The following is a 47,212-nucleotide window of genomic DNA, read 5'->3' on the forward strand; positions in this document are numbered from 1 at the left end:
CCGCCTGGCTCATCGGGCTCACACTAACGCTCCTGGTTGTAGGTGCTGTCAGGACCGAAGCCCTGGCCGTTCGTTTCGCTTCCTGCGTTACGCCCCCGCTGGACCCCGCGGCGCAGGTTGCTCAGCCTGCCCCGGACGTCCTCGGGTGCGCGGGAGACCTGGGGGCCGCCCTGAGGGGTCGATTCCGCGGTGCCCTCGACCAGATTGGCCTTGGGTACCCGCCTCGGCAGTCCGGAGGAGGTGACCCCGCCCGCCTTGGGCTTCTTCAGCTGCTCGGCACGCTGCCACATCTGGTCGTTGTTCGACCGCCAGTCGCCCTTGCCGACGCCGTTGCCGCCGCCTGAGTTGCTGTCGTTGCCGCCGCCGAAGGGAGCCGGCGATTCCTGGCCCACGGACTGCTTGCCGCCCGCGCTCGCGGTGGATCCGCGGCGCGGAAGCCCGGCGTCGGTCAGCGCGTGGGCGGCGGGAGAGGCCGTTCCCGGACGCTCGAAGCCTACGCGGTCCTGCTCGGCCACGTCAGCGGCCTGCACGGGCTCCGCTTCGGGAGCGTACTCGGAACGGTAGCCGTTCTGGTACGCGTTCTGCTGCGGCCAGTCGTCCTGGTAGGACTGCTCTTCGAAGGCCGAGAAGCTGTCCCGCGCGGGAGCGTGGGCCGGCTGGGGCTCCTCCTGGACCGGCTCCGCATAGGAGGGTTCCGGGTATCCGCCGCCTGCCGGGAAGTACGTCTCGTCGTACGACGCCTGCTGCGGCTCCTCGTACGGCGTCTGCTGGTCGTACGCGGGCGCCTCGCTGTACGCGGCCGCGCCGTTGTCGTACGCCGCCGCGCCGTTGTCGAAGGCCTGCTGACCGTTGTCGTAGCCCTGCTGGGGGTCGAACTCGCCGTTGAACGACGGGGACGCGCCCTCCAGCTCGCCGTGCGTCTGGGCCTCCAGGGCCGCCCTGCGCTCCTCACGCATCAGCGAACGGCCCACGGGGTCCAGCTCACGTATGTCGTCCGGGACCTCGGCGTAGCGGCTGTCGTCGAAGCCCAGCTCCGCGGCCGTGCGCATCGGCTGGCCGCCGCTCTGGAACTCCTCGCCGCCGAAGGGCTGCTGCTCCGGGATGATCTGCGAGACGGTGAACTCGTCGCGCTGCGGTGCCTGCTCGCCGCCACCACCGTGCGTGATGATGTCGGGGAGCATGACGAGCGAGGTCGTACCGGCCTGCTCGCCCGAGGGGCGCAGCTGGACGCGGATGCCGTGCCGGTCGGACAGCCGGCCGACCACGAACAGACCCATGCGCTGCGAGATCGCGGCGTCCACGGTCGGCGGGTTGGCCAGCTTGTGGTTGATGTCCGCGAAGTCCTCGGCGGTGAGGCCGATGCCCTTGTCGTGGATCTCGACCATGATGCGGCCGTCCGGGAGACGGGTCGCGGTGACGCGGACCTTGGTCTGCGGCGAGGAGAACGTCGTCGCGTTCTCCAGGAGCTCGGCGAGCAGGTGCACGAGGTCGGTGACCGCGCGGCCGTGGATCTCGGCCTCCGGTACGCCCGACAGCTCGATGCGCTCGTACTGCTCCACCTCGGAGGAGGCGGCGCGCAGCACGTCGACCAGCGGGACCGGCTGGTCCCAGCGGCGGCCCGGCTCCTCGCCGGCGAGGACCAGGAGGTTCTCGCCGTTGCGGCGCATACGGGTCGCGAGGTGGTCCAGGCGGAAGAGGTTCTCCAGCTGGTCCGGGTCGGCCTCGTTGTTCTCCAGGTCGGTGATGAGGGTCAGCTGGCCCTCGATCAGGGACTGGTTGCGGCGCGACAGGTTGGTGAAGATCGCGTTGATGTTTCCACGGAGCAGGGCCTGCTCGGCGGCCAGTCGTACGGCCTCACGGTGGACCTGGTCGAAGGCGCGGGCGACTTCGCCGATCTCGTCCGTGGTGGTGATCGGGATGGGGGTGACCCGGGTGTCGACCCGGCCCGGGTCGGTGCGCGAGAGCTGGTCGACCAGCATCGGCAGACGCTGCTCGGCGACCCCGAAGGCCGCGTTGCGCAGCTGGCGCATCGAGCGGCTCATCTGGCGGGCCATGAGGCCGGCGATGATGAAGGCGGCGAGCAGGGCCACGATGACGATGGCACCGTTGACGAAGGCGTCGCGCTGGGCGTCGGTGGCGATGTCGCCCGCGTCGCCCACGGCCCGGTTGATGAGCTCCTGCTCGACCTCGCTGTAGCCGTTGAACTTGAGGGTGGAGGCCGCCATCCAGGTCTCGGGCGTGATGCCCTGCTGGGCCAGGTCGGCGGGGGAGGCGCCGCTGCCGATGGCCTGGATCATGCCGAGCATGTTCGGCGGGGCCTTGTAGGTGCCGCCCGCCGCCTCGGTCTTGCTCTTGGCCTCGGCCGCGAGCTTCTTGCCCTCGGCCTCCTTCTCGGCCATGACCTGCTTGAGGCGCGTGGCGTCCTGCGCCGTACCGCCGGAGACGTACTCCTGGACGGCCACGTTCTCGAGGTAGGCGTACGACGTGAAGGCCGTGATCTGCTGCTTGAGGATCTTCTCGTTGCTGCTGGGCTTGACCAGGAGGTGCATGCCGATCGAGCGCTGCAGCGAGGCGGCACCCTTGGACAGGGCGACGGCGTACACGGTGCGGCCGTAGCTCGTGATGTTGCCCGTGCCGAGGCCCAGCTCGTTCGAGAACTCCATCAGGAGGTGCTCGACGGTGACGTAGCCCTCTTCGGTCTTCGTCGGGTCCATGGCGGTGGTGAAGGCGGCCTTGCGCACCTGGGTGAGCGTGGGCTCGGCCTGCTCCACCAGGTTCAGCCGGCGCTCCAGGCCCTGGCCGGCCGGCATCCCGGCGACTTCCTTGTGGAACGCGTCCTGCTTCTGGTCCGTGAAGGCGCGGGCCTCCTTGACCGTCGCGTTGTCCCGGTCGCCCTCGAGGAGCGGCTGGGCGGATACGTCGCGCTCGTTGAGGAGTGCCTCGGCGTACTGCCCGGCCGCGTCGACGATCTTGGCGACCTTCTCCGCGTCCTGGGCCTCCTGCCAGGTGTCTATGGAGCTCTTCACCTGGAAGCCGCCCATGACGAGCCCGACGATCACGGGTATGAGCAGAATGGCGTTCAGCCTGGTCGGCACACGCCAGTTGCGCGGTGACAGACGGCCGCCGCTCTTCGCGGGTGGGGCCGCCGGCTCCGAGCCGGACACATGTGCGGGTGCCGCTCCGCGCGGCGGCGGGGTGAAGTTGCCCCGTGCCGACGGCTCGGGACCGTTCTTGCTACGCCTCACTCGACCAACAACCTCTCGGCGTGTGCACCTTCGTCGTGCCGCGTGTGTCTTCCGGCCCCTACTACTGGGCAGTTCTGGCATTCCAGCACGTCAGGGTGTGCTCGTCCAAACACTCGGAACCAAGGATTCCGAGTGATGTAGGCCCTAGATAAAACGGTCATAAAGAGCGAGCCCCGCCAAAAGGCGGGGCCGATGTGAGCACAGCGGCATCAGACGACCGCGACGCGTGTCGGTACCACTCGATATCTCTGTCGAAACGTTATGAACACCAAGGCCGACCGTGTCAAACGACACAGCCGGCTCCAGTGCGTCTACGACAACTGCCGTACGGCGTTGCCAACTTGTGTGCCAGGCCCGCCAGAACACAGCCCGTTGCACGATCCCTAGCGGAGACGAGCCATCAAGGCGTGCTCGACCAGAGTGATCAGCGCGCTCTTGGCGTCCGCGCGGTGGCGGGCGTCCGTCGTGATGATCGGGGCGTCCGGGCCGATCTGCAGGGCCTCGCGGACCTCGTCGGGCGTGTATGGCTGGTGCCCGTCGAAGCCGTTCAGGGCTATGACGAACGGCAGTCCGCTGTTCTCGAAGTAGTCGACCGCAGGGAAGCAGTCGGCGAGACGACGGGTGTCCACGAGCACGACGGCGCCGATCGCGCCGCGTACCAGGTCGTCCCACATGAACCAGAAACGGTCCTGTCCGGGCGTACCGAACAGATACAGGATCAGGTCCTGGTCCAGGGTGATACGGCCGAAGTCCATGGCGACGGTGGTCGTCGTCTTGTCCCCGGTGTGGGTGAGGTCGTCGATGCCCGCCGAGGCGGACGTCATGACGGCCTCGGTGCGCAGCGGGTTGATCTCGGAGACGGCACCCACGAACGTGGTCTTGCCGACGCCGAAACCACCCGCCACCACGATCTTCGCGGAGGTGGTCGCCCGACCTCCGTCAGAGCTTGCGAAGTCCACTGAGCACCCTTTCGAGCAGTGTCACGTCCGGGGCGCCGCCATTGCTCTCGTCGCCACCGGGCTGGTGGATCGCGACGAGTCCGGCCTCCGCGAGGTCCGCGACGAGAATCCGTGCCACGCCCAGGGGCATGGACAGCAGGGCCGACACCTCGGCCACCGACTTCACCTCACGGCAGAGGTGGCAGATCCGCTGGTGCTCCGGGAGGAGCCCCATCAGCTGCGCCGGGTCGGCCGTGGTGCTGATCAGTGCCTCTATGGCGAGCTGGTAGCGCGGCCGGGTCCGGCCGCCGGTCATCGCGTACGGACGTACCAGCGGCTGGTCGCCCTCATCCTCGTACGGCTGTGCGTACGGATCATGAGAGGCGGTGGGCGGGGTCATTGATCCTCCGGGCGGGACAGCAGGTCGGTCAGTCGTGCCGTCTGACGGGGCCGGTGGGGGGAGGTCGGCCGACGGATTGTGCGGACGTTCGGTGAAATTCGGACGTACGTAGAACCTGGCTAGTGAAGCAGGCTGCCCTGGAGTTCCGCCCGCAGATCCGGCGTGAGCACCGCACCCGCACGGTCGACGAGCAGAGCCATCTCGTAGCCGACGAGGCCGATGTCGCAGTCCGGGTGGGAGAGGACCGCGAGGGACGAGCCGTCCGAGACGGACATCAGGAAGAGGAAGCCGCGTTCCATCTCGACGACCGTCTGGGCGACGGTGCCGCCCTCGAAGATCCGGGAGGCACCGGCCGTGAGTGAAGTGAGTCCGGAGGCGACGGCCGCGAGCTGGTCGGCGCGGTCGCGCGGAAAGCCCTCGGACATCGCCAGAAGGAGTCCGTCGGCGGAAACGACGACGGTGTGGGACACCCCGGGGGTGTTGTCAACGAAGTTGGTGATCAACCAGTTGAGGTTCTGTGCCGCCTGGCTCATCTGGCTCAACTAACGCTCCTGCTGGTGAGTGGGGCTGGGGAAGCTGCCGGTCTGGCCGGTACCGGCCTGCCGACCTTGCTGGATGCCCCTACGAAGATTGGTCAGCCGGCCGCGTACGTCATCGGGCGCACGCGAGACCTGCGGACCGGTTTGGTGCTGTTGCTGCTGAGCCGTCCCCGCGACGAGGTTCGCGCGGGGGACCCGGCGCGGCAGACCCGAGACGGTCACGCCACCCGCGGAGGGCTGGCGTACCCGCTCGGCCTGCCGGCCGAGTTCGTCATTGGGGGTGGTCCGCCAGGAGGCGGACCCCGATGCGGCGGGCGCCGGGCGCTGCGGGGCCGCGGGAGCGGCAGCCTGTGCGGGCTGCTGCTGCGGTGCCTGCTCGCCGTTGCCGGCCGCCTGGGCCTGGTTGAACCAGTTGGTCTCCAGGGTGTCGTACAGCGGCGTACGCCCGTCACCGGGACCCGTCGCCGGCGGCAGCGCCTCGGGCTCCGGGGGGAGCGCGGGACGCCGACGCGACTGCGGACGCTGGGGGCGGGAGCCGTTGGTGCCGTTCGTGCCGTTGGCGCCGGGACGCTCGAACTGCCCGGTGCCGCCGCCCTGCCGCTCGCCGTGGTTCGGCGCCGGGAACTGGCCGGTGTGGCTCTGCTGAACGTCCTGACCCGGTGCCGCGTACTGACCGGTGGAGCCGGCGTCGTAGCCGGGCATCGAGAACTGGCCGGTGGAGGCGGGGTCCTGGCGGTTGTACTGGCCGCCCGCGGACGGGTTCTGGCCGGCGCCGGAAGGATTCGGCGCGGAATTCGGCGTACCGAAGACGTCCGGGCGGACGAACTGTCCGTTGCTCTGCTGCGCACCCGCGCCGGAACGCTGGGCGTCGTAGTCCGGCCGCGGGAACTCGCCCGTGGAACCGGCACCCTGACGGTCGTCGATCCGCGGGAACTCCGACGTGGACGCCGGGCCCTGCCGGTCGTTGATCCTCGGCAGCTGCGAGGTGGCGTCCGGCTCCTCGTGGCCGCGCGGGGCGTCCATCGAGGAACGCGGCACCGGCGGCTGCGCGTTGTCGTCGCTCCAGCTGGGCACCCGCGGCTGCGGGTTGCCGCCGGGCAGCTCGGCACGCGGACCACCGCGTGGCGGCAGCTGCGGCTGCTGAGGCGTCCGACGGCCCTGGTCGCCACCGGTCGGACGCTGCTGGGGCTGCGGGGGCACGGGGCCGCGGTTGTTGCCGCCCATCGTGTCCTGGCGAGCGCCGCCGAACGCGTCCTGCCGACCGAAGTCGTTGTTGTTGCCGAAGTCGTTGAAGCCCTGCGGGGCACCGGCACCGGCCGGGGCCGGCCTGCCCTGCGGGGGCTGGGGGCCACGCGATCCGCCCGGTCCGCCCGGGCGACCGCCCGCGTCCGGCCTGGGCAGCGCGGCACGTGCTCCGGTACCGGCGCCGACCTGGCCGCGCTGCGGAGGGGCGTTGAGCCGTCCGCCGTTGCCGCCGCTGGGAGCACCCGCGCCGAGGGCGGGACCGCCTCCGGCGCCGCCCCGACGGGCCGCCGCGACACCGGCCGCGGCCTGCGCGGCGGCGGGGCCGCCGCCGGTGGGAACACCCTGGCCCTGCTTGTTGCCCGGAACCTTCTTGCCGCCCTGGGCGACATCGACGGGCAGCATGACCAGCGCGGTCGTACCACCGGAGTCGGACGGACGCAGCTGGATGCGGATGCCGTGACGCTGGGACAGCCGGCCGACCACGAACAGACCCATGCGGCGGGAGACCGACACGTCCACGGTGGGCGGCGAGGCGAGCCGCTCGTTGATCGCCGCGAGGTCCTCGGGCGAGAGGCCGATACCGGTGTCGTGGATCTCGATCAGTACGCGGCCGTCGGGCAGCGCGTGACCGGTGACCTTGACCTTGGTCTGCGGGGAGGAGAACGAGGTGGCGTTCTCCAGCAGCTCGGCGAGCAGGTGCACGAGGTCGTTGACCACGCGGCCGGCGACCTCGGTCGTCGGCACGGCGGCCAGCTCGATGCGCTCGTACTGCTCCACCTCGGAGGCGGCGGCGCGGAGCACGTCGACCAGCGGGACCGGGCGGGTCCAGCGGCGGCCGGGCTCTTCACCGGCGAGAACCAGAAGGTTTTCACCGTTACGGCGCATGCGGGTCGCGAGGTGGTCGAGCTTGAACAGCGAGGACAGCTGGTCCGGGTCGGCCTCGCGGGACTCCAGTTCGGAGATGAGCGAGAGCTGACGCTGGATGAGGCCCTGGGAGCGGCGCGAGAGGTTGGTGAACATCGCGTTGACGTTGCCTCGCAGGAGGGCCTGCTCGGCGGCGAGTCGTACGGCCTCGCGGTGTACGTCGTCGAAGGCCGCGGCCACCTGGCCGATCTCGTCCTTGGAGTGCACACCGACCGACTCGACGGACGTGTCGACGTCCTGCGGGTCGGACTCCGAGAGCTGCTTGACCAGCTCGGGCAGCCGGTCCTGGGCGACCTTCGTCGCGGTGTCCTGGAGACGGCGCAGCGAGCGGATCATGGAGCGGGCCACCACGAAGGCGCCGACCAGCGAGACACCGAGCACCAGCAGGATCAGCGCACCGGAGATGATCGCTTCCTGCTCGGCCTCGTTGCGCAGCTCGCGGGCCTTCTGCTCCATCTCGTTGAGCAGGGTCAGCTCGATCTTCGACATCTCCAGGTACCTGGCGGAGTCGGCGTCGACCCAGTCCAGGTACGAGCGCTTGTCGCGCAGCTGCAGACCGTTCTCACGCCGGAGCACACGCTCCGCGTAGGTGTCGGCCGCCTTGATGGTCGGGCTCGGCTCGTCGAGCGGCTTCGTCAGCGCGCGCGGGTTGCCCTCGTAGATGCTGGCGAAGCTGGTGAGTTCGGCCTTCTGGTTCTCGAAGGCGGAGAGGCCGTACTGCCGGTCGTTCTCGGAGAGATCGCCGTACGAGGCATCGGTGGCCGGCAGGGCCGCGGCGATGACCGCACGCTGGATGGACGCGTACTCCTTGGCGGTGGAGAAGGCCGCCAGGGCGCGCGTGCGCTGGATCATCTCCGGATTGCTGGTCGCCTCGGCCATGTCCTGGGAGAGGCCGAGCAGCTGCTCGATGAGCCGGTGGTACGACTCGATCGACTGGGAGGAGTTGTTGTCGTTCTGGAAGGCGTTGTTGCGGATGCCGCTCAGGGTGTTCAGCTGGGTGGCGATGGCCACCACGTTGTCCCGGACGCCGTCGAGGTTCTCGTTGTTGTCCGCGTCGTCGAGTTCGTGGGTGCCCTCCATGAAGGCGGCACGCGCACGGTCGGTCTTGTCGCGGACGCCCTTGACGGTGAAGTCGGACGCCTTCGTGCCGTTGGCGAGCGGACCGGCCGACTTGTCGCGCTCCTCCTGGAGCGCGGAGGCGAGCTCGGTCGCCTGCTTCGTCATGTCGGTCAGCAGCTTCATGTTCTCGAGCTGCCGGATCTCGTCCATCGTGTCGCTGATGCGCAGGGCGCCCAGCGAGGTGGCGGCGACCACGGGCAGCGCGAGCAGCGACACCAGGCGCGTGGAGATGCGCCAGTTGCGCAGAGCTATTCGCGAGCCGGGGCCACTGGGGTTCTTCGCCGTGGGCGGCGCGGCGGGCGGTGCGCCGGGGCCACCGGTCACCGCGGTCGGACCGCCCTTGCCCTGGGCACCCTTGGGCGCACCTGGGCGCGAGGAGCGGTCACCCCCGTCGCCGGCCCCTGCCGGTCCTTGGTTCTGGGCGTGCTGGGGCGAGGAACCGGTGCCGGTCCCGCCGTGCGGCTCCGGCTCCGCCGAAGCGCTGCCATCCCTCTTGAAACGTCCCTGCACTAGCGTCGCAACCTCTGGACCAGGCGCCTCTCCGGGTGAACGGCGAGACGGTGTCGGCGTCTTGGGAGCGCCCTGAACGCGCCCCCATGTGTGGTCGTGAGTGACCGGCGCAGGCCCCCCTTCCCGCCGCCACTCGGCGCTGCGTTCGCGCCCCTTGCGCGCCGGTTCGATCCCGCGGCGGTTCCGTGGAATTCCAGCACAGTGCCGGATCTCCAACAAGGCCCATGGGTCATGCTGTGACCATCGTGACACCTAGTGAAGACGGTGTTACGGCACGTGGAATGCGATTGTGTCGATAACGGACGCGGGTGCACGAGTCATGCGCCGACAAGCGCTGTCCCAGTCGCCATGATCAGGAGCGGAATAAGGGCTTCAGTGGGGCAATGTCCGTTTCGGCATGGGGAGTTGAGGGTCCGAATTGACCGGATTGCCTACGAGTGAGTGAGGAAACTCACATGACGATCACGCCGCCTTCACGCGTTCCACAGGGAATCGGATGTTTAGCCTGGCGCTTTACAGGGATGGCAAATCCGACAACCCGCGCTCGCGCGGCGGTTCTTGAAGCCGCCGGGCGCCCGTACCGACAGGGTCCGAAACCGCAGATGAAGACGATGATGTTCCTCAACATAGCCAACCCGCGACGCACGACACTGGCGCACCTCGAGGACGCCGAAGAACTGCGTACGCCGGAGCAGCAGGAGCACTCCGTCGAGCTCCCCGCACAGACCGCCAACCCCCGCCGCACGATCCTGATGGACGCCCCGGTCGCGGCGATGGCGGCGGAGTAGTCCTTCCGGGCCCCGCCCACCGCAATTCCGCGCGGTCGCGCCCCTGAGGGGTGTCCCGAGAATCCAGGCCAGGCGCCGCTCGCCGATCCGGCCTGGATCCTCGGGGCACCCCTCACCGCGTTAGCCTTGAGCCCCAGACTCCAGCCAGCTCAGTGAGGGGCGCAGGCATCTCGTGCGCATCGCCAGGTTCTCCATCGACGGCAACGTCGCGTTCGGCGCGGTCGAGGGCGAGAGCCCTCCTGGGTCGACCGACGGGCTCGTGCTCGACATCATCAAGGGCCATCCGTTCACGGACTTCGAGCTCTCCGGCACGAAGGTCCCCCTGGCCCCTTCTGATTCAAAAACGAGGGTCCGGCTCCTGCCGCCCATGCTCCCCAACAAGGTCGTGGCCTTCGGCCGCAACTACGCGGAGCACGCCAGGGAGATGGGCAACGAGGTGCCCGACGCCCCCTTCGCCTTCTTCAAGCCGTCCACCTCGGTGATCGGCCCCGGCGACGAGATCGCGTACCCCTCCTTCTCGAACGAGGTGCACCACGAGGCCGAGCTGGCCGTCGTGATCGGCCGGATGTGCCGCGAGGTCCCGCGCGAGCGCGTCAAGGACGTCATCCTCGGCTACACCTGCGCCAACGACGTCACCGCACGAGACGTCCAGAAGCGCGAGAAGCAGTGGGCCAGGGCCAAGGGCTTCGACTCCTCCTGCCCGCTCGGCCCCTGGGTGGAGACGGACCTCGACCCGTCCGACCTGACCATCATGTGCACGGTCAACGGCCAACAGCGCCAGCTGGGCCGCACCAGCGAGATGATCCACTCCGTCGAGGACCTGATCGTCAACATCACCGAGGCCATGACGCTGCTCCCCGGCGACGTGATCCTCACGGGCACCCCCGCGGGGGTCGGCCCCCTCACTGTCGGCGACGAGGTCGCCGTCACCATCGAAGGCATCGGCACTCTCACCAACAAGGTTGTCAAGCGTGGCTAGCGCACCCGGCTCCCCCGTACGCGTCCGTTTCTGCCCTTCGCCCACCGGTAACCCCCACGTGGGTCTGGTCCGCACCGCCCTGTTCAACTGGGCGTTCGCCCGGCACAACGAGGGCACGCTGGTCTTCCGCATCGAGGACACCGACGCGGCCCGCGACTCCGAGGAGTCGTACGGCCAGCTGCTCGACTCGATGCGCTGGCTGGGCTTCGACTGGGACGAGGGCCCCGAGGTCGGCGGCCCGCACGAGCCGTACCGCCAGTCGCAGCGGATGGACATCTACCGCGATGTGGCCGCCAAGCTCCTGGACGCGGGCCACGCCTACCACTGCTACTGCTCCACGGAGGAGCTGGACGCCCGCCGCGACGCCGCCCGCGCCGCCGGCAAGCCGTCCGGCTACGACGGCCACTGCCGCGAGCTGACCGCCGAGCAGAAGGCCGCGTACGAGGCCGAGGGCCGCACGCCGATCGTCCGCTTCCGCATGCCCGACGAGACGATCACCTTCACGGACCTGGTCCGCGGCGAGATCACGTACCTCCCGGAGAACGTCCCGGACTACGGGATCGTACGAGCCAACGGAGCCCCGCTCTACACGCTCGTGAACCCGGTCGACGACGCCCTGATGGAGATCACCCACGTCCTGCGCGGCGAGGACCTGCTCTCCTCCACCCCGCGCCAGATCGCCCTCTACAAGGCGCTCACCGAACTGGGCATCGCCAAGTCGGTGCCCGCCTTCGGCCACCTGCCGTACGTGATGGGCGAGGGCAACAAGAAGCTCTCCAAGCGCGACCCGCAGTCCTCGCTGAACCTCTACAGGGAGCGCGGCTTCCTCCCCGAGGGTCTGCTCAACTACCTCTCCCTGCTCGGCTGGTCGCTCTCCGCCGACCAGGACATCTTCACGATGGACGAGATGGTCGCGGCCTTCGACGTGAGCGACGTGAACCCGAACCCGGCCCGCTTCGACCTCAAGAAGTGCGAGGCGATCAACGCCGACCACATCCGCCTGCTGGACGTGAAGGACTTCGCCGAGCGCTGCGCCCCCTGGCTGAAGGCCCCCTTCGCGCCCTGGGCGCCCGAGGACTTCGACCAGGCCCAGTGGGACGCGATCGCCCCGCATGCCCAGACCCGCCTCAAGGTCCTCTCCGAGATCACGGACAACGTCGACTTCCTGTTCCTGCCGGAGCCGGTCTTCGACGAGGCGTCCTGGACGAAGGCCATGAAGGAGGGCAGCGACGCGCTGCTGCGTACGGCTCGCGAGAAACTGGACGCGGCCGACTGGTCTTCCCCCGACTCCCTCAAGGAGGCCGTCCTGGCTGCCGGCGAGGAGCACGGCCTCAAGCTGGGCAAGGCACAGGCCCCGGTCCGCGTCGCCGTCACCGGCCGCACGATCGGCCTGCCGCTCTTCGAGTCGCTGGAGATCCTGGGCAAGGAGAAGACGCTGGCCCGTGTCGACGCGGCGCTGGCGAAGCTGACCGTGTAGCTCGAGCATGCGTGAGGGGCGGCCCCGGAATGGACGGGGGCCGCCCCTCACGACGTTCGTCAGACGGCGTCGTTCTCGTCGATCAGATACGCGCTCTCGTCGAAGATCTCAAGTACCACGACGACCATGATCGCGCCGGCCACCATGTACTCCAGCATCATGCCCGGGGCTACGTAGGCCTTGCGCAGATGCTCGTCCGGACCCAGCTGGGCGGTTGAGTTCTTGCGGAACGGGTCACGAGCCAGGATGCGCACCGCCTTGTCCAACTGGGCTCGGCGCTCTCCGGGCAGGGCGTCGAACGTCGTGCGGGCCTCGACGGTGAACTGGACGCGGCACTCGGTCATGGCTGCAGCTGGGTCTCTCACTCGGTGGGCCCACCACGCTACGGCACCCGCCGCCCGGGCCGTCTCCGCTCCGGCAACCTGACCTGCGCCTCCCCGCGGTAACGCCACCGCACCGCTCCACCGGCACGACCGCCACCGTCGCGATCCCGACGGGTCAGACGTACCGGGCGGCGTCCGGCTGGAGCGTGCTCACCCAGGACGCCGACGGTGCCCTGCACGTGCTGCGGGCCGCCGCCGACGGCACCACCACCGACCTCGCGGTCACCGGCCTGCCGTCCGGCGCCCAGCCCACCGGCACCCTGGACGGCACCTTCCGTACGTACGTCGTCGGCGGCGTCGGCTCCGACCAGTCGATCACCTTCAACGACAGCTGGCTCGTGGTGAACCGCAAGGCGATCCGGGTGGACTCGGCGCCCGGCACCGCACCCGCCCCGGTGATCTTCCCCGCCAAGCCCCTCGCGGTCGTCGGCGACCAACTCCTCAGCGGCGACCCGGACTTCATCTCGTCGCCCGCCGACGAGGCGCTCACCGCCACCTCGCTCGCCACCGGCGCCAGGCGCACGGTCCTCGCCGACGCGGACGGCGCCTTCCGCGCCACCCCGGACGGCGGCCTGCTCGCCACGGCCGGTGCCACGGCCAGCGACTTCCACGTGTACCGCGTCCTGCCCGCCGGGGGCGGGGACGTCTCGGCCCAGCCCGTGTTCACGGTGCCGCCCGTCCGGGCCAAGGTCGACGGCCTGATGGTCGCGGGCGGCGAACTCCTGATGTTCGGCAACGCCACTCCCACCCCGGCTGGGACGCGGCGTACGCCGTACCGCTGGACACCACGGGCAAGCCCACCGGCATCCAGGTCCGCCGCAGCCCGTTCATCGGCTCCTCGCCGTGTCTCGGCGGCGACGCCGCCTGCCCCCAGCTGGAGGCCCTCGGCGACGGCCGCTTCGCCTACCTCTACACCAACTCGGACGGCAAGGAGTCGGTGCACGTCGCCGGGGACACCGACACCTTCCTCACCGAACCCACCGGCTCCTCCGCCGGCCGTATCGGCACGGGCACCGGCCGCTACGTCCTCTACAACGGCGGAACCCCCGCCACCCAGAAGATCGCCGACTTCCCCCGCGGAGCCGGCGGCGAGACCGCGCTCGACCGCTCCCGCGGCGCCGCCGCGATCTGGGGCCAGCGCCTGTGGACTCCCGGCACCACCCAGGGCAGCGTCGTCGCGTACGACCTCAAGGCCAAGCGGAACGTCGCCACCGTGAACACCGGCGCCCCCCCACCGCACCCCCCACGAGCTGCTGCTCACGGACTTCCACACCGGTACGGCGACCACCCGGACCGCGGCCGTGCTGCCGACGGCGGACCAGAACACCGGCGGCAACACCGGCCGCTGGGCCGTCGACCGCTTCGGCGGCAACGTCGCGTACCTCACTGCCCAGGGCCAGGTGGCGATCGTCACCGCGGGCCCCACGACCCAGGACCCCTGGCAGCCCGTCCGGCAGTTGAGCAAGCCCTCGACGTGGACCCTGACCCTGACCAACGCGAGCGGCAACGTTGTGCGCGAGCTCGCCGGCGATTCCAGGGCTGCCGCCGTCCGCGCCTCCTGGGACGGCCGCTGGGGCGACGGCAACCGGGTCGCGGGCACGTACACCTGGCGCCTGACCGCCAAGCCCCGCGACGGCCAGGGCCCTGACCTGGTCACGACGGGCACGACCACGGTCAACTGAGGGACGCGCCCACCGGCGCCGGGTTACCGTCGAACCATGACGATCCGAGCCGTGGTCTGGGACGTAGATGACACGATCTTCGACTACACCACGGCCGACCGGGCCGGTATGCGCGGGCATCTCGCGGCCGAGGGCCTGCTCGACGGGTACGCCTCCGTCGAGCAGGCCCTCGGCCACTGGCGCGACCTCACCGACCAGCAGTGGGCGAGGTACGCGGCGGGGGAGGTGGACTGGGAGCAGGGCCGCCGGGACCGGGTCCGGGCCTTTCTGGGTAAGCCCCTCACCGACCCGGAGGCGGAGGACTGGTTCCTCCGGTATCTCGGCCACTACGAGTCGGCCTGGGCGCTCTTCCCCGACGTCCTGCCCGTCCTCGACACCCTGGCGGGCAGCCACCGTCACTCCGTGCTGTCCAACTCCAGCATCCGCGTCCAGGACCACAAGCTGCGCGTTCTCGGCGTACGGGACCGGTTCGAGTCCGTGCTCTGCGCGGCCGAGCTGGGTGTCTCGAAGCCCGCGGCGGAGGCGTTCCACGCGGCCTGCGAGGCGCTGGAGCTGCCGCCGCACGAGGTCGCGTACGTCGGGGACCACCCGGAGATCGACGGACAGGGCGCGGCCGACGCCGGAATGTTCTCGGTCTGGATCGACCGCGGGGGAGTGAGAGCCGTCACGGCCCCGGACCCGGACGCCGCACCGGGCGGGGCATCGGATCAGCTCACCGGCCTGCGCCGGATCGCCTCGCTGGCCGAACTCCCGGCGATCCTCGGGCCCCATACCCGTTTTGGAGCGCCGTCCACCTTCAGGTAATGTTCTTCCTGCGCCGCCGGAGAGCGGGCCGAAAGGCCGGACCGGAGGCGCACGCTAAAGCAGGATCCCTGCGGGGGTTTGTGTTTCAGTGGCCTATGGTGTAATTGGCAGCACGACGGTTTCTGGTTCCGTTAGTCTAGGTTCGAGTCCTGGTAGGCCAGCTCGCAGAGCTCATCTGCAACCGCGGAGATCAACTCCGCAAAGCCCCCGTTGTGTAGCGGCCTAGCACGCTGCCCTCTCAAGGCAGTAGCGCCGGTTCGAATCCGGTCGGGGGTACAGATCCTTCCCAGGGAGACAGTCCGGGTCGCACCCACTGATTCTCATGCAGGATCGCTAGGGCCCCCGTTGTGTAGCGGCCTAGCACGCCGCCCTCTCAAGGCGGTAGCGCCGGTTCGAATCCGGTCGGGGGTACGAACTGGTATGAACCACATTGGTCTATGGTGTAATTGGCAACACTACGGTTTCTGGTACCGTCATTCTAGGTTCGAGTCCTGGTAGACCAGCTCGGATCTGCGGAAACGCAAGATCCAGGCCCCCGTTGTGTAGCGGCCTAGCACGCCGCCCTCTCAAGGCGGTAGCGCCGGTTCGAATCCGGTCGGGGGTACGTCAATCGAAGAAGCCCTCCCCAACAGGGGAGGGCTTCTTCGTGTTGGGCTCTGTGTTGGGCGCCGGGTCGACGTCAACTCCGGTCGGTCGCTGCGGCGTTGAAGCGACCGTCGGGAGGAAGTCGGATCGGGCGTCGGTCCGCGACGCACGTCAGCCGGTGCGGCGCAGGGCCTCCGAGAGGCGGGTGGCCGCGTCGATGATCGCCTGGGCGTGCATCCGGCCGGGGTGACGAGTGAGGCGCTCGATCGGTCCGGAGACCGAGACCGCGGCGACCACGCGGTTCGACGGCCCGCGCACGGGGGCCGAGACGGACGCGACGCCCGGCTCGCGCTCGCCGATCGACTGGGCCCAGCCCCGGCGCCGTACACCCGACAGGGCCGTCGCCGTGAAGCGGGCGCCCTGGAGGCCGCGGTGCAGACGCTCCGGCTCCTCCCAGGCCATCAGGATCTGGGCCGAGGAGCCCGCCTTCATGGTGAGCGTGGAGCCGACCGGGACCGTGTCCCTGAGGCCCGACAGGCGCTCGGCCGCGGCGACGCAGATGCGCATGTCGCCCTGGCGGCGGTAGAGCTGCGCGCTCTCGCCCGTGACATCGCGGAGGTGGGTGAGCACCGGGCCCGCCGTCGCGAGGAGGCGGTCCTCGCCCGCGGCCGCGGCCAGCTCGGCGAGGCGGGGGCCGAGAATGAAGCGGCCCTGCATGTCGCGCGCCACCATCCGGTGGTGTTCAAGTGCCACGGCGAGGCGATGTGCCGTGGGTCGTGCCAGCCCGGTTGCCGCGACCAGCCCTGCGAGGGTGGCCGGACCGGACTCCAGGGCGCTCAGGACAAGGGCTGCCTTGTCCAGAACGCCGACGCCGCTACTGTTGTCCATGAAACGATACTCGCGTCTCACTCTGTGAAACGCAAGTTCAATTTTCCGTGGAACGCGCCACCCTGGTAGATACAGCGGCCCGCGGACCAACGGGCCCGGCGGAGGGCGCCCGGTACGAGGGGTACGGGCGCGCCGCATCGGAAATCTCTAGTTGGGCCGGCGCCACACAGGCCGGCCGGAGGGAAAGCGATGGGTAGGACACTCGCGGAGAAGGTCTGGGACGACCACGTCGTCCGGCGCGCGGAGGGCGAGCCCGACCTTCTCTTCATCGATCTGCACCTGCTGCACGAGGTGACCAGCCCCCAGGCCTTCGACGGTCTCCGTCAGGCCGGGCGCCCCGTGCGCCGGCTCGACCTCACCATCGCCACCGAGGATCACAACACCCCGACCCTCGACATCGACAAGCCCATCGCGGACCCGGTCTCCCGCGTCCAGCTGGAGACGCTGCGCAAGAACGCCGCCGAGTTCGGCGTGCGCCTGCACTCGCTGGGCGACGTCGAGCAGGGCGTCGTCCACGTCGTGGGCCCGCAGCTGGGTCTGACCCAGCCCGGCACCACGGTCGTGTGCGGTGACTCCCACACCTCCACGCACGGCGCCTTCGGCGCGCTCGCGTTCGGCATCGGCACCTCCCAGGTCGAGCACGTGCTGGCCACCCAGACGCTGCCGCTGGCCCGCCCCAAGACCATGGCCATCACGGTCGACGGCGAACTGCCCGAGGACGTCACGGCCAAGGACCTGATCCTGGCGATCATCACCAGGATCGGTACCGGCGGCGGCCAGGGCTACATCCTGGAGTACCGCGGCTCCGCCATCGAGAAGCTCTCGATGGAGGCCCGGATGACCATCTGCAACATGTCGATCGAGGCCGGCGCCCGCGCGGGCATGATCGCCCCGGACGAGACCACCTTCGCGTACATCAAGGGCCGCGCCCACGCCCCCGAGGGCGAGGACTGGGACGCCGCCGTCGCGTACTGGAAGACCCTGAAGACGGACGAGGACGCGGAATTCGACGCCGAGGTCGTCATCGACGGCGCCTCCCTCGCGCCGTTCGTCACCTGGGGCACCAACCCCGGCCAGGGAGCGCCCCTTTCGGCGTCCGTCCCCGACCCTGCTTCGTACGAGGACGCTTCGGAGCGCCACGCCGCCGAAAAGGCCCTGGAATACATGGGGTTGGAGGCCGGACAGCCGCTGCGTGACATCAAGGTCGACACCGTCTTCGTAGGTTCGTGCACCAACGGCCGTATCGAGGACCTGCGAGCGGCCGCCTCGATCGTCGAGGGCCGCAAAGTCGCCGACGGTGTACGGATGCTGGTGGTCCCCGGCTCCGCGCGCGTCGGTCTGCAGGCCGTCTCCGAGGGCCTGGACCTGGTCTTCAAGGAGGCCGGCGCCGAATGGCGGCACGCGGGCTGCTCGATGTGTCTGGGCATGAACCCCGACCAGCTGGCCCCCGGCGAGCGCTCCGCGTCCACCTCCAACCGCAACTTCGAGGGCAGGCAGGGCAAGGGCGGCCGTACGCACCTGGTCTCGCCGCAGGTCGCCGCCGCCACCGCCGTGCTGGGCCATCTGGCCTCTCCCGCCGACCTGAACGACCAGTCGTCTGCCGCCCGCACGCCCGCTGGAGTCTGAGAGTCATGGAAGCATTCACCACGCACACCGGCCGGGCCGTCCCGCTGCGCCGCAGCAACGTGGACACCGACCAGATCATCCCTGCTCACTGGCTCAAGAAGGTGACCAGGGACGGTTTTGAGGACGGGCTCTTCGAGGCCTGGCGCAAGGACTCCTCCTTCGTCCTCAACCAGCCCGAGCGCACGGGCGCCACGGTCCTGATCGCCGGACCCGACTTCGGTACGGGCTCCTCGCGCGAGCACGCCGTCTGGGCGCTGCAGAACTACGGCTTCAAGGCCGTCATCTCGTCCCGCTTCGCGGACATCTTCCGCGGCAACTCGCTCAAGAACGGCCTGCTCACAGTGGTTCTGGAGCAGAAGATCGTGGACGCGCTGCAGGAACTCACCGAGAAGGACCCGAAGGCCGAGGTCACGGTCGACCTGGAGGCCCGTGAGGTACGTGCCGAGGGCATCACGGCCGCCTTCGAGCTCGACGAGAACGCCCGCTGGCGGCTGCTGAACGGGCTGGACGACATCTCCATCACCCTGCAGAACGAGGCGGACATCTCCGCGTACGAGTCCAAGCGGCCCTCACACAAGCCGCGGACCGTGCAGGTGTGATCGCCTTCGGGGCTCCGAACCCCTTCGGATCCGATCGGAGTCGCACCCCACAAGGCTGATTCCAGCCAGCGCAACAGGCCTCTGTACCCCCAATCGTGGACGGTTGGGGGTACATCTGTGTCTGCCTCCGGAAGGGGTGTTCAGGACTTTGCGATTGGCCTCAACTGCCCTTGTTTCAAGGGGCTTTGATGGGGTAGCCGAGTCTCGGCAGAGCCTTGTGGGGAGGTGCGCAGGAGGCCCTCGGGAGGCGGTAGTTACCCCCTGCGCAGGCGACAACTCGCCCCAGATGGCACAATCTGTGCATGGAACACGACGGCCAACTCGAGCTCTATGCGGCAGTCGCGTCCCAACTCAAGGAAGCGCACACAAGGGTGCGCGCACTGCAAGTCCCGGAGGGCGTACGGATGGCGCTGACCCGGAAGCTGCTGGTCATTACGGCCGTGGCCAAGCACGATCTCGCCGATGCGACAAGGCGGCTGGAGCGGTTCACGACGGACCTCGACGAGGGCCGAATCCCCGAAGAGGAACGCTGAGGAACTTCGCGACAGCCCCAGTTCGTTGCGGCACAAGGGTGATTAGCCCGTTTCGTGTTTGATTTGCGGTATATATCTGCCTAACGTGCGAAAAAGCTTGAACACTTTCGTTCTGGCAATGTCTCCGAAGGGGAAGACGTGAACAAGGCGCAGCTCGTAGAAGCGATTGCCGACAAGGTCGGCGGGCGTCAGCAGGCCGCAGAAGCGGTCGACGCCGTACTGGACGCCATCGTGCGTGCAGTTGTCAGCGGGGACCGGGTGTCGGTCACCGGCTTCGGTTCCTTCGAGAAGGTGGACCGTCCGGCCCGTTACGCCCGCAACCCGCAGACCGGGGAGCGCGTTCGGGTCAAGAAGACCTCGGTGCCGCGCTTCCGTGCGGGCCAGGGCTTCAAGGACCTGGTGAGCGGCTCGAAGAAGCTGCCGCGCGGTGGCGAGGTCGCGGTCAAGAAGGCCCCGAAGGGCAGCCTGTCCGGCGGTGCTTCCGCGACGGTCAAGAAGGCCGCCGCCAAGAAGGCCACCGCGAAGAAGGCCGCGGCGAAGAAGACCACCGCCAAGAGGACCGTCGCGAAGAAGACGACGGCCAAGAAGACCACGGCGACGGCCAAGAAGACGACCGCCAAGAAGACCTCGGCGGCCGCCAAGAAGACCACGGCGAAGAAGACCACCGCCAAGAAGGCGGCGGCGAAGAAGGCCCCGGCGAAGAAGGCGGCGGCCAAGAAGGCCCCGGCCAAGAAGTCCGCGGCCCGCAAGACCACCGCCAAGAAGGCCACCGCCCGCAGGTAGACAGGGGCGCTGGGATACTCACGCGCCGGGCCGGGCTCCCTCTGGGGAGCCCGGCCCGCGGCGTTTTCAGAACGTTTGCAGCGTGATGAGTGTGATGTGCCGGGACTTGTCCTCGCCGTCCCCGCCCTCGACCTCGATCCGTACGCGTTGACCCGGGCGGAGCAGCCGGAGGCCGCCCCTGTCGAACGCCAGGGCGTCGAAGGGGACGGGGGTGCCGTCGTCCAGCAGTACCTGGCCCGTGCGGGTTTCTGGGTCGTATGTGTACGCGGTCGCCTGCATGGAGGAAGGGTATGCGGTTTGTTCGGGGGTGGGGATCCGAGGGCGGTGTGCGTGCGCGGGTGGTCGTGGGCCGGTCGCGCGGTTCCTCGCGGCCCTCAAGGCCGCCTACGCGGCTTTCAGGCGCTCCACCGCCGTTGCCGTGCGCGGGCCCACTCCCAGCGCCAGTGCCGCTCGGAGGTCCGCGCCCGTGTCCACGTCCTGGCGTACGGAGAGTACGTCGGGCAGGAGGAGTTCCGCGGCGCCCGAGGCGCGATGGCGGGAGCGGGAATCGGGGCCGAATGCGGGGAGCAATTCGCGGTTCGGGGACGCGGCCAGGAGAGTGGTACCGATTCCGGCGGCGTCCGGGAGGAAAGCGCGGGGGAATTCGGCGGCCGCGTCGAGGACCCGGGCCAATTCGAGAGGGCGCAGGGCGGGCAGATCGGCGTTCAGGGCCGCCAGCGGACTTCGCGGGCTTCTGGTGCGTACGACCGAGGCGGCGTGCGCCAGAGCGGCGTTGAGGCCGCCTCCGGGCTCGTCCGGGACGATGCGGGCGCCCAGGGCGGCCAGCTCGCGACCGGCCAGCGCATCACCCGTGACTACGGCCACATCCGCGACCGCCGGGCAGGCCAGTGCGGCGGCCACCGTGTCCTGCGCGAACGCCAGGGCGAGCCCCGGGCGCAGGCCGTCGGCCGCGGCGTCCGCGAGCCTGCTCTTCGCCCGCGACAGGGCTTTCAGGGGTACGACCAAGGTCCACTGCACGCGCGCTCCGTCCCTCCCTCGTCGCGCCCATTGTGACCCGGGCACCCTGGCGGTCCGGTGGCCGGGGCGTACGGTGTTCTCGACAGACCGGCGGCCTGGAGCGACACTTGTGCGGCCCCCCAGGCACAGAAGGAAGGTGTACGCGTGTCCCGCCGCAGAATCGGCTTCTGGTACCGCTTCGCAGCGGTTCTCTGCAAACCGCCGCTGATGGTTCTGATCAAGCGGGACTGGCGCGGAATGGAGAACATTCCTGCCGAGGGCGGATTTATCACCGCGGTGAACCACAATTCTCACGTGGATCCGTTCGCGTACGGGCACTTTCAGTACAACACGGGCCGGGTTCCGCGTTTCCTCGCCAAGAGCGGTCTTTTCAAGAAGGGCTTCGTCGGGGCGGCCATGCGCGGGACCGGGCAGATCCCGGTGTACCGCGAGAGCACCGACGCGCTCAGCGCCTATCGCGCCGCGATCGACGCCGTGGAACGCGGGGAGTGCGTCGCGTTCTATCCCGAGGCCACCCTGACCCGAGACCCCGATCTGTGGCCGATGACCGGCAAGACGGGTGCCGCGCGGGTCGCGCTGCAGACCAGGTGCCCGGTGATTCCGGTGGCCCAGTGGGGCGCCAACCACCTGCTGGCCCCGTACGCCAAGAAGCCCGACCTCCTGCCACGCAAGACGCATCAGGTGCTCGCGGGCCCGCCCGTGGACCTCTCGCGCTTCTACGACAAGGAGATGACCCCCGACCTCCTGAAGGAGGCGACCGAGGTCATCATGGCCGCGATCACCGCGCAGCTGGAGCTGATCCGCGGCGAGAAGGCGCCGGCGACGCCGTACGACCCGCGCCAGGTGCGTATCGAGCAGCGGCGCAGGACGCGGGGCATGGAAGAGACGCCCGGGCAGGAAGAGACGCGCGGGCACGAAGAGCAGGAAACCGCTGTGCGGGAGAAGGCGGCGCAGGGGAACACCGCGCCGGAGAAGGCCGTGCGGGAAATGACCGAGGTTGAGCACGAAAAGGGGCACGGCAAGTGACGACATCCGGCAAGCCCGTCAAGGCGGCCGTCTTCGGGACCGGATCGTGGGGCACGGCCTTCGGCATGGTGCTCGCCGACGCCGGGTGCGACGTGACGCTGTGGGGACGGCGGGCCGAGCTCGCCGAAGCGGTCAACTCCACCCACACGAACCCCGACTACCTGCCGGGCATCGAGCTCCCGGAGAACCTGCGGGCCACCACGGACGCCGCCGAGGCCGCCCACGACGCCGACTTCACGGTGCTCGCCGTGCCCTCCCAGACGCTGCGCGGAAACCTCGCGGACTGGGCGCCGCTCCTCGCCCCCGGCACGGTCCTCGTCTCCCTCATGAAGGGCGTCGAACTCGGCTCCGCCATGCGGATGAGCGAGGTGATCGAGGACGTCGCGAAGGTCGGCGCCGACCGGATCGCCGTGGTCACCGGGCCCAACCTCGCCCGTGAGATCGCCGCCCGCATGCCGGCCGCCGCGGTGGTCGCGTGCAGCGACGAGGCGGTGGCCCAGCGACTCCAGGCGGCCTGCCACACGCCGTACTTCCGCCCCTACACGAACACCGACGTGGTCGGCTGCGAACTGGGCGGTGCCGTCAAGAACGTCATCGGTCTCGCCGTCGGCATCGCGGACGGCATGGGGCTCGGCGACAACGCCAAGGGGTCCCTGATCACACGGGGGTTGGCGGAGACGACCCGGCTCGGGCTCGCCATGGGCGCCGACCCGCTGACGTTCTCCGGGCTCGCGGGCCTGGGCGACCTGGTGGCGACCTGCTCCTCGCCGCTCTCGCGCAACCACACCTTCGGCACCAACCTCGGCAAGGGCATGACCCTCCAGGAGACCATCGCGGTCACCAAGCAGACCGCCGAGGGCGTCAAGTCCTGTGAATCCGTACTGGACTTGGCGCGTCGGCACGGCGTCGACATGCCCATCACGGAGACCGTCGTCGACATCGTCCACGACGGCAAGCCCCCGGTCGTCGCCCTCAAGGAAATGATGTCGCGCAGCGCCAAGCCCGAACGACGCTGAGCACCCCTTTTTTAGCGCTCGGTTCGCCTCCGGGGCGCAGAAGCCTGTGTCGAGAGACCGACCGTGCTCGACCCTCCTTCGTCGGGCGCTCCGCGCGCTCGGTCTCTCGACACAGGCGCGCCCCTTCGGCTCACTCGCGGGCCGGGGCACGCTGACTCAGGGCACTACCAACGGGTACTCTCAACGCGATATGAGCACTGAGAACCTTCCCCAGAGCCCTGAGCAGCAGCCGCCTCGCAAGCCGCGCGTGGCCGTCGTCTTCGGCGGGCGCAGCTCCGAACACGGGATCTCCATGGTCACCGCCGGAGCCGTACTGCGGGCCATCGACCGGACCAAGTACGACGTCCTGCCGATCGGAATCACCCGGGAAGGCCGCTGGGTGCTCACCGCGGACGAACCGGAGCGCATGGCGATCACCGAGCGTCGTACGCCCGACGTCGAGGAACTCGCCGAGTCGAGCGAGGGCGGCGTGATCCTGCCCGTCGACCCCGCGAACCGCGAAGTCGTCTACAGCGAGCCCGGATCGGTCCCCAAGGCGCTCGGCGAGGTCGACGTCGTCTTCCCGATGCTGCACGGCCCGTACGGCGAGGACGGCACCCTCCAGGGCCTCCTGGAGCTCTCCGGTGTCCCGTACGTCGGCTCGGGCGTGCTCGCCTCGGCCGTCGGCCAGGACAAGGAGTACATGAAGCGGGTGTTCACCTCCTTCGGGCTGCCGGTCGGCCCGTACGTGGTGATCCGCCCCCGCGAGTGGGAGCTCGACGAGTCGACGGCCCGCAAGAAGATCATCGACTTCGCGGGGGAGCACGGCTGGCCGCTCTTCGTGAAGCCCGCGCGCGCGGGGTCCTCGATCGGCATCACCAAGGTCGACGACCTGTCCGGCCTCGACGAGGCGATCGCGGCGGCCCGGCAGCACGACCCGAAGTTCCTCGTGGAGGCGCTGCTGCGCGGCCGCGAGATCGAGTGCGGGGTCCTGGAGTTCGAGGACGGCCCGCGGGCCTCCGTACCGGCCGAGATCCCGCCGGTGCAGTCGCACGACTACTACGACTTCGAGGCGAAGTACATCGACTCGACGCCCGGTCTCGTGCCCGCCCCGCTGACCCCCGAGCAGACCGCCGAGGTCAGGCGCCTGGCCGTCGAGGCCTTCGACGCCGCCTCCTGCGAGGGCCTGGTCCGCGCGGACTTCTTCCTCACCGAGGACGGCACCTTCGTCATCAACGAGATCAACACCATGCCCGGCTTCACGCCCATCTCCATGTACCCCCAGATGTGGGAGGCGACGGGAGTGCCCTACCCGGAACTGGTCGACCGCCTGATCCAGGCGGCGCTGCGCAGGTCTACTGGCTTGCGCTAGACCGCGCTCCCCTTGCTTCTGAGGGTGCAGGTGGCTTTTTTCTGAGGGTGCGGCGGGGCTTTTAGGGGCGCGTGGAACTGCGCGACCAGCCACACCGAACCCGCAGCCGACAACCGACCGGGGCCACCTCAGTCAGCAATCCCCTTGGGAATCGCCTTCTTGATGGCCCCGGCCAGATCGACGAGCACAGAGGCGGTGTCCCGCCCCTCCGGCACGGTCACCTCGACATACGCCAGACGCTGAGCGGAGGTGAAGCGGGTCGCCCCGTCGTCCCGCTTCTCCATCAGCCAGCCCACCCCGTTCACCCCGCCGCCGACCGCGTCGGCGTCACCGCCCTCGGCGACCTTGGGGTCGACCATCTTGGGCGGCCGCTGTACACCACAGCGCAGTATGATCGCCGGGCTTCCCCAGCCCGCGGTCAGCGCGGACCGGGGCTCGGGATCCTCCCGGTCCAGTCCGTCCACCTTCGCCGGCAGCGACTTGTCCAGGTTCTGACACAGCTCGGTGGCCTTCGTGCCCGGACTGGGAACCGCGGTCCGGGTGTTGTCGTCTGCTGAGGAGCAGCCTGTGGCCGCGATCAGCAGAACGAGGGCGGGCAGCCCGGGATAAGAGAAGCGCCGGTGACGGAAGAAGTCCACCGGCCAAGGGTAGACGGGGGCTACAGGTGCACGACCGGGCAGGTCAGCGTACGCGTGATGCCGTCCACCTGCTGGACCTTCGCGACCACCATGCGGCCGAGATCGTCCACTGTGTCGGCTTGGGCCCGCACGATCACGTCGTACGGTCCTGTCACATCCTCGGCCTGGATCACCCCTTGTATCTTGCTGATCATTTCGGCGACGGTCGACGCTTTGCCGACCTCCGTCTGGATCAGGATGTACGCCTGTACCACGGAACCTCCAGGGCGGCCACGAGGATCATGTGGGGAAAAGGAACGCCACGGTATCGCGTCGCCGCGCGCCGCGGGGAGACCCGCGGGGGCAGGGGCCCCCGCGAAGGGGTGCACGGACCGCACAGGTTGACGGTCGAATCGACCGTACCCAGGTCGGAGGCGGCCCGCGACCGGGCGGACGCAGCAACAAAAGGAGACGTACAACGATGAAGGGCACCGTGGGCGAGTTGGGGGAGTTCGGGCTCATCAAGGAGCTCACCTCACGGCTCACCACCACTCCGGCGGTACGCGTCGGGCCGGGCGACGACGCCGCCGTGGTGGCCGCCCCCGACCGCAGGGTCGTGGCGAGCACCGACATCCTCCTGGAGGGTCGGCACTTCCGCCGCGACTGGTCCACGGCGTACGACGTCGGTCGCAAGGCGGCCGCGCAGAACCTCGCGGACATCGCCGCGATGGGCGCCGTGCCGACCGCGCTGCTGCTCGGCCTGGTCGTCCCGGCCGAACTTCCGGCCACCTGGCCGTCCGAGCTGATGGACGGCATCCGCGACGAGTGCCAGGTCGCCGGCGCGGCGGTGGTCGGCGGCGATGTCGTACGCGGCGACACGATCACCGTGGCGATCACCGCGCTCGGCGATCTGCGCAACCACGAGCCGGTCACGCGCGCGGGTGCCCAGCCCGGTGACGTGGTGGCCGTGACGGGCTGGCTGGGCTGGTCCGCGGCCGGGCACGCCGTTCTCTCCCGCGGCTTCCGCTCACCGCGCGCCTTCGTCGAGGCCCACCGGCGTCCGGAACCGCCGTACCACGCGGGCCCCGCGGCCGCCGGGCTCGGCGCGACCTCGATGACGGACGTGAGCGACGGGCTGATCGCCGACCTCGGGCACATCGCCGAGGCCAGCAAGGTGCGCATCGACGTCCGCTCCGGCGCCGTCGACATCCCCACGCAGATGAACGACATCGGCCAGGCAGTCGGCGTGGACCCGCTCCAGTGGGTGCTCACCGGCGGCGAGGACCACGCGATCGTGGCGACCTTCCCGCCGGACGTGAAACTGCCCGCCCGCTGGAAGGTGATCGGCGAGGTCCTCAACCCGTCGGCGCTGCCGCAGGTCACGGTCGACGGGGCGCCGTGGACCAGCAAGGGCGGCTGGGACCACTTCGCGGACATCGAGTCATGAGTGCCTCGTCCCGTGCAGGTGCCCCGCCCAGGGTCCTGACGGTCGCGGGTTCCGACTCCGGTGGCGGCGCCGGGATCCAGGCCGACCTGAAGACGATGCTCGCGCTCGGCGTCCACGGCATGAGCGTGCTCACCGCCGTCACCGCGCAGAACTCCCTCGGCGTACAAGGCGCTTGGGAACTGCCGGTGGAGGCGGTGCGCGCGCAGTACCGCAGCGTGGTCGACGACATCGGCGTCGACGCGGTGAAGACCGGCATGCTCGCCTCGGCCGAACTGGTCGAGGCCGTCGCCGAGTTGATCGGCGGCACGGCCGTGCCCTCCGTCGTCGACCCGGTCGGCGTCTCCAAGCACGGCGACTCGCTGCTCGCCGCGTCCGCGCTGGATTCCGTACGCACGAAGCTGCTGCCCGTCGCGACGGTGGCGACGCCGAACCTCGACGAGGTGGCCCAGCTGACCGGCCTGCGGGTGGAGTCGGAGGAGGGGATGCGGCGCGCGGCGGCGGCCGTGCTGTCGTACGGGCCGACGTGGGTGCTCATCAAGGGCGGTCACCTCAGTGGCGACGCCGTTGATTTCCTCACGGACGGCTCGGAGGAGTACTGGCTGCGGGCGCCCCGGTTCGACAACCGGCACACGCACGGGACGGGCTGCACCCTCGCGAGCGCCATCGCCTCAGGGCTCGCGAAGGGGCAGGCGGTGCCGGCGGCGGTCGAGGCGGCGAAGGAGTACGTCACCGGGGCGATCGCGGGCGGCTTCGCGCTCGGCGGCGGGATCGGGCCGGTGGATCATGGGTGGCGGTTCGGGACGGGCGGCGCGTAAACGCTTGCGCAAGCGTTTACGTCGTTGTCTGCGGGCACAGCAAAAAGCCGGTCCACCGTGAAGTGGACCGGCTTTGAGCAGCGAACCAGCAGTGGCCGCGCGCTAGCAGAGCGTCAGCGCGAGACCTTGCCGGCCTTGATGCACGAGGTGCAAGCGTTCACGCGCTTCGGCGTCCCGCCCACCACGGTACGGACGCGCTGGATGTTCGGGTTCCAGCGACGGGGCGTACGGCGGTGAGAGTGCGAGATGTTGTTGCCGAAGCCCGGCCCCTTGCCGCAGACGTCGCAGTTGGCAGCCACGGGTCACTCCAAAGACTTCAGATGCTCTTACGGATGATCCCGGCATGCCGGGATCAAGATCTAGGATCTGAGTGGCGGTGCCAGGAGGAAGGCCCGATCGGATCGGGCAACCGGAGCAGCATACAACGACTGCGTCCGTACAACGAAACTACCATGTCTGGCCCGGGGACCTGGCCCGGCCCTCTTCCGGTGGAGGCCTGACCGGGGTCTACGCTGCGTCGGACGTTCGGCTGCTCAAGGAGGCGCAGGTGCCGCAGGTGCCGCAGAGACTGGACGCGTCCGCGGTGCGTGCATGGTGCGGCCTCGCGCTGCGGGCACTGGGCCGCGCGCGCGAGGAGATCGACGCGATCAACGTGTACCCCGTGGCGGACGGGGACACCGGCACCAATCTGTACCTGACCGTGGAGTCGGCGGCCGCGGCGGTCGAGGCCGTCTTCGCGGGTCATGCCGCACTTGCGGGCGGTAAAGACGCCCCCGATGAGCCGGAAGCCTTCGACGGCCGGGAAGCCCTGGACGGGCACGAAGACATGGACGGGCACGAGGCCGTCGCCGGGCAGGCGGTCTCTCCCGGCCGGGTGCCCGAGGGGCCCGCCCTCGCCGACGCGGTGCACGCGATGGCGCACGGCGCGCTCATAGGGGCCCGGGGGAACTCCGGGACGATCCTCGCGCAGCTCCTGAGGGGCATGGCCCAGGTGCTCGCCGCCGACAGTGACGCGACACACACCGACGGGCAGGGGCTGGGGCTCGCCCTCCGCCGCGCGGCCGACGCGGCCCGGCAGGCCGTCGTGCACCCGGTCGAGGGCACGGTCCTCACGGTCGCCTCGGCCGCCGCCGACGCGGCCACGGACGCCGAGGGCGACTGCGGGGCGGTCGCGCGTGCGGCGTACGAGGGCGCGCGGGCGGCGCTCGCGGCGACTCCCGGGCAGTTGGCGGTCCTGGAGCGGGCCGGGGTGGTCGACGCGGGCGGGCGCGGGCTCGTGGCCGTGCTGGGCGCGCTGGTGGAGACGTTGACGGGCGAGGCGCCCGCCGCGCTCGCGGTGCCGGTTCTCGCGGGGCACGCACGCGTGGGGGCTGGTCCGGACACGACAGCGCCCCACGCGCGCGTGGACGCCGCTGTGACGGAACCCCTCGGAGAGGTGGGGGAGTGCGCGGACGGAACCCCCGCTCCCGACGAGGGCGGGCCGGCCTTCGAGGTGATCTACCTCCTGGAGGCGGAGGACGCGGCCGTGACGCGGCTGCGGGACCGGCTCGACGCACTCGGTGACTCGCTCGTCGTGGTCGGCGGGGACGGCCTGTGGAACGTCCACGTGCACGTCGACGACGCCGGCGCGGCCGTGGAGGCGGGTGTCGAGGCCGGACGGCCGTACCGGATCCGGATCACACACTTCGGGCTGGACGACGCGCACACGACGGGCGCCGGAAGCCGGCCGGTCCGGGAGCGGGCCGAGCGCGCGGTCGTCGCTGTCGTCCCCGGAGAGGGCCTCGCGGTGCTCTACACCGAGGCGGGGGCCACCACCGTCCTCGCGCGCCCCGGGGAGCCGCCCGCCAGCGGTGAGCTGGTCGAGGCCGTACGGCGGGCCCACGCGCGCGAGGTGGTGCTGTTGCCGAACGACGCGGAGCTGCGCCACACCGCGGCCGCGGCGGCCGAGCAGGCCCGCGCCGAGGGCGTCCGGGTCGCGCTGATCCCCACCCGGTCCGCGGTGCAGGGCATCGCGGCACTGGCCGTGCACGAGCCCGGGCGGCGCTTCGACGAGGACGTCGTCGCGATGACCTCGGCCGCCGGTGCGACCCGGTACGCCGAGGTCGAGGTCGCGGAACGCCAGTCCTGGACCATGGCCGGCATCTGCCAGGCAGGCGACATCCTCGGCCTCATCGAGGGCGACGTCGCCGTGATCGGCTCCGACGTCACGGCCACCGCCGAGGCGGTCCTGAACCGCATGCTCGCGGCGGGCGGCGAGATGGTCACCCTGGTCCTCGGCGACGAGGCCCCCAACACGATCGCGGCCCACCTCGAATCCCGCGTCCGCGAGTCCTACCTGGCCGTGGACACGGTCGTGTACCGGGGCGGCCGCCAGGGGGCGCTGCTGCTGATCGGCGTGGAATAGGGGGCCGTTTCCGCGCCCCGAAGGGGCGCGGGGCTGTGACATTTGCGGCTCCGCCGCGTGGGCGCGACCAGCCACAGCCGACCCGCAGACAAAGAACAGCCCCTCGCGCGGAGCGCTACACGCTCGACTCCGTCGCCCGCAGCAGACGCTCCGCCTCACCGCGCCGGGCGACCACTGTCTCGTCCGAGCTGTCCCCGTCCGCGTACGCAGCGAGCACCTCACGCGCGCGCGTAGCCGCCCAGTCGGGATGCTCCAGGTCCGCCTCCAGCCACCCCGCGGCGAGTTGGGCGCCGGTGCGGCTGTGCAGGGCGTCCTCGCCGAGGGAGAGGAAGCCCGCGACGGCCAGCGTGACGTGGGCCAGGGCCTCCTCGAACAGGGCGTAGATCGCCTCGTCCTCGGCGTCGTCGGGCGCGGAGCGGGCGACCAGATCGCCGAACTGCCGGTGGGTCTGGGCGAGTTCGGCGACGAGCTGCTCGCGTGCCTCGTCGGCACCGTTGCCGTCGGGTACCTCGTCCTCGCACGCGCGGACCGCCTCGCCCATCAACTCGCGTGCCGTGTCGAGCCCCGAGCCCTCCTCGCGCACCGCGAGCCACGCGCGCGCCCGCAGGGAGCGGATCAGCCCGTGGACGTTGCCGAGGGACCGCCAGAGGTCACCGGCGCGCGCGTAAGCCTGCTCCGCCTCCGGGAGCAGCTCGGCGTGGCCGAGGGCCTCCGCGGCGAGATGCGCGAGCATCGCGTGGTCGTGCTGCTCGGGCCACTGCCGGGCGATCTCGGCGGCCTGGAGCCAGTGTTCGGCGGCCTCGCGGTGTTCGCCGAGTTCGGTGAGACAGTCGCCGAGCCACCAGTGGGTCTGCACGATCGCCCCGTCGCCGTGCGTCTGCGCGCTCAGCTCCGGCAGCGCCGACTCCAGGACCTCCGCGGCCTCGGCCCACCGCCCCTGACGCAGCAGGAAGCCACCGAGCTGATGTCTGGCCCAGGCGCCGAGCGTGGGCCCCTCGCCGCCCTCGTCGGCCCAGTGAGACGCCTCCAGGGCGTGGTCGGCGGCGGGACCGAACTGCCCGGTGGCACCGAGTATCTCGGCCAGCTGGAGGTGCAGTTGGGCATGACCGGTCGGCTCCAGGAAATCCGCGCCGTGCTCCAGCGCCGCCCTGGCCGCGCGTTCGGCAGCCTCGGCGTCGCCCAGGTGGCGTGCGATTCCGGTGAGCCGGGCCTCGTACTCCACCGCGAACCACGGCAGCCCGGCCGCCACGAACGCCTCCGAGGCCCGCGTGAGCAGCTCCGCGGCCCTCTCCGCGTCCCCGGCGTGCGCGGCGAGCTCTCCGAGCGTGGCCTGCGCCTCCGCGGCCCGGGAGGCGACCAGGACGTCGTTGTGGGCCTCCGGCTCGGCGAGGGCCAGCAGCTCCCGTGCGGCGGTCTCCGCGGCGGCCAGGGCCGCGGAGCCGTCTCCCGCCCCGTTCGTCTCCGCCGCCTCGTGCACCCGCAGCAGCAGGATGCGCGCCCGTCCCACCAGCACCGAGGCGGCCTGCTGGACCCCGGTCCCGCCCTCCGCGAAGAGGGCGAGCACCCGCTCGTACGGCTCCGAGACCGCGGCCAACGCCTCGCGGGTCCGGCCGGAGAGGGCCAGTACGTACGCTCCACGCGCGCGTGCCGCCAGGGCCTCGCCCGGGTCGCCCGCGGCCTCGTACAGCTCGGCGGCGCGGGCGAACAGCTCCACGCCCTCGGGGCCGAGGCCCATCGCCTCGTGGTCGGTCAGCTCCGCGCGGTCGCGGGGAGTCAGTTCCTCGTCGTCTGTCGCCTCCGCGACCGCGGCCCATGCCGCGACGGAATCCGGGTGCAGGGCGGCCGACAGCCGGCGGGCCTCGGCGAGCAGTGCGGCCAGGTCCGGCTCGGTGTCGGCGGTGGCATCCGTGGACGAGGCGGGCGCGGGCCGCGCGGGAGCGGCCACGGTCGGCGTCGCGCGTACGCCCAAGGGCAGCCGCTCCACCAAGGGCAGCTGGTCCATGCGCTCCCGGACGCGTCCGCTCACGTACGCCGTGCCGTTGCGCTCGTCGAAGCGGCCCGCCAGCGAAAGGGCCTCCACGCGCGCGTGGGCGGCGAGTTCGGCCGCGGTCCAGGTGCGGCCGGCCGGTCCCGGCACGGTCTGCGAGCCGAGCCCGAGCGAGGTCAGCCGGTCCGTCAGCAGGGCGACCACGGCCAGGAAGTCCATCCGGCTGCGCGGTTCCCCGGCGTCCGTGAAGTAGGCGGGACGTTCCGCCAGCAGCTCCAGGGCCCGTGCCTCGTTGCCGGTGAGCGCGCAGAACTCCACATGGTCGGCGTACGCGCCGCGCATGCTCTCCATGGGGCGTACGAGCCGGAAGCCGCGCAGATGGTGGGCCCGTGCCTCGTCCAGACGGCCCAGCCGCAGCAGGGGCAGCAGCGAGGACGCGAGGACCGCGTGCGGCTCGTGGGCGCACGTGTACTCGCCCTCCAGCACGGGCCGCCACAGCTCAAGGGCCTCGTCGTCGGCGCCCCGCTCGGCCCGCCACCAGCCCTGGTCGTGCAGTTCGCACGCGTGGCAGTCGGCCATGCTGTCCCGGTCGGCGGCCAGCCACGCGGTGTACGCCCGCTCGGCCCGCGCCAGGTCCCCGATGGACCGCGCGACCGTGAACTCGGTGCTGCGGACCGCCCGTTCGGAGTGACCGGCGAGGCGGTAGCGGCGTTCCATCTCGCCGAGCCACTTCTCGATGGAGGCGAGCGGAACGTGCGGCTGGCCGACCATTCCGGAGGACACCCACTTGAAGACCCAGTGCAGGGAGTGGGTCTCGTACTCGTCGAAGTCCTCGGGCCGTTCGTCCCACATGCGCAGCAGGCGCGCGAAGGGGACGAACATCTTGTCCTTCTCGGAGCTGTAGTTGTAGACCTTCAGCTGGTGGCCGAGCGCCTCGATCACGGCGAGCGGGATGTTCAGCTTCTCGGCCTCGGCGAGCAGGAGTTCCGCGCGCGCGTTGCGGGCCGGGCCCTCCGGCTGCTCGTAGTTCTCCTGCATCGCCCGGCGCAGCGCGTCGAAGTCCATGTTTTCACCGGTCCGGCTCATCGGGGGCCCTCCTCCGGGGAGTCGCTGTGGGTGGCCCACTCCAGGAGGCCGATGAACGCCCGATTCAGGAGCGCCGAGTCCGCCGGTCGCAGCGGGCGCTGCGCCATCAGCAGGGCCTGGCCGTAGAGGGACTCCGTCGCCGTCCCGATCAGCTCCCGGTCGTCGAGCGAACTGATCTTCCGGATCAACGGGTTGAGGTGGTTGAGCACCAGCCGCGCGCGCGGGGCGCTGCCCCGCAGCGAGCCGAGGATGCCCGCCCACAGGTCGTCGGCCTGTTCCTCGGCGTCCGCGCGCGCCTGCTCGTGGCGGGCCGCCCGGTCGTCCAGGTGCAGTGCGGGCACGGAGAGGGGATGGAAGGCGCGCAGGACCACATCGCACCCCAGGGGGTCGAGTTTGGCCCGCGCGGCCCCCAGGAAGGCCGACAGGGCCAGCTCCACCGCCGGGTCGACCGAGTCCAGATGTGCGGTCACCGTGTCGGCGTCCAGCTCCGCCACGACCGTCCCGGGCCGCACCGAGGGCAGCGCCTCGACCAGCTCGCTGTCGTACGTGTAGCCGCCGTTGACGACACCCACGCCCTGCGCGGACGCGATCGGCGCGACCTGGCGGTACTCCTCCACGGACCGCGTGAAGTGCACCACCGGGTGCCGCTGGGCGAACTCCTCCAGGGACAGCTGCCCGTCGGTCGTCTCGAAGGGCAGCCACGGCAGCATCGTGCGCAGCATCTCGCTGTCGTGCCGCGCCAGGGACTTCACGCCCAGGTGGTGCACCGACAGGAAGGCCGCGAGCCTCTCGGGATCACCGGCCGCGAGCCCCGTCAGCCAGGCCCTGATCCGCTCACCCAGCGCCTCCCGTACGCCCGCCAGGGCCTCGTCCTCGTACAGCGCCTCCCGGGACGCTGTGGGCCGCAGGCTGTCGGTGTCGAGGACGCAGCGCACGAAGAACGCCCAGTCGGGCAGCAGCTGTTCGGCCCGCTCGGTGAGCAGCATGCCCTTCAGGTGCACGCGATGACCGGCGCGCTGGGCGGGACTGACGGCGGACGGCAGCACGTAGGCCACCCCGCGTATCCCGGCGAGCGGCACGTCCAGGTCGATCGAGTCCAGCGGTGTGAACCCGAACAGCTCGTGGCAGTGCCGCCCCAGGGCCACCCTTCGGGTGGCGGGGCTCGGGTACGCGCGGTCCCAGGGCGCCGGAAGGTCCGTGACCGCCTCTTCGCCCACCCGTACGTCGTACGGAAGCAGTGATCCGAAGTCCCGGGCCAGCGAGAGGACCCGCTCCTCGGACAGCCAGTCGGCCGCGCCCGGCCGCGCCACCAGGTACACGGTCGTACCCGGCTCGGGGCGGGCCTCGTGAGGCAGCGTACGGACCGTGTACGAGCCGTCGTCGGCCGCCGTCCACTCCACGGGCGGTGCGTCCGGCGTACGGGCGCTGCGGCTGACCACCCGGATGCGCTCGGCGACCACGAAGCAGGCGAGCAGGCCGATGCCGAACTGCCCGAGGAAGTCGGAGCGCGCCGACTCCAGGCCCTCCGCCCGCTTGGAGCTGCGGCCGATGGTCGCCAGGAGGCTGTGCACGTCCGTCTCGGTGAGCCCGATCCCGGAGTCCTCCACACGAAGGGCACCGCCCGGGCCGCCCTCGACGAACAGCCGCACCAGGGCAGGCGCGTCGGGCTGCTCGGCACGCCGGGCCGTGATCGCGTCCACGGCGTTCTGCAGCAGCTCACGCAGATAGACCTTGGGGCTGGAGTAGAGGTGGTGGGAGAGAAGGTCCACGAGGCCGCGCAGGTCGACCTGGAACGTATGGGGTGACTGGGAGCCTTGAGCTGACTGTGAGATCTGGGAGTCCATCGTCGCTGCGCCGGTGGGGGGACGTGCGACGGCGCGGGGTCGGGCGGTCCCAAGACGAGGTGACCGCGAACAGGGCCGGAGCCGGACATCCTAGGCCCCGAACCAGCCGTCTGACCAGCGGATTTCTGGGACGTATACGGCATTGTCAGTGCGGTGGTGTGCAATGGATCTCGTGCCCGCGCTCGAAGAACCACTGAAGAAGGTGCTCGGACCCGCCACCGCGAAGGTGATGGCCGAGCACCTCGGCCTGCACACCGTCGGCGACCTCCTGCACCACTATCCCCGCAGGTACGAGGAGCGCGGCCAGCTCACCCACCTCGCCGACCTGCCCCTGGACGAGCATGCGACGGTGGTCGCCCAGGTCGCCGACGCCCGCCTGCTCACCTTCTCCTCGCCCAAGGCCCCCCGGGGCAAGGGCCAGCGCCTCGAAGTGACCATCACGGACGGCAGCGGCCAGCTCAAGCTGGTCTTCTTCGGCAACGGCGTGCACAAGCCCCACAAGGAGCTCCTGCCCGGCACGCGCGCGCTGTTCGCGGGCAAGGTCTCCGTCTTCAACCGCCGCCTCCAGCTGGCCCACCCGGCGTACGAGCTGCTGCGCGGCGAGGACGTGTCCGAGACGGTGGACACCTGGGCGGGCGCCCTCATCCCGCTCTATCCCGCCACCGCCAAGCTGGAGTCCTGGAAGATCGCCAAGGCGGTCCAGACGGTGCTGCCGAGCGCCCAGGAGGCCACCGACCCACTGCCGGAGTCCCTGCGGGCCGGCCGCGGTCTGGTCCCCCTCCCCGAGGCCCTGCTGAAGATCCACCGCCCGCACACCAAGGCGGACATCGAGGACGCCCGCTCCCGCCTCAAGTGGGACGAGGCCTTCGTCCTCCAGGTCGCCCTGGCCCGCCGCCGCCACGCGGACGCCCAACTGCCCGCCGTGGCCCGCAGACCCAAGAAGGACGGCCTGCTGACCGCCTTCGACGCCAAGCTCCCCTTCACTCTCACCGAGGGCCAGCAGAAGGTCACCAAGGAGATCTTCGACGACCTGGCCACCGAGCATCCGATGCACCGGCTGCTGCAGGGAGAGGTCGGAAGCGGGAAGACGATGGTGGCCCTGCGCGCCATGCTCGCCGTCGTCGACGCGGGCGGTCAGGCCGCGATGCTCGCGCCCACCGAGGTGCTCGCCCAGCAGCACCACCGGTCGATCACCGAGATGATGGGGGAGCTGGCCGAGGGCGGCATGCTCGGTGGCGCCGAGCACTCCACCAAGGTGGTGCTGCTCACCGGGTCCATGGGGGCGGCCGGGCGGAGGCAGGCACTGCTCGACCTGGTCACCGCCGAGGCCGGGATCGTCATCGGGACGCATGCGCTGATCGAGGACAAGGTGCAGTTCCACGACCTGGGCCTGGTTGTCGTGGACGAGCAGCACCGGTTCGGCGTCGAGCAGCGGGACGCCCTGCGCGGCAAGGGAAAACAGCCCCCGCACCTCCTGGTGATGACCGCCACCCCGATCCCGCGCACGGTCGCCATGACCGTCTTCGGCGACCTGGAGACCTCCGTCCTGGACCAGCTCCCCGCCGGCCGCTCGCCCATCGCCAGCCATGTCGTCCCGGCCGCCGACAAACCCCACTTCCTCTCGCGCGCGTGGGAGCGCGTGCGCGAGGAGGTGTCCAACGGCCATCAGGCGTACGTGGTCTGCCCGCGGATCGGTGACGAGGACGACGACCCGAAGAAGTCCAAGAAGAAGCCGTCCCCGGAGGACGAGGCCGAGAAGCGCCCGCCCCTCGCGGTCCTCGACGTCGCCGACCAACTGGCCAAGGGCCCGCTCCAGGGACTCAAGGTCGAGGTCCTGCACGGCCGCATGCCCCCGGACGACAAGGACGCCGTGATGCGCCGCTTCGCCGCGGGTGAGACGGACGTGCTGGTCGCCACGACGGTCATCGAGGTCGGGGTGAACGTCCCGAACGCCACCGCGATGGTGATCATGGACGCCGACCGCTTCGGCGTCTCCCAGCTCCACCAGCTGCGAGGCCGCGTCGGCCGTGGCTCCGCCCCGGGCCTCTGCCTCCTGGTCACCGAGATGGCCGAGGCCAGCCCGGCCCGCCAGCGGCTGACCGCGGTCGCCTCGACCCTCGACGGCTTCGAGCTCTCCCGCATCGACCTCGAACAGCGCCGCGAGGGCGATGTCCTCGGCCAGGCCCAGTCCGGCGCCCGCACCTCACTGCGGATGCTCGCCGTCATCGACGACGAGGAGATCATCGCCGAGGCCCGCGAGGAGGCCTCCGCGGTGGTCGAGTCCGACCCGGACCTGGAACACCTCCCCGGCCTGCGCACAGCCCTCCAGGCCCTGCTGGACGAGGAGAGGGAGCAGTACCTGGAGAAGGGCTGAGCACCGGAGCGCCCCGTCAGGGGGCGCCCCAAAGGGGCGCGGGGAACTGTGCGACCAGCCACAACGGACCCGCGGCCGCCCCCCAACGCGAACCCCCCACCCCCGCAGCCCAGAAAACGCACCCGCCGCCCCCGCCTGCCAGACTGGGGCCCGTGACCGCCCCCTCCCGCAAGGACCCGAGATGACCCGCGTGATCGCCGGCACCGCAGGCGGCCGCCGCCTGGCCGTCCCCCCGGGCACCGGCACAAGGCCCACGTCCGACCGGGCCCGCGAGGGACTCTTCTCCACCTGGCAGTCCCTGCTCGGCGGCCCCCTGGAAGGCGACCGCGTCCTCGACCTGTACGCCGGCTCCGGCGCCGTCGGCCTGGAGGCGCTGAGCCGCGGCGCCGGCCACACCCTCCTCGTGGAGGCCGACGCCCGCGCGGCCCGCATCATCCGGGAGAACGTGAAGGCGCTGGGCCTCCCCGGCGCCGAGGTCAGGCCCGGCAAAGCGGAACAGATCATCCGCACGGCGGCGCCGGCGGCACCGTACGACCTCGTCTTTCTCGATCCGCCGTACGCCGTCACGGACGACGATCTTCGCGAGATCCTGCTCACACTCCGCTCCGGGGGCTGGCTCGCGGGCGAAGCGCTCGTCACCGTTGAACGCAGTACTAGAGGCGGCGAATTCCGGTGGCCCGACGGCTTCGAGGCATTGAGGTCCCGTCGCTACGGCGAGGGAACGTTTTGGTACGGTCGCGCCGCCTCTACGTGCGAAGACGCACGATGACCGGACCGGAGAGCGAGGGATCTCAAGTGCGCCGCGCCGTCTGTCCCGGGTCGTTCGACCCGATTACCAACGGACATCTCGACATCATCGCCCGAGCCTCCAAGCTGTACGACGTCGTGCACGTCGCGGTGATGATCAACCAGTCCAAGAGGGGCCTGTTCGAGATCGAGGAGCGGATCGACCTGATCCGCCAGGTCACCGCCGAGTTCGGCAACGTCGAGGTGGAGTCCTTCCACGGCCTCCTCGTCGACTTCTGCAAGGAACGCGACATCCCGGCCATCGTCAAGGGCCTGCGCGCGGTCAGCGACTTCGACTACGAGCTGCAGATGGCCCAGATGAACAACGGCCTCTCCGGCGTCGAGACCCTCTTCGTCCCGACCAACCCCACCTACAGCTTCCTGTCCTCCTCGCTGGTCAAGGAGGTCGCGACCTGGGGCGGCGACGTGGCCCACCTGGTTCCGCCGGTGGTCCTGGAAGCCCTCAGGGAGCGCCTGAAGAAGGACTGACGGAGCCCCGGAAATCTGACAGTGCGTCACCCGGTGTCGGGAGGGGCGGGAGTGGTCGTACAGTCGATGCGTCCGTCTCCATCACAGCTGTAGAGAGTGGCGAGCACACGGTGGACGTGCAGAAGAAGCTCGATGAGATCGTCTCGGCGGTCGGCAGCGCCCGTTCCATGCCCATGTCGGCCTCGTGCGTGGTCAACCGCGCCGAGCTCCTCTCCCTGCTCGAAGAGGTGCGCCAGGCGCTGCCCGGCTCCCTCGCCCAGGCCCAGGAGCTGATCGGCGGCCGCGAGCAGATGGTCGAGCAGGCCCGCCTGGAGGCCGAGCGGATCATCGAGTCCGCGCACGCCGAGCGCGGCAGCCTGATCTCCGACACCGAGGTCGCCCGCCGCTCGCAGAACGAGGCGGACCGCATCCTCTCCGAGGCCCGCAAGGAGGCCGAGGACGTCCGCGCCGAGGCCGACGAGTACGTCGACTCCAAGCTCGCCAACTTCGAGGTCGTCCTCACCAAGACCCTCGGCTCCGTCGGCCGCGGCCGCGAGAAGCTCCTCGGCACGGGCCCCGGCACCGACGAGCAGGGCTACGAGGACGAGGACGCCCCCGAGCGCAGCCACGACCCGGAGACCCTGCGCCGCAACGCCGACGCGTACGTCGACGTCAAGCTCGGCGCCTTCGAGGCCGTGCTCGCCAAGACCCTGGACGCCGTCGGCCGAGGCCGCCAGAAGCTGCACGGCCGGATCGCCAGCGACGACCTCGGCGACCTGGGCGGCTTCGCCGAGGACGGCAACGCGCAGCACACGACCGACGCCGAGTACCTGGACGGCCTCTCGGACCTCTCCGAGCGGCCCGCCCAGCCGGCCGCCGCGCCCCAGGCCCCGGCGGCGGTCCCGGCCCAGCAGCAGTACGCGCAGCAGGACGCGTACGCCTATCAGCAGCAGACCGCCGATCCGTACGGGTACCAGCAGCAGTACGCGCAGCAGGACGGATACGGCTACCAGCAGCAGACCGCCGATCCCTACGCCGCCTATCCGCAGCAGCAGGGCTACGACCAGCAGGCCGCATACGACCCGAACCTGCAGCAGGGGTACGGCCAGGCCCCGCAGGCTCCCCAGCCGCAGCAGGCACAGGCCAACGCCCTCGACGAGACCAGTCTCTTCGACACCACCATGATCAGCGCGGAGCAGCTGAGGGCCTACGAACAGGGGCGCTGACGCCGGATTGGGCCGAGAGCGAAAGGTCCAGTACCCTGGTTCTTCGGTCGCGTGTACGTCCGCGATCAACGCTGCCCGGGAAGCACCGAAGGGTGGCGACCCACAGAGTTTCAAGATCGAAAGCAGGAATGGCCCTGAACGCCCGCCTCGACCACCGCAACCCTCTCGTGTTCGACACACACGAGCTGGGGCGGCGGCCTGGCGCGCTGCAGCGCCTGACCCGTGAGATCGACGCTCCCAAGGATTTCGGTATCCAGGGAGTCATCGGAGTGCCGGAAGGCGCCCCGGTGAAGCTCGAACTCCGCCTGGAGTCGGTCATGGAAGGTGTGCTTGTCACAGGCACCGCCCGTGCACTGGCCAAGGGGGAGTGCGTAAGGTGTCTGGAGCCGGTCGAGCAGCAGCTCGAAGCGGATTTCCAGGAGATGTTCTCGTACCCTGACGCCGACGACCGGGGCCGTGTGAAAGCGGAGCCGGCCGACGACGCCGAGGACGACGAGGACACGCTCTTCATCGAGGACGGCCTGTTCGACCTCGAACCCGTGCTGCGTGATGCGGTGGTGCTCGCACTGCCGATGCAGCCGGTGTGCCAGGACGACTGCCCCGGCCTGTGCTCCCAGTGCGGAGCCCGGCTCGCGGACGACCCGGACCACCACCACGACGCCGTCGACATCCGTTGGGCGGCACTGCAGGGACTCGCCGGTTCACTCGAAGATGGCGAGAAGGACGAGATGAGTGGCGAAGCGCCTCGATCGGCGCGCGCCAACGAGAAGCAGGAGAAGTAGCCGTGGCTGTTCCGAAGCGGAAGATGTCGCGCAGCAACACGCGCCACCGCCGGTCGCAGTGGAAGGCTGCGGTCCCCACCCTGGTTGCGTGCGAGCGCTGCCACGAGCCCAAGCAGCAGCACATCGCCTGCCCTGCTTGCGGCACCTACAACAAGCGCCAGGTCCTCGAGGTCTGAGCGGCTGGTGAGAGGTCTGATGTCTGACGCCCAGGCGGACTCAAACGCCAAGAAAAAGGCGGACAACACAGCCTCGTCCCACACGCTTCTGGAAGGGCGGCTCGGCTACAAGCTCGAGTCCGCCCTTCTGGTGCGTGCACTGACCCACCGTTCGTACGCGTACGAGAACGGCGGTCTGCCCACCAACGAGCGGCTGGAGTTCCTCGGGGACTCCGTGCTCGGCCTCGTGGTCACGGACACGCTGTACACCACCCACCCCGACCTCCCAGAAGGCCAACTGGCCAAGCTGCGGGCCGCGGTGGTCAATTCGCGTGCGCTGGCGGAGGTGGGCCGCGGGCTCGAACTCGGCTCCTTCATCCGGCTCGGCCGGGGCGAAGAGGGCACGGGCGGCCGGGACAAGGCGTCCATCCTCGCCGACACCCTTGAAGCGGTGATCGGCGCTGTCTATCTCGACCAGGGTCTCGACGCGGCGGGCGAACTCGTCCACCGCCTCTTCGACCCGCTGATCGAGAAATCCTCGAATCTGGGAGCGGGCCTGGACTGGAAGACCAGTCTCCAGGAGCTCACGGCGACCGAGGGGCTCGGCGTGCCCGAGTACCTGGTCACCGAGACCGGCCCGGATCACGAGAAGACCTTCACTGCTGCTGCCCGCGTCGGAGGCGTCTCGTACGGCACCGGCACCGGCCGCAGCAAGAAGGAGGCGGAGCAGCAGGCCGCGGAATCCGCGTGGCGTGCGATCCGCTCCGCCGCGGACGAACGCGCGAAGGTGGCGAAGGCCGCGGCGGAGGCCGAGGCGTCCGCAGCGGCCAAGGCCTCCGTGAAGGCCGAGGCCGTCGCGGCAGCCGAAGCTTCCGCGGCAGCCGAGAAGGCCGCAGCCACCAAGGAGGCCGCAGCCACCAAGGAGGCCACGGCGGCCGGGGAAGCTGTCGAGGCTCCCTCGACGGCGGCATCCGACACCGCCTCCGCCTGACCGAGCCGCGGTTCAGCGCTGTGACCGATCGCCCGTCCCCCGTTCGAGGGGGCGGGCGATCGTGTTCGGCGGCGCCGGCGGTACGCTGCGGGCGCGCGGCCCGAGTCGGGGGCGCCCGAGTCATCGGCCCACGCATCCGGAGGAGAAGCCGTGCCCGAACTGCCCGAGGTCGAGGTCGTACGACGGGGCCTCGAACGCTGGGTCAGCGGACGGATCGTCGCCGACGTCCAGGTGCTGCATCCGCGTGCGGTGCGCCGGCACATCGCGGGTGGTGAGGACTTCGGGGCCCGGCTCAAGGGCCACCGGATCGGACTGGCGCAGCGTCGCGGCAAGTACCTCTGGCTGCCGCTCGCGGACTCCCCGAGCGCCGTTCTCGCGCACCTCGGAATGAGCGGACAGCTCCTCGTCCAGCCGCAGGACGCGGCCGACGAGAAGCATCTGCGCATCCGTGTCCGGTTCGAGGACGCCCTCCACACCGAACTCCGCTTCGTCGACCAACGGACCTTCGGTGGGCTGTCGTTGCACGAGACGTCCCCCGACGGGCTGCCCGACGTCATCGCGCACATCGCGCGCGACCCGCTGGACCCGCTGTTCGACGACGACGCGTTCCACGAGGCGCTGCGGCGTCGGCGTACGACCGTCAAACGCGCCCTGCTGGACCAGTCGTTGATCAGCGGCGTCGGCAACATCTATGCGGACGAGGCGCTTTGGCGTGCGCGGTTGCACTACGAGCGTCCCACCACCGGGTTCACGCGCCCGCGCACGGCCGAACTCCTGGGCCATGTACGGGATGTGATGAACGCCGCCCTCGCCGTCGGCGGCACCAGCTTCGACAGCCTCTACGTCAACGTGAACGGGGAGTCGGGCTACTTCGACCGCTCGCTCGACGCGTACGGCAGGGAGGGCGAGCCGTGCCGGCGGTGCGGCACCGTGATGCGGCGCAGGCCCTGGATGAACCGGTCCAGCTACTTCTGCCCGCGCTGTCAGCGGCCGCCGCGCGCCGTGTCGTAACGCTCGCGCGCTCCCAGTACGTCGTCCATGTGCCCCTGCACGAAGTGGATGAGGGACAGCAGTCGCTCGGCGACCTCGCGGCCCAGGGGCGTCAGCTCGTAGTCCACCCGCGGGGGATTCGTCGGTTGGGCCTCGCGGTGCACCAGGCCGTCGCGCTCCAGCGCGTGCAGGGTCTGGGACAGCATCTTCTCGCTGACGCCGTCCACGCGCCGGCGCAGTTCGTTGAAACGGAACGAGCCCTCGTACAGCGCCCCCAGCGTGAGCGCGCCCCAGCGCCCCGTGACGTGCTCCAGAGTGCCCCGGGACGGGCACACCTTGGAGAAGACGTCGAACTCGAGGTCCGGTCGCTCCGTGAGGTCCATGCGCCCAGAATACTCGCCGCAGCGCAAACCGAAGAGGGGGCGCTAACTTTTCGCTAGCGCCCCCTCTTCGATTACTCGTGCCCCGTAGGGGCGCGGGGAACTGCGCGATCAGCCACAGACGGCCCGCAGGTCTGGAACGGCGCTCCCCGCGGAGCGCTCAGTAGCCGAAGTCCTGCGTCCACCAAGGGCCGCCCGACGCGAAGTGCGCGCCGACGCCCAGGGTCTTGAAGTCGCAGTTCAGGATGTTCGCGCGGTGGCCGGGGCTGTTCATCCAGGCCTCCATCACCGCGGCGGCGTCGGCCTGGCCGCGGGCGATGTTCTCGCCGCCGAGGTTCGAGATGCCGAGCTTCTCGGCGCGGTCCCAGGGGGAGGCCCCGCTCGGGTCCGTGTGGTCGAAGAAGCCCCGCGCTGCCATGTCCTCGCTGAAGGACTCGGCCAGCGCCGCCAGCGTGCTGGAAGCGGTCACCGGGCTGCAGCCGGCCTTCGCCCGCTCCTCGTTGACCAGCGACAACACCTCGGCCTCGGCCTTGGACGCGGTGGACACCGCCTTCGACGGAGCCGTCTCGGGTGCCTTCTTCTCCGGCGCCTTCGTGGTCGGCTCGGTCTTCGGCTTCTCCTTGACCGGAGCCTTCGTCGACGGCTTCGCGGAGGGGGTCTTCGTCTCGGTCTTCTCCGGGGCCTTCGTCGGCGAGACCGTCGGAGACGCGGAGCGCTCCAGGTCACGGCTGGTGCCCGAGTCCTCGCGGTCGTCCGTGGTGCCGTCCGTGCCGCCCTGGGTCTGCACGTCGCTCGGCGAGTCCTGGGCGCGGACCTTGTCCGCGTTGCCGCCGCCTATCGAGAGGCTGTCGCTGCCCGGGATCAGTCCGGAGGCGACCGCGACGGCGCCCATGGCGACGGCTGCCGAGACACCGAGCAGACCGGTGCGTACGGGCGTCACGTTCTTCTTGCGGCGGCGGTGGCCGCGGCCGGCACCGCCGTCCGGGGCATAGCCGGTCGTGGCGTGGGTGGCGGGATCCGCGGCGAAGAGGTAGGTGTCGCTCTTCGAGTAGAGGTCGCCGGTCTCGTGGATGCCGCCCGGCGAGTCGTACATGCCCGCGGTCGCATAGGGGCTGCCGTTCAGGTAGTCCCCGGCGGTCAGGTGGTCACCCGCGGCCGCGTAGTCGCCCTCACCCGCGTAATCACCCGAGTCTGCCGCCGCGTAACCGCCCGCGTATGTATCGTACGTTTGTGTGACCCCGGTGGCGCGGCCTGTGGCGGCGCGGCCGGCGGCGGAGCGTCGGTGGCGTCCCATCTCCTGGCCTTCCTCATCCTTCGGTCAACGTTCCTCACCCGAACGAGTGAGGCTCATTGGGTCGGGACGGTACCCCATGGCGCAAGGGGAGGAAGTGCTCCGAGAGCATTTGGCCGGTTAGCGTGCAGCCATGAGCGAGGATGTAAGGCTGGTCGCGTGGGTACGCGGACGGGTCCAAGGTGTGGGTTTCCGCTGGTACACACGGGCCAAGGCGCTGGAGATCGGCGACCTGAGTGGTTTTGCTCTCAATTTGGGGGACGGACGGGTCCAGGTGGTCTCCGAAGGCCCTCGGGCCGAATGCCAGCGACTCCTCGACTGGCTCCAGGGGGACGACACGCCGGGCCGCGTCGACGGAGTCACTGAGATTTGGGACACGCCCCGCGGCGGCTACGACGGCTTCGCCATCCGGTGAGATCCACTCCGCTCCACCGGTTGCAACACCCCTGGCAACGGGCGCGGGGCGTGCGCCGGGCACCTGCCACAGGCGGAAAGCGCCTGGTGGTTGCCAAGAATCGCTTGTCGTGGCAGGCTCCGCGAGTAAGGATGATCTCTACGCCCCCAGGGCCCCGAAACAGTGGCCGCGCCGCCCGTTCTGAAGCCGCGCGCCCCGGGTTGGCCCCCAATACGGGGCGTGATCGTGTTGACCGTCAAACTTTTTGGTGAGACGCTGAAAGTCCCCGCGCACCTTAGCTGTTTGGCATGTAAGAGCGGCAGCAAAAACTCGTCAGTGCCAAGCATCGCGGGTGCGATTCCCTCACGACCCACACCGCTTCGGTCGGTCACTCAGTGTGGAGGACCATCCATCATGGCAAAGGCGCTTCTCGGTTACGTCGGCGGTTCCGACCCGCGACTCATTGCCGAGATGCGACGGCTCCAGCAGCGCGTCCAGGACCTGGAATCCGAGCTCGTACGGATCCAGGCCGAGAACGACGCGCTCGCGGCTGCCGCTTCTCACGACTCGCTTCTCGAAAGCATCGACGTACCCCAGGCGGAGCCTGCGCTCACCTGATCACTGAATCGCATCGTCGCCACCAGTGAACAGGCTGCCCGTGTCAGCCGCTGACAGAGTTGCAAGGGACGCTTCGGCGTCCCTTCTTTCTTGCCCCCGCGCACTCTTTCACTGTCTTTAACGTTTGGTGTGCCCTGCACGTTCAAGGGTGAAACCGCGCGTTCATGGAGTGATACCCACCCGGAAGGTAGAGTCCGGCTGCGTGCACCTCAAGGCCCTGACCCTGCGCGGGTTCAAATCGTTCGCCTCGGCGACCACGCTGCGGTTCGAGCCGGGCATCACCTGTGTCGTGGGCCCCAACGGCTCGGGCAAGTCCAATGTCGTGGACGCCCTCAGCTGGGTCATGGGCGAGCAGGGCGCCAAGTCCCTGCGTGGCGGCAAGATGGAGGACGTCATCTTCGCCGGCACCACGGGGAGGCCCCCGCTCGGCCGCGCCGAGGTGTCCCTGACCATCGACAACTCCGACGGCGCGCTGCCCATCGAGTACGCCGAGGTCACCATCACGCGGATCATGTTCCGCAACGGCGGCAGCGAGTACCAGATCAACGGCGACACGTGTCGCCTCCTCGACATCCAGGAACTCCTCTCCGACTCCGGCATCGGCCGCGAGATGCACGTCATCGTCGGACAGGGCCAGCTCGACTCCGTCCTGCACGCCGATCCGATGGGCCGCCGCGCCTTCATCGAGGAGGCCGCGGGCGTTCTCAAGCACCGCAAGCGCAAGGAGAAGGCGCTGCGGAAGCTGGACGCGATGCAGGCCAACCTCGCGCGCGTGCAGGACCTCACCGACGAACTCCGGCGCCAGTTGAAGCCGCTGGGCCGGCAGGCCGCCGTCGCCCGCCGGGCCGCCGTGATCCAGGCCGACCTCCGCGACGCCCGTCTCCGGCTGCTCGCCGACGATCTCGTACGGCTCCGGGGGGCGCTCCAGGCCGAGGTCGCCGACGAGGCCGCGCTCAAGGAGCGCAAGGAGGCGGCCGAGGCCGATCTGAAGAAGGCGCTCCAGCGCGAGGCGATGCTGGAGGACGAGGTACGGCGGCTCACCCCGCGCCTGCAGCGAGCCCAGCAGACCTGGTACGAGCTGTCGCAGCTGGCCGAGCGGGTGCGCGGCACGGTCTCGCTGGCGGACGCGCGGGTCAAGAGCGCGACCGCGCAGCCGCCGGAGGAGCGGCGCGGGCGCGACCCCGAGGACATGGAACGCGAGGCCGCCCGGATCCGTGAGCAGGAGGCCGAGCTCGAAGCGGCCCTGGAGGCGGCCGAGCGGGCCCTGGAGGACACCGTCTCCCACCGGGCCGACCTCGAGCGGGAACTGGCGGTGGAGGAGCGGCGCCTGAAGGACGTGGCCCGCGCCATCGCGGACCGCCGCGAAGGTCTGGCCCGGTTGAACGGGCAGGTCAACGCGGCCCGTTCGCGCGCAGCCTCCGCCCAGGCGGAGATCGACCGGCTCGCCTCCGCCCGCGACGAGGCGCAGGAGCGGGCCGTCGCCGCCCAGGAGGAGTACGAGCAGCTCAAGGCCGAGGTCGACGGCCTGGACGCGGGCGACGAGGAACTCGCCGAGCGGCACGAGGGGGCCAAGCGCGCCCTCTCCGACGCCGAGTCCGCCCTGACCGAGGCCCGCGAGGCGGCCACCGCGGCCGAACGCAAGCGCGCCGCCACGCAGGCCCGTCACGAGGCGCTGTCGCTGGGGCTTCGCCGGAAGGACGGCACGGGGGCGCTGCTCGTGGCGAAGGACCGGCTGACGGGTCTGCTGGGTCCGGCGGCGGAACTGCTCTCCGTCACACCCGGCCACGAGGTCCCGGTCGCGGCCGCCTTCGGCGCGGCGGCGGACGCCATCGCGGTGACCAGCCCGTCCGCGGCGGCGGACGCCATCCGCCTGCTGCGCAAGCAGGACGGGGGACGGGCGGCGCTGTTGCTGGCGGGGGCGCCGGATGCCGCCTCGGCCGGGGGAGCTTTCGGCAACACCGGCGACGTAACCGGCGGGCCGTCCGGGTCGTTCGGGCCGTCTGGGCAGTCCGGCGCGGACCGGCAGTCCGGCGCGGACCGGCAGTCCGGCGCGGACCGGCAGTCCGGCGCGGACCGGCAGTCCGGCGCGGACCGGCAGAC

At 70.5% G+C, this 47,212-nt stretch carries 44 protein-coding genes and 5 tRNA genes (1 of these 49 cut by a window edge); 32 read left to right on the plus strand and 17 right to left on the minus strand.

Annotated features, from left to right (window positions below; translation table 11 throughout):
* From ACIBEI_RS30305 to ACIBEI_RS30330, 6 genes are all read right to left on the minus strand, one after another.
* Positions 1 to 13, minus strand: the 5' end (the start) of a protein-coding gene (locus ACIBEI_RS30305) for a roadblock/LC7 domain-containing protein (RefSeq protein WP_033321188.1). The gene continues 401 nt to the left of window position 1, outside the view; the window shows 13 of its 414 coding nt (coding positions 1–13); its start codon is at positions 11 to 13; the stop codon falls past the left edge of the window.
* A 10-nt stretch (positions 14 to 23) separates the two neighbouring features.
* A complete protein-coding gene (locus tag ACIBEI_RS30310; RefSeq protein ID WP_398893409.1) occupies positions 24 to 3,245 on the minus strand; it encodes a nitrate- and nitrite sensing domain-containing protein in 3,222 nt (1,073 codons plus the stop codon).
* Between the two features lie 383 nt (positions 3,246 to 3,628).
* Positions 3,629 to 4,204: an ATP/GTP-binding protein gene (locus ACIBEI_RS30315; RefSeq protein ID WP_055614002.1), complete on the minus strand. Its 576-nt coding sequence runs from the start codon at positions 4,202 to 4,204 to the stop codon at positions 3,629 to 3,631.
* Positions 4,185 to 4,583: a DUF742 domain-containing protein gene (locus tag ACIBEI_RS30320; RefSeq protein WP_055614003.1), complete on the minus strand. Its 399-nt coding sequence runs from the start codon at positions 4,581 to 4,583 to the stop codon at positions 4,185 to 4,187. Before ACIBEI_RS30320 ends, ACIBEI_RS30315 begins: the two co-directional genes overlap by 20 nt.
* A gap of 119 nt (positions 4,584 to 4,702) precedes the next feature.
* Positions 4,703 to 5,116, minus strand: a complete 414-nt coding sequence (locus ACIBEI_RS30325; protein ID WP_044471908.1) for a roadblock/LC7 domain-containing protein — start codon at positions 5,114 to 5,116, stop codon at positions 4,703 to 4,705.
* A gap of 9 nt (positions 5,117 to 5,125) precedes the next feature.
* Positions 5,126 to 8,920, minus strand: coding sequence for a nitrate- and nitrite sensing domain-containing protein (locus ACIBEI_RS30330; protein ID WP_398893410.1), 3,795 nt, complete (start codon positions 8,918 to 8,920; stop codon positions 5,126 to 5,128).
* A gap of 602 nt (positions 8,921 to 9,522) precedes the next feature.
* Between ACIBEI_RS30330 and ACIBEI_RS30335 the strand changes: the two genes are divergently transcribed.
* The 3 genes from ACIBEI_RS30335 (at position 9,523) to gltX (ending at position 12,164) form a co-directional block, all read left to right on the plus strand.
* The gene (locus ACIBEI_RS30335) at positions 9,523 to 9,708 is read left to right on the plus strand and encodes a hypothetical protein (protein ID WP_398893499.1); all 186 of its coding nucleotides are present in this window, start codon (positions 9,523 to 9,525) and stop codon (positions 9,706 to 9,708) included.
* A gap of 172 nt (positions 9,709 to 9,880) precedes the next feature.
* Positions 9,881 to 10,687 (plus strand): fumarylacetoacetate hydrolase family protein, encoded by an 807-nt coding sequence (locus tag ACIBEI_RS30340; protein ID WP_398893411.1) that lies wholly within the window; start codon positions 9,881 to 9,883, stop codon positions 10,685 to 10,687.
* Positions 10,680 to 12,164: a glutamate--tRNA ligase gene (gltX, locus tag ACIBEI_RS30345; RefSeq protein WP_398893412.1), complete on the plus strand. Its 1,485-nt coding sequence runs from the start codon at positions 10,680 to 10,682 to the stop codon at positions 12,162 to 12,164. Before ACIBEI_RS30340 ends, gltX begins: the two co-directional genes overlap by 8 nt.
* Before the next feature lie 59 nt (positions 12,165 to 12,223).
* On the opposite strand, the gene ACIBEI_RS30350 is transcribed toward gltX, so the two are convergent.
* The gene (locus tag ACIBEI_RS30350; protein WP_398893413.1) at positions 12,224 to 12,508 is read right to left on the minus strand and encodes a hypothetical protein; all 285 of its coding nucleotides are present in this window, start codon (positions 12,506 to 12,508) and stop codon (positions 12,224 to 12,226) included.
* A 185-nt stretch (positions 12,509 to 12,693) separates the two neighbouring features.
* On the opposite strand from ACIBEI_RS30350, the gene ACIBEI_RS30355 reads away from it, so the two are divergent.
* From ACIBEI_RS30355 to ACIBEI_RS30390, 8 genes are all read left to right on the plus strand, one after another.
* Positions 12,694 to 13,764, plus strand: a complete 1,071-nt coding sequence (locus ACIBEI_RS30355) for a hypothetical protein (protein ID WP_398893414.1) — start codon at positions 12,694 to 12,696, stop codon at positions 13,762 to 13,764.
* Between the two features lie 84 nt (positions 13,765 to 13,848).
* Positions 13,849 to 14,229: a FlgD immunoglobulin-like domain containing protein gene (locus ACIBEI_RS30360; RefSeq protein WP_398893415.1), complete on the plus strand. Its 381-nt coding sequence runs from the start codon at positions 13,849 to 13,851 to the stop codon at positions 14,227 to 14,229.
* A 36-nt stretch (positions 14,230 to 14,265) separates the two neighbouring features.
* The gene (locus ACIBEI_RS30365; RefSeq protein ID WP_398893416.1) at positions 14,266 to 15,033 is read left to right on the plus strand and encodes an HAD family hydrolase; all 768 of its coding nucleotides are present in this window, start codon (positions 14,266 to 14,268) and stop codon (positions 15,031 to 15,033) included.
* Positions 15,034 to 15,122: 89 nt separating this feature from the next.
* Positions 15,123 to 15,194: transfer RNA gene (locus ACIBEI_RS30370), tRNA-Gln, on the plus strand.
* A gap of 42 nt (positions 15,195 to 15,236) precedes the next feature.
* Positions 15,237 to 15,309 (plus strand) — tRNA-Glu (locus ACIBEI_RS30375).
* A 62-nt stretch (positions 15,310 to 15,371) separates the two neighbouring features.
* Positions 15,372 to 15,444 (plus strand) — tRNA-Glu (locus tag ACIBEI_RS30380).
* Positions 15,445 to 15,464: 20 nt separating this feature from the next.
* Positions 15,465 to 15,536: transfer RNA gene (locus ACIBEI_RS30385), tRNA-Gln, on the plus strand.
* 28 nt (positions 15,537 to 15,564) lie between these two features.
* Positions 15,565 to 15,637: transfer RNA gene (locus tag ACIBEI_RS30390), tRNA-Glu, on the plus strand.
* A 152-nt stretch (positions 15,638 to 15,789) separates the two neighbouring features.
* On the opposite strand, the gene ndgR is transcribed toward ACIBEI_RS30390, so the two are convergent.
* Entirely contained in the window at positions 15,790 to 16,506 is a 717-nt protein-coding gene (gene ndgR / locus ACIBEI_RS30395; RefSeq protein WP_200395674.1) for an IclR family transcriptional regulator NdgR, read from the minus strand.
* Positions 16,507 to 16,695: 189 nt separating this feature from the next.
* Between ndgR and leuC the strand changes: the two genes are divergently transcribed.
* The 4 genes from leuC to ACIBEI_RS30415 all read left to right on the plus strand — a co-directional run bounded on the left by leuC (position 16,696) and on the right by ACIBEI_RS30415 (position 20,047).
* The gene (leuC, locus tag ACIBEI_RS30400) at positions 16,696 to 18,132 is read left to right on the plus strand and encodes a 3-isopropylmalate dehydratase large subunit (protein WP_398893417.1); all 1,437 of its coding nucleotides are present in this window, start codon (positions 16,696 to 16,698) and stop codon (positions 18,130 to 18,132) included.
* Positions 18,133 to 18,137: 5 nt separating this feature from the next.
* Complete coding sequence (gene leuD / locus ACIBEI_RS30405) at positions 18,138 to 18,731, plus strand: 3-isopropylmalate dehydratase small subunit (protein ID WP_269650693.1); 594 nt, start codon at positions 18,138 to 18,140, stop codon at positions 18,729 to 18,731.
* Positions 18,732 to 19,033: 302 nt separating this feature from the next.
* Positions 19,034 to 19,264, plus strand: coding sequence for a hypothetical protein (locus ACIBEI_RS30410; protein ID WP_055614012.1), 231 nt, complete (start codon positions 19,034 to 19,036; stop codon positions 19,262 to 19,264).
* A 138-nt stretch (positions 19,265 to 19,402) separates the two neighbouring features.
* The gene (locus ACIBEI_RS30415; RefSeq protein WP_055614013.1) at positions 19,403 to 20,047 is read left to right on the plus strand and encodes an HU family DNA-binding protein; all 645 of its coding nucleotides are present in this window, start codon (positions 19,403 to 19,405) and stop codon (positions 20,045 to 20,047) included.
* 66 nt (positions 20,048 to 20,113) lie between these two features.
* Here the strand turns inward: ACIBEI_RS30415 and ACIBEI_RS30420 are convergent, their stop codons facing one another.
* Together ACIBEI_RS30420 and cofC are read right to left on the minus strand one after the other, a co-directional pair.
* Positions 20,114 to 20,326, minus strand: a complete 213-nt coding sequence (locus ACIBEI_RS30420) for a hypothetical protein (protein WP_398893418.1) — start codon at positions 20,324 to 20,326, stop codon at positions 20,114 to 20,116.
* A gap of 105 nt (positions 20,327 to 20,431) precedes the next feature.
* Positions 20,432 to 21,064: a 2-phospho-L-lactate guanylyltransferase gene (cofC, locus tag ACIBEI_RS30425; RefSeq protein ID WP_398893419.1), complete on the minus strand. Its 633-nt coding sequence runs from the start codon at positions 21,062 to 21,064 to the stop codon at positions 20,432 to 20,434.
* Positions 21,065 to 21,208: 144 nt separating this feature from the next.
* On the opposite strand from cofC, the gene ACIBEI_RS30430 reads away from it, so the two are divergent.
* The 3 genes from ACIBEI_RS30430 (at position 21,209) to ACIBEI_RS30440 (ending at position 24,457) form a co-directional block, all read left to right on the plus strand.
* The gene (locus ACIBEI_RS30430; RefSeq protein WP_398893420.1) at positions 21,209 to 22,090 is read left to right on the plus strand and encodes a lysophospholipid acyltransferase family protein; all 882 of its coding nucleotides are present in this window, start codon (positions 21,209 to 21,211) and stop codon (positions 22,088 to 22,090) included.
* The gene (locus ACIBEI_RS30435; protein ID WP_200395667.1) at positions 22,087 to 23,106 is read left to right on the plus strand and encodes an NAD(P)H-dependent glycerol-3-phosphate dehydrogenase; all 1,020 of its coding nucleotides are present in this window, start codon (positions 22,087 to 22,089) and stop codon (positions 23,104 to 23,106) included. The genes ACIBEI_RS30430 and ACIBEI_RS30435 overlap by 4 nt, the downstream gene beginning before the upstream one ends.
* Before the next feature lie 190 nt (positions 23,107 to 23,296).
* A complete protein-coding gene (locus tag ACIBEI_RS30440; RefSeq protein WP_398893421.1) occupies positions 23,297 to 24,457 on the plus strand; it encodes a D-alanine--D-alanine ligase family protein in 1,161 nt (386 codons plus the stop codon).
* 128 nt (positions 24,458 to 24,585) lie between these two features.
* Here ACIBEI_RS30440 and ACIBEI_RS30445 read toward each other — a convergent pair whose 3' ends face one another.
* Both ACIBEI_RS30445 and ACIBEI_RS30450 read right to left on the minus strand, forming a co-directional pair.
* Positions 24,586 to 25,095, minus strand: a complete 510-nt coding sequence (locus tag ACIBEI_RS30445; protein WP_398893422.1) for a DUF3515 domain-containing protein — start codon at positions 25,093 to 25,095, stop codon at positions 24,586 to 24,588.
* 20 nt (positions 25,096 to 25,115) lie between these two features.
* Entirely contained in the window at positions 25,116 to 25,349 is a 234-nt protein-coding gene (locus ACIBEI_RS30450; RefSeq protein WP_055614017.1) for an Lrp/AsnC ligand binding domain-containing protein, read from the minus strand.
* 206 nt (positions 25,350 to 25,555) lie between these two features.
* Between ACIBEI_RS30450 and ACIBEI_RS30455 the strand changes: the two genes are divergently transcribed.
* Positions 25,556 to 26,521, plus strand: a complete 966-nt coding sequence (locus ACIBEI_RS30455) for a thiamine-phosphate kinase (RefSeq protein ID WP_055614018.1) — start codon at positions 25,556 to 25,558, stop codon at positions 26,519 to 26,521.
* Positions 26,518 to 27,336 (plus strand): bifunctional hydroxymethylpyrimidine kinase/phosphomethylpyrimidine kinase, encoded by an 819-nt coding sequence (thiD, locus tag ACIBEI_RS30460; protein ID WP_398893423.1) that lies wholly within the window; start codon positions 26,518 to 26,520, stop codon positions 27,334 to 27,336. The genes ACIBEI_RS30455 and thiD overlap by 4 nt, the downstream gene beginning before the upstream one ends.
* Positions 27,337 to 27,449: 113 nt before the next feature.
* Here the strand turns inward: thiD and rpmB are convergent, their stop codons facing one another.
* A complete protein-coding gene (gene rpmB / locus ACIBEI_RS30465; protein ID WP_004924906.1) occupies positions 27,450 to 27,635 on the minus strand; it encodes a 50S ribosomal protein L28 in 186 nt (61 codons plus the stop codon).
* Positions 27,636 to 27,883: 248 nt separating this feature from the next.
* Here rpmB and ACIBEI_RS30470 point away from each other — a divergent pair, with 248 nt between their 5' ends.
* Complete coding sequence (locus ACIBEI_RS30470) at positions 27,884 to 29,740, plus strand: DAK2 domain-containing protein (protein ID WP_398893424.1); 1,857 nt, start codon at positions 27,884 to 27,886, stop codon at positions 29,738 to 29,740.
* A gap of 115 nt (positions 29,741 to 29,855) precedes the next feature.
* On the opposite strand, the gene ACIBEI_RS30475 is transcribed toward ACIBEI_RS30470, so the two are convergent.
* On the minus strand, positions 29,856 to 32,813 hold the full coding sequence (locus tag ACIBEI_RS30475; RefSeq protein ID WP_398893425.1) for a tetratricopeptide repeat protein: 2,958 nt from the start codon (positions 32,811 to 32,813) through the stop codon (positions 29,856 to 29,858).
* The gene (locus ACIBEI_RS30480; RefSeq protein ID WP_398893426.1) at positions 32,810 to 34,657 is read right to left on the minus strand and encodes an HSP90 family protein; all 1,848 of its coding nucleotides are present in this window, start codon (positions 34,655 to 34,657) and stop codon (positions 32,810 to 32,812) included. The genes ACIBEI_RS30475 and ACIBEI_RS30480 overlap by 4 nt, the downstream gene beginning before the upstream one ends.
* 163 nt (positions 34,658 to 34,820) lie before the next feature.
* Between ACIBEI_RS30480 and recG the strand changes: the two genes are divergently transcribed.
* From recG to mutM, 8 genes are all read left to right on the plus strand, one after another.
* The gene (recG, locus tag ACIBEI_RS30485) at positions 34,821 to 37,031 is read left to right on the plus strand and encodes an ATP-dependent DNA helicase RecG (protein ID WP_398893427.1); all 2,211 of its coding nucleotides are present in this window, start codon (positions 34,821 to 34,823) and stop codon (positions 37,029 to 37,031) included.
* Between the two features lie 46 nt (positions 37,032 to 37,077).
* On the plus strand, positions 37,078 to 37,800 hold the full coding sequence (gene rsmD / locus ACIBEI_RS30490) for a 16S rRNA (guanine(966)-N(2))-methyltransferase RsmD (protein ID WP_398893493.1): 723 nt from the start codon (positions 37,078 to 37,080) through the stop codon (positions 37,798 to 37,800).
* Positions 37,801 to 37,826: 26 nt separating this feature from the next.
* Positions 37,827 to 38,306 carry a pantetheine-phosphate adenylyltransferase gene (coaD, locus tag ACIBEI_RS30495; protein WP_055616180.1) on the plus strand — a complete coding sequence of 160 codons (480 nt, stop codon included), beginning with the start codon at positions 37,827 to 37,829 and terminating at the stop codon, positions 38,304 to 38,306.
* A 110-nt stretch (positions 38,307 to 38,416) separates the two neighbouring features.
* Positions 38,417 to 39,511 (plus strand): cell division initiation protein, encoded by a 1,095-nt coding sequence (locus ACIBEI_RS30500; RefSeq protein ID WP_398893428.1) that lies wholly within the window; start codon positions 38,417 to 38,419, stop codon positions 39,509 to 39,511.
* 128 nt (positions 39,512 to 39,639) lie between these two features.
* On the plus strand, positions 39,640 to 40,293 hold the full coding sequence (locus ACIBEI_RS30505) for a YceD family protein (protein ID WP_398893429.1): 654 nt from the start codon (positions 39,640 to 39,642) through the stop codon (positions 40,291 to 40,293).
* A gap of 2 nt (positions 40,294 to 40,295) precedes the next feature.
* Positions 40,296 to 40,469, plus strand: a complete 174-nt coding sequence (gene rpmF / locus ACIBEI_RS30510; RefSeq protein WP_028802425.1) for a 50S ribosomal protein L32 — start codon at positions 40,296 to 40,298, stop codon at positions 40,467 to 40,469.
* Positions 40,470 to 40,488: 19 nt separating this feature from the next.
* Complete coding sequence (rnc, locus tag ACIBEI_RS30515; RefSeq protein ID WP_398893430.1) at positions 40,489 to 41,439, plus strand: ribonuclease III; 951 nt, start codon at positions 40,489 to 40,491, stop codon at positions 41,437 to 41,439.
* A gap of 150 nt (positions 41,440 to 41,589) precedes the next feature.
* Positions 41,590 to 42,450, plus strand: coding sequence for a bifunctional DNA-formamidopyrimidine glycosylase/DNA-(apurinic or apyrimidinic site) lyase (gene mutM / locus ACIBEI_RS30520; RefSeq protein WP_398893431.1), 861 nt, complete (start codon positions 41,590 to 41,592; stop codon positions 42,448 to 42,450).
* On the opposite strand, the gene ACIBEI_RS30525 is transcribed toward mutM, so the two are convergent.
* Positions 42,423 to 42,812 (minus strand): winged helix-turn-helix transcriptional regulator, encoded by a 390-nt coding sequence (locus ACIBEI_RS30525; RefSeq protein WP_398893432.1) that lies wholly within the window; start codon positions 42,810 to 42,812, stop codon positions 42,423 to 42,425. The two genes, mutM and ACIBEI_RS30525, sit on opposite strands and share 28 nt — an antisense overlap.
* 157 nt (positions 42,813 to 42,969) lie before the next feature.
* A complete protein-coding gene (locus ACIBEI_RS30530) occupies positions 42,970 to 44,103 on the minus strand; it encodes a CAP domain-containing protein (protein WP_398893433.1) in 1,134 nt (377 codons plus the stop codon).
* A gap of 130 nt (positions 44,104 to 44,233) precedes the next feature.
* On the opposite strand from ACIBEI_RS30530, the gene ACIBEI_RS30535 reads away from it, so the two are divergent.
* The 3 genes from ACIBEI_RS30535 to ACIBEI_RS30545 form a co-directional block, all read left to right on the plus strand.
* Positions 44,234 to 44,515 carry an acylphosphatase gene (locus ACIBEI_RS30535; RefSeq protein WP_398893434.1) on the plus strand — a complete coding sequence of 94 codons (282 nt, stop codon included), beginning with the start codon at positions 44,234 to 44,236 and terminating at the stop codon, positions 44,513 to 44,515.
* A gap of 393 nt (positions 44,516 to 44,908) precedes the next feature.
* Positions 44,909 to 45,112, plus strand: coding sequence for a hypothetical protein (locus tag ACIBEI_RS30540; protein ID WP_028802434.1), 204 nt, complete (start codon positions 44,909 to 44,911; stop codon positions 45,110 to 45,112).
* A gap of 202 nt (positions 45,113 to 45,314) precedes the next feature.
* Positions 45,315 to 47,212, plus strand: a 1,898-nt coding sequence (locus ACIBEI_RS30545) for a chromosome segregation SMC family protein (RefSeq protein WP_398893435.1), incomplete at its 3' end; no start/stop codon positions are given.

It is taken from the genome of Streptomyces sp. NPDC050988 (genome assembly GCF_044456225.1).
Classification (GTDB): domain Bacteria; phylum Actinomycetota; class Actinomycetes; order Streptomycetales; family Streptomycetaceae; genus Streptomyces.

What these genes read in the sequence shown, in the direction of transcription:
- ACIBEI_RS30440 (WP_398893421.1), top strand. Translation starts at nt 23,297, where the DNA reads ATGAGCACTGAGAACCTTCCCCAGAGCCCTGAGCAGCAGCCGCCTCGC.
- leuC (WP_398893417.1), top strand. Translation starts at nt 16,696, where the DNA reads ATGGGTAGGACACTCGCGGAGAAGGTCTGGGACGACCACGTCGTCCGG.
- ndgR (WP_200395674.1), bottom strand. Translation starts at nt 16,506, where the DNA reads ATGGACAACAGTAGCGGCGTCGGCGTTCTGGACAAGGCAGCCCTTGTC.
- ACIBEI_RS30480 (WP_398893426.1), bottom strand. Translation starts at nt 34,657, where the DNA reads ATGGACTCCCAGATCTCACAGTCAGCTCAAGGCTCCCAGTCACCCCAT.
- leuD (WP_269650693.1), top strand. Translation starts at nt 18,138, where the DNA reads ATGGAAGCATTCACCACGCACACCGGCCGGGCCGTCCCGCTGCGCCGC.
- ACIBEI_RS30350 (WP_398893413.1), bottom strand. Translation starts at nt 12,508, where the DNA reads ATGACCGAGTGCCGCGTCCAGTTCACCGTCGAGGCCCGCACGACGTTC.
- ACIBEI_RS30540 (WP_028802434.1), top strand. Translation starts at nt 44,909, where the DNA reads ATGGCAAAGGCGCTTCTCGGTTACGTCGGCGGTTCCGACCCGCGACTC.
- ACIBEI_RS30320 (WP_055614003.1), bottom strand. Translation starts at nt 4,583, where the DNA reads ATGACCCCGCCCACCGCCTCTCATGATCCGTACGCACAGCCGTACGAG.
- recG (WP_398893427.1), top strand. Translation starts at nt 34,821, where the DNA reads ATGGATCTCGTGCCCGCGCTCGAAGAACCACTGAAGAAGGTGCTCGGA.
- ACIBEI_RS30410 (WP_055614012.1), top strand. Translation starts at nt 19,034, where the DNA reads ATGGAACACGACGGCCAACTCGAGCTCTATGCGGCAGTCGCGTCCCAA.
- ACIBEI_RS30505 (WP_398893429.1), top strand. Translation starts at nt 39,640, where the DNA reads ATGGCCCTGAACGCCCGCCTCGACCACCGCAACCCTCTCGTGTTCGAC.
- rnc (WP_398893430.1), top strand. Translation starts at nt 40,489, where the DNA reads ATGTCTGACGCCCAGGCGGACTCAAACGCCAAGAAAAAGGCGGACAAC.
- thiD (WP_398893423.1), top strand. Translation starts at nt 26,518, where the DNA reads ATGAGTGCCTCGTCCCGTGCAGGTGCCCCGCCCAGGGTCCTGACGGTC.
- ACIBEI_RS30475 (WP_398893425.1), bottom strand. Translation starts at nt 32,813, where the DNA reads ATGAGCCGGACCGGTGAAAACATGGACTTCGACGCGCTGCGCCGGGCG.
- ACIBEI_RS30525 (WP_398893432.1), bottom strand. Translation starts at nt 42,812, where the DNA reads ATGGACCTCACGGAGCGACCGGACCTCGAGTTCGACGTCTTCTCCAAG.
- ACIBEI_RS30420 (WP_398893418.1), bottom strand. Translation starts at nt 20,326, where the DNA reads ATGCAGGCGACCGCGTACACATACGACCCAGAAACCCGCACGGGCCAG.
- ACIBEI_RS30365 (WP_398893416.1), top strand. Translation starts at nt 14,266, where the DNA reads ATGACGATCCGAGCCGTGGTCTGGGACGTAGATGACACGATCTTCGAC.
- ACIBEI_RS30455 (WP_055614018.1), top strand. Translation starts at nt 25,556, where the DNA reads ATGAAGGGCACCGTGGGCGAGTTGGGGGAGTTCGGGCTCATCAAGGAG.
- ACIBEI_RS30535 (WP_398893434.1), top strand. Translation starts at nt 44,234, where the DNA reads ATGAGCGAGGATGTAAGGCTGGTCGCGTGGGTACGCGGACGGGTCCAA.
- ACIBEI_RS30335 (WP_398893499.1), top strand. Translation starts at nt 9,523, where the DNA reads ATGAAGACGATGATGTTCCTCAACATAGCCAACCCGCGACGCACGACA.
- ACIBEI_RS30325 (WP_044471908.1), bottom strand. Translation starts at nt 5,116, where the DNA reads ATGAGCCAGGCGGCACAGAACCTCAACTGGTTGATCACCAACTTCGTT.
- ACIBEI_RS30530 (WP_398893433.1), bottom strand. Translation starts at nt 44,103, where the DNA reads ATGGGACGCCACCGACGCTCCGCCGCCGGCCGCGCCGCCACAGGCCGC.